General features: G+C 62.3%; 59 protein-coding genes (1 of these 59 cut by a window edge). 48 read left to right on the forward strand and 11 right to left on the reverse strand.

Annotation, left to right across the window (positions count from 1 at the left end):
- The 4 genes in view from J5N58_RS06965 to J5N58_RS06980 are tightly spaced (at most 59 nt apart) and all read left to right on the forward strand, a layout consistent with a single transcriptional unit that may run on beyond the window.
- On the forward strand, positions 1–447 hold the final stretch of the coding sequence (locus J5N58_RS06965) for a phage tail sheath subtilisin-like domain-containing protein (RefSeq protein WP_244710260.1). It extends 1038 nt beyond the left edge of the window; the window shows 447 of its 1485 coding nt (coding positions 1039–1485); the start codon falls outside the window, past its left edge; the stop codon is at positions 445–447.
- Between the two features lie 59 nt (positions 448–506).
- Positions 507–881 (forward strand): hypothetical protein, encoded by a 375-nt coding sequence (locus J5N58_RS06970; RefSeq protein WP_244710262.1) that lies wholly within the window; start codon positions 507–509, stop codon positions 879–881.
- Between the two features lie 2 nt (positions 882–883).
- Positions 884–1258 carry a hypothetical protein gene (locus J5N58_RS06975; RefSeq protein WP_244710265.1) on the forward strand — a complete coding sequence of 125 codons (375 nt, stop codon included), beginning with the start codon at positions 884–886 and terminating at the stop codon, positions 1256–1258.
- A gap of 58 nt (positions 1259–1316) precedes the next feature.
- Complete coding sequence (locus J5N58_RS06980; protein ID WP_244710267.1) at positions 1317–3188, forward strand: phage tail tape measure protein; 1872 nt, start codon at positions 1317–1319, stop codon at positions 3186–3188.
- A gap of 11 nt (positions 3189–3199) precedes the next feature.
- On the opposite strand, the gene J5N58_RS06985 is transcribed toward J5N58_RS06980, so the two are convergent.
- Positions 3200–3466: a hypothetical protein gene (locus J5N58_RS06985; protein ID WP_244710269.1), complete on the reverse strand. Its 267-nt coding sequence runs from the start codon at positions 3464–3466 to the stop codon at positions 3200–3202.
- Between the two features lie 64 nt (positions 3467–3530).
- Here J5N58_RS06985 and J5N58_RS06990 point away from each other — a divergent pair, with 64 nt between their 5' ends.
- The 9 genes from J5N58_RS06990 to J5N58_RS07030 all read left to right on the forward strand — a co-directional run bounded on the left by J5N58_RS06990 (position 3531) and on the right by J5N58_RS07030 (position 11201).
- The gene (locus J5N58_RS06990; RefSeq protein ID WP_244710271.1) at positions 3531–3989 is read left to right on the forward strand and encodes a DNA circularization N-terminal domain-containing protein; all 459 of its coding nucleotides are present in this window, start codon (positions 3531–3533) and stop codon (positions 3987–3989) included.
- Positions 3989–4612, forward strand: a complete 624-nt coding sequence (locus tag J5N58_RS06995; protein WP_244710273.1) for a hypothetical protein — start codon at positions 3989–3991, stop codon at positions 4610–4612. The genes J5N58_RS06990 and J5N58_RS06995 overlap by 1 nt, the downstream gene beginning before the upstream one ends.
- A 133-nt stretch (positions 4613–4745) precedes the next feature.
- Complete coding sequence (locus J5N58_RS07000) at positions 4746–5810, forward strand: phage baseplate assembly protein (protein ID WP_244710275.1); 1065 nt, start codon at positions 4746–4748, stop codon at positions 5808–5810.
- Positions 5807–6223: a phage baseplate assembly protein domain-containing protein gene (locus J5N58_RS07005; RefSeq protein ID WP_244710277.1), complete on the forward strand. Its 417-nt coding sequence runs from the start codon at positions 5807–5809 to the stop codon at positions 6221–6223. The genes J5N58_RS07000 and J5N58_RS07005 overlap by 4 nt, the downstream gene beginning before the upstream one ends.
- Before the next feature lie 2 nt (positions 6224–6225).
- On the forward strand, positions 6226–6762 hold the full coding sequence (locus J5N58_RS07010; RefSeq protein WP_244710280.1) for a phage GP46 family protein: 537 nt from the start codon (positions 6226–6228) through the stop codon (positions 6760–6762).
- Complete coding sequence (locus J5N58_RS07015) at positions 6734–7813, forward strand: baseplate J/gp47 family protein (protein WP_244710281.1); 1080 nt, start codon at positions 6734–6736, stop codon at positions 7811–7813. Before J5N58_RS07010 ends, J5N58_RS07015 begins: the two co-directional genes overlap by 29 nt.
- A 3-nt stretch (positions 7814–7816) precedes the next feature.
- Positions 7817–8521: a putative phage tail protein gene (locus J5N58_RS07020; protein ID WP_244710283.1), complete on the forward strand. Its 705-nt coding sequence runs from the start codon at positions 7817–7819 to the stop codon at positions 8519–8521.
- Between the two features lie 26 nt (positions 8522–8547).
- Positions 8548–9612, forward strand: coding sequence for a glycine-rich domain-containing protein (locus tag J5N58_RS07025; protein ID WP_244710285.1), 1065 nt, complete (start codon positions 8548–8550; stop codon positions 9610–9612).
- Complete coding sequence (locus tag J5N58_RS07030) at positions 9609–11201, forward strand: right-handed parallel beta-helix repeat-containing protein (protein ID WP_244710287.1); 1593 nt, start codon at positions 9609–9611, stop codon at positions 11199–11201. The genes J5N58_RS07025 and J5N58_RS07030 overlap by 4 nt, the downstream gene beginning before the upstream one ends.
- On the opposite strand, the gene J5N58_RS07035 is transcribed toward J5N58_RS07030, so the two are convergent.
- Complete coding sequence (locus J5N58_RS07035; protein ID WP_244710289.1) at positions 11176–12279, reverse strand: acyltransferase family protein; 1104 nt, start codon at positions 12277–12279, stop codon at positions 11176–11178. The two genes, J5N58_RS07030 and J5N58_RS07035, sit on opposite strands and share 26 nt — an antisense overlap.
- Before the next feature lie 97 nt (positions 12280–12376).
- Here J5N58_RS07035 and J5N58_RS07040 point away from each other — a divergent pair, with 97 nt between their 5' ends.
- The 5 genes from J5N58_RS07040 (at position 12377) to J5N58_RS07060 (ending at position 15626) form a co-directional block, all read left to right on the forward strand.
- Positions 12377–13078, forward strand: a complete 702-nt coding sequence (locus J5N58_RS07040) for an NlpC/P60 family protein (protein WP_244710291.1) — start codon at positions 12377–12379, stop codon at positions 13076–13078.
- Between the two features lie 10 nt (positions 13079–13088).
- Entirely contained in the window at positions 13089–13289 is a 201-nt protein-coding gene (locus J5N58_RS07045) for a Pam3-gp28 family putative phage holin (protein ID WP_113450950.1), read from the forward strand.
- Positions 13290–13318: 29 nt separating this feature from the next.
- Positions 13319–13612, forward strand: coding sequence for a hypothetical protein (locus J5N58_RS07050; RefSeq protein ID WP_113437882.1), 294 nt, complete (start codon positions 13319–13321; stop codon positions 13610–13612).
- Between the two features lie 4 nt (positions 13613–13616).
- Positions 13617–15335 (forward strand): GDSL-type esterase/lipase family protein, encoded by a 1719-nt coding sequence (locus J5N58_RS07055; protein ID WP_244710293.1) that lies wholly within the window; start codon positions 13617–13619, stop codon positions 15333–15335.
- Positions 15336–15413: 78 nt separating this feature from the next.
- The gene (locus J5N58_RS07060) at positions 15414–15626 is read left to right on the forward strand and encodes a hypothetical protein (protein WP_244710295.1); all 213 of its coding nucleotides are present in this window, start codon (positions 15414–15416) and stop codon (positions 15624–15626) included.
- A gap of 73 nt (positions 15627–15699) precedes the next feature.
- Here the strand turns inward: J5N58_RS07060 and J5N58_RS07065 are convergent, their stop codons facing one another.
- Both J5N58_RS07065 and J5N58_RS07070 read right to left on the reverse strand, forming a co-directional pair.
- On the reverse strand, positions 15700–16032 hold the full coding sequence (locus J5N58_RS07065; protein WP_244710297.1) for a hypothetical protein: 333 nt from the start codon (positions 16030–16032) through the stop codon (positions 15700–15702).
- A 137-nt stretch (positions 16033–16169) separates the two neighbouring features.
- Complete coding sequence (locus J5N58_RS07070; protein WP_244710299.1) at positions 16170–16595, reverse strand: hypothetical protein; 426 nt, start codon at positions 16593–16595, stop codon at positions 16170–16172.
- A 214-nt stretch (positions 16596–16809) separates the two neighbouring features.
- Here J5N58_RS07070 and J5N58_RS07075 point away from each other — a divergent pair, with 214 nt between their 5' ends.
- The 4 genes from J5N58_RS07075 to J5N58_RS07090 all read left to right on the forward strand — a co-directional run bounded on the left by J5N58_RS07075 (position 16810) and on the right by J5N58_RS07090 (position 18278).
- On the forward strand, positions 16810–17250 hold the full coding sequence (locus tag J5N58_RS07075; RefSeq protein WP_244710302.1) for a hypothetical protein: 441 nt from the start codon (positions 16810–16812) through the stop codon (positions 17248–17250).
- Positions 17232–17558, forward strand: a complete 327-nt coding sequence (locus J5N58_RS07080; RefSeq protein ID WP_244710304.1) for a hypothetical protein — start codon at positions 17232–17234, stop codon at positions 17556–17558. The genes J5N58_RS07075 and J5N58_RS07080 overlap by 19 nt, the downstream gene beginning before the upstream one ends.
- Positions 17555–17908, forward strand: coding sequence for a DUF1515 family protein (locus J5N58_RS07085; protein WP_113437887.1), 354 nt, complete (start codon positions 17555–17557; stop codon positions 17906–17908). The genes J5N58_RS07080 and J5N58_RS07085 overlap by 4 nt, the downstream gene beginning before the upstream one ends.
- A 187-nt stretch (positions 17909–18095) precedes the next feature.
- Entirely contained in the window at positions 18096–18278 is a 183-nt protein-coding gene (locus tag J5N58_RS07090; protein WP_113437888.1) for a hypothetical protein, read from the forward strand.
- Positions 18279–18515: 237 nt separating this feature from the next.
- Here J5N58_RS07090 and J5N58_RS07095 read toward each other — a convergent pair whose 3' ends face one another.
- The gene (locus J5N58_RS07095; protein ID WP_244710306.1) at positions 18516–19229 is read right to left on the reverse strand and encodes an SOS response-associated peptidase; all 714 of its coding nucleotides are present in this window, start codon (positions 19227–19229) and stop codon (positions 18516–18518) included.
- A 269-nt stretch (positions 19230–19498) separates the two neighbouring features.
- On the opposite strand from J5N58_RS07095, the gene J5N58_RS07100 reads away from it, so the two are divergent.
- The 7 genes from J5N58_RS07100 (at position 19499) to exoR (ending at position 29233) form a co-directional block, all read left to right on the forward strand.
- On the forward strand, positions 19499–19837 hold the full coding sequence (locus J5N58_RS07100) for a hypothetical protein (protein ID WP_112830217.1): 339 nt from the start codon (positions 19499–19501) through the stop codon (positions 19835–19837).
- 173 nt (positions 19838–20010) lie between these two features.
- The gene (locus J5N58_RS07105; protein WP_112830301.1) at positions 20011–20682 is read left to right on the forward strand and encodes a protein-L-isoaspartate O-methyltransferase family protein; all 672 of its coding nucleotides are present in this window, start codon (positions 20011–20013) and stop codon (positions 20680–20682) included.
- A gap of 257 nt (positions 20683–20939) precedes the next feature.
- Positions 20940–22334: a TolC family outer membrane protein gene (locus tag J5N58_RS07110; RefSeq protein ID WP_112830216.1), complete on the forward strand. Its 1395-nt coding sequence runs from the start codon at positions 20940–20942 to the stop codon at positions 22332–22334.
- A gap of 167 nt (positions 22335–22501) precedes the next feature.
- Positions 22502–23362 carry a PopZ family protein gene (locus J5N58_RS07115; protein ID WP_112830215.1) on the forward strand — a complete coding sequence of 287 codons (861 nt, stop codon included), beginning with the start codon at positions 22502–22504 and terminating at the stop codon, positions 23360–23362.
- A 122-nt stretch (positions 23363–23484) separates the two neighbouring features.
- Positions 23485–26328 carry a valine--tRNA ligase gene (locus tag J5N58_RS07120; RefSeq protein ID WP_112830214.1) on the forward strand — a complete coding sequence of 948 codons (2844 nt, stop codon included), beginning with the start codon at positions 23485–23487 and terminating at the stop codon, positions 26326–26328.
- A gap of 419 nt (positions 26329–26747) precedes the next feature.
- Entirely contained in the window at positions 26748–27905 is a 1158-nt protein-coding gene (locus tag J5N58_RS07125) for an OmpP1/FadL family transporter (protein ID WP_244710309.1), read from the forward strand.
- A 533-nt stretch (positions 27906–28438) separates the two neighbouring features.
- Positions 28439–29233 (forward strand): exopolysaccharide production regulator ExoR, encoded by a 795-nt coding sequence (exoR, locus tag J5N58_RS07130; RefSeq protein WP_113442864.1) that lies wholly within the window; start codon positions 28439–28441, stop codon positions 29231–29233.
- A gap of 63 nt (positions 29234–29296) precedes the next feature.
- Here the strand turns inward: exoR and xth are convergent, their stop codons facing one another.
- The gene (xth, locus tag J5N58_RS07135; RefSeq protein ID WP_112830210.1) at positions 29297–30085 is read right to left on the reverse strand and encodes an exodeoxyribonuclease III; all 789 of its coding nucleotides are present in this window, start codon (positions 30083–30085) and stop codon (positions 29297–29299) included.
- Between the two features lie 4 nt (positions 30086–30089).
- Positions 30090–30419, reverse strand: a complete 330-nt coding sequence (gene erpA, locus J5N58_RS07140) for an iron-sulfur cluster insertion protein ErpA (protein WP_112830209.1) — start codon at positions 30417–30419, stop codon at positions 30090–30092.
- A 207-nt stretch (positions 30420–30626) separates the two neighbouring features.
- Between erpA and J5N58_RS07145 the strand changes: the two genes are divergently transcribed.
- From J5N58_RS07145 to J5N58_RS07210, 14 genes are all read left to right on the forward strand, one after another.
- The gene (locus J5N58_RS07145) at positions 30627–31844 is read left to right on the forward strand and encodes a deoxyguanosinetriphosphate triphosphohydrolase (RefSeq protein ID WP_112830208.1); all 1218 of its coding nucleotides are present in this window, start codon (positions 30627–30629) and stop codon (positions 31842–31844) included.
- 65 nt (positions 31845–31909) lie between these two features.
- Positions 31910–33670, forward strand: coding sequence for an arginine--tRNA ligase (gene argS / locus J5N58_RS07150; RefSeq protein ID WP_112830207.1), 1761 nt, complete (start codon positions 31910–31912; stop codon positions 33668–33670).
- 65 nt (positions 33671–33735) lie between these two features.
- Positions 33736–36591 (forward strand): SPOR domain-containing protein, encoded by a 2856-nt coding sequence (locus tag J5N58_RS07155; RefSeq protein WP_244710311.1) that lies wholly within the window; start codon positions 33736–33738, stop codon positions 36589–36591.
- A gap of 117 nt (positions 36592–36708) precedes the next feature.
- Entirely contained in the window at positions 36709–37737 is a 1029-nt protein-coding gene (gene nagZ, locus J5N58_RS07160; RefSeq protein ID WP_112830205.1) for a beta-N-acetylhexosaminidase, read from the forward strand.
- 74 nt (positions 37738–37811) lie between these two features.
- Positions 37812–38609, forward strand: coding sequence for a segregation and condensation protein A (locus J5N58_RS07165; RefSeq protein ID WP_244710467.1), 798 nt, complete (start codon positions 37812–37814; stop codon positions 38607–38609).
- Positions 38610–38617: 8 nt separating this feature from the next.
- Entirely contained in the window at positions 38618–39355 is a 738-nt protein-coding gene (gene scpB / locus J5N58_RS07170) for an SMC-Scp complex subunit ScpB (RefSeq protein ID WP_113339597.1), read from the forward strand.
- Positions 39356–39454: 99 nt separating this feature from the next.
- Complete coding sequence (locus J5N58_RS07175) at positions 39455–40561, forward strand: ABC transporter ATP-binding protein (protein WP_112830202.1); 1107 nt, start codon at positions 39455–39457, stop codon at positions 40559–40561.
- A gap of 33 nt (positions 40562–40594) precedes the next feature.
- The gene (locus J5N58_RS07180) at positions 40595–40792 is read left to right on the forward strand and encodes a twin-arginine translocase TatA/TatE family subunit (protein ID WP_112830201.1); all 198 of its coding nucleotides are present in this window, start codon (positions 40595–40597) and stop codon (positions 40790–40792) included.
- Between the two features lie 51 nt (positions 40793–40843).
- Positions 40844–41539, forward strand: coding sequence for a Sec-independent protein translocase protein TatB (gene tatB, locus J5N58_RS07185; protein ID WP_112830200.1), 696 nt, complete (start codon positions 40844–40846; stop codon positions 41537–41539).
- Entirely contained in the window at positions 41536–42357 is an 822-nt protein-coding gene (gene tatC / locus J5N58_RS07190; RefSeq protein ID WP_112830199.1) for a twin-arginine translocase subunit TatC, read from the forward strand. Before tatB ends, tatC begins: the two co-directional genes overlap by 4 nt.
- A gap of 114 nt (positions 42358–42471) precedes the next feature.
- Entirely contained in the window at positions 42472–43755 is a 1284-nt protein-coding gene (gene serS, locus J5N58_RS07195) for a serine--tRNA ligase (RefSeq protein ID WP_112830198.1), read from the forward strand.
- A 17-nt stretch (positions 43756–43772) separates the two neighbouring features.
- Positions 43773–44546, forward strand: a complete 774-nt coding sequence (surE, locus tag J5N58_RS07200; RefSeq protein ID WP_112830197.1) for a 5'/3'-nucleotidase SurE — start codon at positions 43773–43775, stop codon at positions 44544–44546.
- A gap of 8 nt (positions 44547–44554) precedes the next feature.
- Positions 44555–45196, forward strand: coding sequence for a protein-L-isoaspartate(D-aspartate) O-methyltransferase (locus J5N58_RS07205; RefSeq protein ID WP_414901259.1), 642 nt, complete (start codon positions 44555–44557; stop codon positions 45194–45196).
- Between the two features lie 167 nt (positions 45197–45363).
- A complete protein-coding gene (locus J5N58_RS07210) occupies positions 45364–46929 on the forward strand; it encodes a peptidoglycan DD-metalloendopeptidase family protein (RefSeq protein ID WP_112830195.1) in 1566 nt (521 codons plus the stop codon).
- Between the two features lie 66 nt (positions 46930–46995).
- Here J5N58_RS07210 and J5N58_RS07215 read toward each other — a convergent pair whose 3' ends face one another.
- Positions 46996–47868, reverse strand: coding sequence for an ATP-binding protein (locus tag J5N58_RS07215; RefSeq protein WP_112830300.1), 873 nt, complete (start codon positions 47866–47868; stop codon positions 46996–46998).
- 212 nt (positions 47869–48080) lie between these two features.
- On the opposite strand from J5N58_RS07215, the gene yajC reads away from it, so the two are divergent.
- The 5 genes from yajC (at position 48081) to J5N58_RS07240 (ending at position 52870) form a co-directional block, all read left to right on the forward strand.
- Positions 48081–48431, forward strand: coding sequence for a preprotein translocase subunit YajC (yajC, locus tag J5N58_RS07220; protein WP_112830194.1), 351 nt, complete (start codon positions 48081–48083; stop codon positions 48429–48431).
- A gap of 70 nt (positions 48432–48501) precedes the next feature.
- Positions 48502–51054 (forward strand): protein translocase subunit SecDF, encoded by a 2553-nt coding sequence (secDF, locus tag J5N58_RS07225; protein ID WP_112830193.1) that lies wholly within the window; start codon positions 48502–48504, stop codon positions 51052–51054.
- A gap of 2 nt (positions 51055–51056) precedes the next feature.
- Positions 51057–51458 carry an Mth938-like domain-containing protein gene (locus J5N58_RS07230; protein ID WP_112830192.1) on the forward strand — a complete coding sequence of 134 codons (402 nt, stop codon included), beginning with the start codon at positions 51057–51059 and terminating at the stop codon, positions 51456–51458.
- 15 nt (positions 51459–51473) lie between these two features.
- Entirely contained in the window at positions 51474–52328 is an 855-nt protein-coding gene (locus J5N58_RS07235; RefSeq protein WP_113442859.1) for a phytoene/squalene synthase family protein, read from the forward strand.
- A gap of 80 nt (positions 52329–52408) precedes the next feature.
- Positions 52409–52870: a hypothetical protein gene (locus tag J5N58_RS07240; protein ID WP_112830299.1), complete on the forward strand. Its 462-nt coding sequence runs from the start codon at positions 52409–52411 to the stop codon at positions 52868–52870.
- A gap of 22 nt (positions 52871–52892) precedes the next feature.
- Here the strand turns inward: J5N58_RS07240 and trmFO are convergent, their stop codons facing one another.
- The 3 genes from trmFO to J5N58_RS07255 form a co-directional block, all read right to left on the reverse strand.
- Positions 52893–54308 (reverse strand): methylenetetrahydrofolate--tRNA-(uracil(54)-C(5))-methyltransferase (FADH(2)-oxidizing) TrmFO, encoded by a 1416-nt coding sequence (gene trmFO / locus J5N58_RS07245; protein ID WP_113339588.1) that lies wholly within the window; start codon positions 54306–54308, stop codon positions 52893–52895.
- 162 nt (positions 54309–54470) lie between these two features.
- On the reverse strand, positions 54471–54614 hold the full coding sequence (locus J5N58_RS07250; protein WP_099059989.1) for a DUF1127 domain-containing protein: 144 nt from the start codon (positions 54612–54614) through the stop codon (positions 54471–54473).
- Positions 54615–54874: 260 nt separating this feature from the next.
- The gene (locus J5N58_RS07255) at positions 54875–55021 is read right to left on the reverse strand and encodes a DUF1127 domain-containing protein (protein WP_112830189.1); all 147 of its coding nucleotides are present in this window, start codon (positions 55019–55021) and stop codon (positions 54875–54877) included.
- Positions 55022–55317 lie beyond the last annotated feature (296 nt).

Consider the following 55317-nt stretch of genomic DNA (forward strand, 5'->3'; position numbering starts at 1 on the left):
AGCCTGCTGTCGAACAGCGTCTCGACCTGGTCCGTCGACCGCTCCGGCAATGTGGCGATCGGCAAGATCATCACGCAGCAGCAGACGACGAACGGTGTGCCTGACAGCGCGATGCGCGATATCCAGGCCATCTACCAGACCATGTACGCGCTGAAATATTTCCGCGCACAGCTGGCCTACGAGCATTCGAACAAGGCGATCGTCGACGACAATCCCGGCAACCTGCCGAGCCTCGTCACGCCGAAGGACATCCGGGCGACGATGGTCAACGCCATGGTCGAACTGTCGCTGCGCGGCGTGGTCGAGGCCTCGTCCGAAGTGCTGGACGCCATCACAGTGACCCGCAATGCGGACAATCCGAACAGGGTGGACATCGGCATCAACATCGACCGGGTCAATCCGCTCGACATTTTCGCAGGCCTCGCCCGCGTCTTCGCACAGGTCTGAGGCGCCGCCGGCGCCTCCTTTTCATTTCACAGGCCTAAACCATCACAGGAGAGCCAGCCATGGCAGGCAAGGATTTTGGCGGGCGTATGAGCGTCCGTCTTTCGAGCGGCGGATTTCTGTCGCTGCGCGGCACGTTTTCCGTCATGCGCGGACGGCAGAGCAACGAGGCGATCACCAATCAGGACGGCTCCACCGACCGGATCGGCACGCCGACCTCACCGCGCGCCAATGTCGTGTTCGCGGATAATGGTATCGACCTCGATGCGCTGATGACCGCGCCACGGCAGAATATCGTCGTGACCGAGGAATTCACCGGGGTGACGCATCATTATATCTCGGCGTTTTTCACCGGAGACTCCGACAACAACCGCCTCAACGGCGAGGTGAGCGGCCTCACCATCAACTCCGAAGACTATCGCCGGACGGGTGGCTGACCATGGCCGAGCATATCGTCAAACTGTCCCGGCGCTACGAGCCGCCGGCTGGTCAGCCGTTCGACAGTGTCGTGCTCCGTGAGCCGACCTATGTCGACACCTACATGGATGGTCTCGGCATCCCGGAGGAGTGGCAGCCGAACGGACAGGGCGGCGGGATGCTCATCACCTATCCGACGACCATCGATGCCTATCTCCAGCGGCTGGTGAAGGTCGGGTCTCCCGGCTACGAGAACCTTGCTCTCATCTCATCGCTGGACGGCAAGAAGCTTGCCGACAAGGTGCTCGGTTTTTTCCGCGAGGCGGCGGCCACGACGTCGCCGCCGACCACCTCGTCTTCCGGTTCGGATGGGACGCAACCCGCGTCCAGCGAATGACGCTTTCCGAAATCGCCTGGTGGGCCAATCGCGCCGTACAGTACCGTAGGAGGTGACCATGAACCGCGTCATCACGGCGGCTCTGCAGATCTCCGCGATCGACAAGACGGGGAGGGTGTTCAAGAACATCGCCGACAAGATGGGCGATGTGAACAGACGGGCCGGGGAGTTCAACCGCCGTCAGGGTATGCTGGCGCGCGGAACGGCTGATATGTACGCCATGGTGGCGCGTTATGCTGCGCCCGCCGCGCTGGCCTATGGCGCAAAGGCTGCAGTCACCGATTTTGCCGCGCTGGAACGGCAGATGACCCGCATCGGCATCACGGCCGATGCGACAAGCGAACAGACGTCCAGGGCCTTCGCTGAGGCGCTGAAGGTCTCCAAGGATTTGAACTATGACAGCGTGGCCCCTGCCATCGAGGCGCTGGACACGCTGGTTTCCTCCGGCAAGTCGCTAGAGGAAGCGATGGCGTTCCTGCCTTCGGTGCTGGCCACGGCGCAGGCGTCCGGGGCAGCGACGGCCGATATTGCCAATACGGGCCTGAAGGCTGCCGACGCGCTCGAGATCGAGACGTCGCAGTTGCAGCGCGCCTTCGACATCATGGTCATGGGCGGCAAGGCGGGCCAGTTCGAACTCAAGGACATGGCGCAATATATTCCGGGCTTGGCGAACAGCTTCGCGACGCTCGGTTATCAGGGAGAGGACGGGCTGAAACGGCTGGTCGCCATCCTGCAGACGATCCGCGAGGATACCGGCGACGCATCCAGTGCGGCGACGCAGGCGCAGAACATTTTCGGCAAGATGTTCTCCGAGGAAACGGCCAACAAGTTCAAGAAGTTCGGCGTCGATCTCCGCAGCGAAATGCAGGCGGCGGCGAAGTCCGGCGAGGACGCGGTTTCCGCCTTCGTGCGTCTTTCGAAAGAGGCGATCAAGGGCGATCTGTCGAAGCTCCCCTTGCTGTTCTCCGACCAGGAATTTCGCCTCGGCATGCAGTCGCTGATTACCAGCGAGGACAGCCTGCGGAAATTCCTCGAGCTGATGAACTCGGCCGAGGTCGACGGCGCGGTGTGGCGCGATGTCAACCGCGTGATGTCGGATACGCAGGCATCGATCGACCGCATGTCGAACAGTTGGGATCGGCTGTGGACGAACTTCGGCAAGGCCGCCGCGCCGACGGCCATCGGTCTGATGGACAGCGTGTCGAGCAATCTCGACTACCATGCCTCCGTCAATGCGGGGCTGGAAAAGCGTGGCATGGACTGGTGGGACCGGACCCGGTGGGGTCTGACCAGCACCGACGACGAAAAGATGCAGGCGGCTATCGAGGGCGGCTACAGCGACCGGAAGGCCATCGCGGACTATCGCCGGCGGCAGTATGAGAGCGGCAAGGTCAAGGCCTCGACGGGGCGTCCCGGATCACGGGATGGAAGGCGGATCAACCAGCCTGCAAGCAGGGAAAAAGGGAAGCGGCGGAATGGCTCATCCATACCAGACCGCGCTCCGATCCCGTCTCCGCGCCCGCTGCCAGAGACAAACGTCGGGAACTATCCGTCGCAAGGATCTTACAATTACGTTCCAGACGATGGCGGACGGGCTGCAGCCATGGACGAATTCATCAACGGTCCTGATCGATTGATGCAAGGTTTCATGGACGCCACGAGCGAGGCGTCCATGAAAATCGTAGACAGCGGCAAAGAGGCTGGTCAGAAAGTTGCAGAAGGCGGACAGGAGGGAGCCGGCTTCTTCAGCGCCGCCGCCGACGCAATACGTGCTGCCGGAATGGATGCGGCGCGAGCGATCCAGCAGGCTGTTGAGCAGGCGAAACGGAACGCTGGATCATCTCGGGCTGGCGCATCAGTTGGCAAATTGGTCAACGCCGATACCGGCCCAAGCATGCCGCCGCAGAAGCCGGGCGGCGGCCCTTGGTAATTATTTCAGGATCATTCGCTTTGGTTACCGGGCCTCATCTCCGTCTCCCGCAGGTAGATCAATCGCCTGAGATGTTGCTCAATCTCAAGAAAAATGGCGAGTAAACCGCAGACGACCGATGCGACGACTAGGCCGATAAAGGCTCCGATCACGCCTGTCACCAGCCTCCCTGCAGGATCTGGCGTCATGAAGAAGCCGATGCCAAAACCGGCAGCGACAATAAGAAGTGCCAGCAAGCTGTTAAGCGCGTCCAGCGCTCCGATCAGTGTACGATTCATGACTACCCCCTTTGGTTGCGGGGCAGTGAAGCAAATCCACAGCCCATTGTCGAGGACCTGAAATATGCGTGACTGGGCAAAAACCCTCAGGCGGGCGAGCTATCGCGGTGTGCCGTTCTGGGTCGACATGGACGACCATTCCGGCGGCAAGCGTTTGGCCCGGCATGAATATGCCGGCGGACGCACGACCTATCTGGAGGAGATGGGGCTGGCGACGCCCGCCTATGACGTCACGGCCTATCTGCTCGGCGACCTGAGCGACGCGCAGGCGAGGGCTCTGGAGGTTGCGTGCAACGCCGCCGGTCCGGGGCGGCTGGTGTTGCCGATGGATGGCGGGCAACTGGCTTATGTCGAGGGCTTCCGGCGCAGCCGGTTCAAGGACCAGCGGGGCTATATCGCCTTCACCTTCACGGCGATCCCCGCCGGCAATACGCCTGGCGCCATTCTCGGCGTGGGCGACGTGACGGCCGCGGTGCTCGACAACCTCACGGCTGCCGGCGGCGCATTCGGCGGATGGTTCTGATGGCGGCGGATCGACAGGACATTTGCGACTGGCTCTCGGCGCTGGCCTCGATGCTGGTGACGGACACGCTGGACGCGGCCGACGTCGCCGACAGGCTGGCAGCCGCGCCGGAACTCGATGCGGAGGCCTTTGGGCTGGAGACGATCTCGCTGATGCGGATCGTGGCGGAGAGCGTGACGACGCCGGCCGGGTTCGATGCGATCAAGGCCACGGATTTCGACGCAACCGATACGGCCGATGCTGCGGCGATCCTGCTCGCCGTCGGCCTCTGCATCGCGGGGCCGCGCGCCGGCTGGATTTCCCGGCCGCAGGCACGCGCCGCGCGCGAGCGGATCGGGACGGCCGGAACGGCGGCGCTGGCTCTGGTTTCCGCCCTTGGAGCGGTCGCGGTCGATCTCTATGTCTGGCTGTCGCGGCTGGTCGATGTCTCGGTGCGGCTGGTCTCCGACCAGGCGGCGGATGCCGTGCCGGTGGTGCGGGTCGAGACCGGGATTTCGCTGCCGGCGACGGTGCTCGCCTATCAGCTCTATGGCAATGCCAACAGGGCGGAGAGCCTGGTGGAGATTGCCGGGGCCTCGACGCCGATGCTGATGCCTGTCGCCTTCGACGCGCTGCAATCGTGATGTCCTCGCGCTGTCGGCCGATGGCCTTCGCTCCGGACTGGGCGCGCAACGATTTTCCGTTTGCGCGACTGCGTCGTCGCGGTCGGCGACGGCCTTGCGGCCTGTATGGGCACGATGCGGAAGAGCGGTTTCAGTGAGAGAATTATCCTATGGCCCGCTGGAGACTGTCGTGGTTTCCGGCCTGCCGCCGGTCAAATCCATCGACATTACCGTGTCGGCGGAGGAGGCGGCGCGGTCGGCGAGTGGCGAATTCGTCATTACCGGATCGGGTGTGCCGGTGTTTCCCGGTCTGGAGACCAGGGTCACTGCGTCCGGCGACCTGATGTTGACGGGTTATGTCCGGGACGTCTCGACGGGTTATAGCGAGGCCGACCGGACGCTGTCCTGTTCGATGGTTTCGCGCACCGTCGATTACGTGGAGTGCTCGGCGGAGCATGAGAGCGGCGAAATCCTCAACAAGGATCTCGCGGCCATTGCCACGGAACTGGACAGCTACGGAATCGGGATCGAGACCGATGGCGCCAAACTGCCGATCGAAGCCGTTCACCGGATTTCCGTCGGCGAGAGCGCATTTGCCTCAATCGAGCGCCGTGCGCGGGGGCGAGGTCTGCTGATCCATGACACGCCAGAGGGGCGGCTGAAGCTGGCGTCGAAACCGGCCGGCAGCCATCGCGGCACATTGCGGCGCGGGGTGAATATTTTGCCGGGGGCGAGCGCCAGCTTTACCGAGCGGGGGCGCTATTCCGAGACCCGTATTCGCGGGCAGGCGACGGAGGGTACGGATAAGCAGCAGCTCAGGCCGCAGGAGACGGCAACCGATAGCGGCGTGACGCGCAAGCGGGTGCTGATCCTGCCACATGAGGGCGAGGCGACCATCGACCGCATGCGCCAGCGGGCGGTCTGGCAGGCGCGCCGGGCTGCCGGCGAGAGCGTGACGGCCTCCATTCCGGTGACCGGCTGGCGCGACGCAGCCGGGCAGATCTGGCAGCCGAATTTTCTGGTGCAGGTCGAGGACGACTGGCTGGGCATCAGCGGACTGATGATTATCAAGAGCATCGTTTTTCACCAGGGCGAGATGACCATGGCGACGCTGTCGCTGGCCGATCCACGGGCGCTCGGCGGGGACAATCCGCGCGGGCAATCGGCGGACGGCTATGCGGCGCCCGGCGTCACCGACGCGGAGTATGCAGACGAATGATGCGGTTCGATTTCGACGGGCGTGTGGAGGAAAAGGGCGGGCAGCAGTTCGTCTCCGGCCGGGGCGTTTTCGGCCATGGCTATACCCGTGTCTACCGACCGGAGCCGCATGGGTCTGCCTCCAGCCCGGTCAAGGGCGGCAAGGGCATTCTCTTTCCCATGCCGGGCAATCCGGATTTCGCGGTGGTTCTCGGTGGCGAACATCCGGGTCTGCGCCCCGTCCTGCCGGCTGGCGGGAGGGCGATCTATGACGCGAACGGGAACATCATCAGCCTGGTCGGGACCAAGGTTCGCTATGTCGCGCCACTTCACGAGTTCGTCGGAAATTTTACCATCGACGGCAGTATCTCCATGACCGGCGGCATTTCGGCGGGCGGATCGATCGTCGATGGCGACGGCAATAACGGGGCGTGACCATGATCCGCATCATTCCGGTCGACGAGGACGAGGAGCCCTATCGCGCGCCCGATCTCAGCTGGGACGGATATGTAGGCGACCTGATCCTGAACGGGCTCGACCACGCCTCGGCTCCGGGGGATTTCCGCGCCGAACAGGGGCTGGCGACGCAGGTGCTGATCCTGCTGCAGACGGATCGCCGGGTCGAGGACAGCGAGCTGCGCGACGGCGAGGAAAACCGGGGCTGGATCGGCGACAGTTTCGACGCAATGGACGGCGAGGGGCTGCTCGGTTCGCGCCTCTGGCTGCTGCGCCGCAGGGCGATCTACGACGGTATCGAAACCGATATTGAGGACTATGTGCGCGAGGCGCTGGAACCTCTGATCGAGCAGGGGGCGGCGGCCTCGATGGATGTCACTGTGGCCGCCGACCGGCCGGCGAACCGGATCGACTATGCGGTGACGCTCTACGGGCGCGACGGCGAGCGCATCTATGACGGAAAATTCGAACTACTCTGGAGGCAGGTCAATGGCGTGGTCCATCCGCTCGCTCGATGATGCTTCGGCGGCGATCCGGGGCGCGTTCCGCCGCTGGCTGCCCGGCAGCGATACGGCGCTGAAGAATAACTTCGTGACGGTCGTCACGAAGGTCCTGGCCGGCATTTCGCATGAATTCGAACTGCGCATGGGCTATCTGGCGCGGCAGATGTTCATGTCGACGTCGACGGGAAAGTTCCTCGAACTGCATTGTTCCGATGTCGGGATCTACAAAAAGAAGGCCGCCGCGGCCGTTGGGCTTGCGATCGGAACGGCTGCAGCGAGCACCGCCTATCCGGAGGGTATCCGCTTCGTCTCCGGCAATGTCACCTATATCTCAACCGCCGCTGCGACCTCGGGCGCGGATGGTAGCCTGACGCTACCGGTCAAGGCGGAAACCAAGGGGTCGCACACCAACCGCGATGGCGGCGGCCTTCTGTCGCTGGCCGATCCCGGCCTTTATCCGGATCTTTCGACGACATTCGAGGTCGATGCGGATGGGCTCGGCGGCGGTGCGGATGTCGAGACCGAAGACTCCCTCAAGGAGCGAGGCCTGCAGCGCAAGCGCAATCCGCCCGGCGCCGGCACGCTCGGCGACTACGAGCGCGAGGTGCGGGCCGTCTCCGGGGTCAGGCAGGCATGGGCCTTTCGCGGGCAAAATCCGGGCGATGTTTTCGTCTATTTCCTGTTCGACGGTCGCCCCGGATATATTCCCGAGGCCTCGGATGTCACGGTCGCGCAGGCGGCGCTCGATGCCAAACGCCTGATCCGTTCCGACGCCAGCGAGGTGGTGGCGCCGACCGCGCATCCCATCGACGTGACGATTACCGGGCTTTCCGCCGATAGCGCGGAGATCCGTGCGGCGATCGAGGCGGCGATTGCCGATGTCTACCTGACGAAATGCCGGCCGGGCATTGCGGGCAATACGTTTACCCTGTCGCGGAGCTGGATCGGCGAGGCGATTTCCGGGGTGACCGGCGAGGAGCGCCACGTGCTGGTTGCGCCTGCCGCCGATATTGTCTTGACCAGCGGGCAATTCCCGACGCCCGGCACCTACAGCTATCCGGGTTGATCCATGCGCAGCACCTATGAGCACACGCGGACGAGCATCGGCTCGGACGACGGCGAGAGCGTTCTCGTCGTCGCGCCGTCCGACGCGCTGACCGCGCCGGAAAACGACGACCTGATCGGGGCGGCGCTGTCCTTCTGGCCGCAGGGGGCGGCCTGGGGGACGCCAGACGGTCAGGCGATGTCCTTATCCTCCGTGCTGGCGCGGTTCACCCGCGTGCTGATCGACCCGTTCGCCTGGCTCTATGCGCGGGCATGGAGGCTGGCGCGGGAATCGACCGTCGCCGGCGTCGACGAATTATTGCCGGAGTGGGAGGCGGACTACGGCCTGCCGGACAATTGCGTGACCGGCGAGACCAGCCGCGCCGAGCGGCTTCGTGCGCTGGAGGCGAAAGTCCGGGCCGTCGCCGTCTCGACGCCGGGCGATTTCATCGCCCTTGCCGCGCGCTACGGATTCTCGATCACGATCACGGAGCCGGTGATTTTCGAGTGCGGCTTTTCCGAATGCGGCGGCGAGCACGAGACAGGCGCGCCGGAGGAGGAGTGCTACTGGCTCGTGCATATCGCCGATCTCGCGATCGACTATTTCGAATGCGGCTTTTCCGAATGCGGGCATGACCCGCTGTTCGACCTCGGCGACGCCGAGCGCCTGATGTGCATCCTGCGGCGGCTCGCCCCGGCCTGGACCATCCCCATCCTTGCAGACGATTGACCTCACACCGAAAACACGAGGACACCATGAAATACCAGGCACCATACGGGTCGTCCGATCCGGATGCGGACTATGTCGACCGCAATTCGACGACCGCTACAAGCGGTTCGAAAATCCCCGCAGGCTTTCCGAACTGGACGCAGAGGGAAATCGTCGATGTCATCGAGAAGGCGGGATTTACGCCTGACGACGTGTTGCAGCTTGCGGCGGCCATCCAGTCCGGCGGGCTGAATTATGCGGTTGCCGGCGGGACGGCCAATGCGTTGACGGTCGCTCTGTCATCGGTTCCGGAGGCGCTGCCTGATGGCATGATTATTTCCGTGTTGATCGCGACGGCCAATACGGGTCCCGCGACGATCAATGTCAATGGGCTCGGGGCCGACGATATCGTCAACACCAATGGCGGCGCGCTGCTCGCTGGCGATATGCCGGCCGGGAATGTGGTGCAACTCATCCGGCGTAACGGCGAATGGCGGATCAACGGCAATTCGCGTGGACGCCTGCTCAATACGCAGGTTTTCAAGGTGGCGGGTGCCTACACCTACACGCCAACGCCGGGAACGCAGTATGTCGAGGTCGAGGTTCAGGGCGGTGGCGGCGCTGGTGGCGGGACGCCTGCTACGGGCGCAAATCAGCTCTCAATCGCGGGCGGTGGCGGTAGCGGCGCGTGGGCACAAAAACTAATTACATCGGGATTTTCCGGTGTGACAGTGACGGTCGGCGCCGGTGGCGCCGGCGTTTCCGGTGGTGCCGGTGGCGCCGGTGGCGCTTCCAGTTTCGGTGCGTTGGTCAGCGCCAACGGTGGCAGTGGTGGCAACGTCAACGGTCCATTCGGCAACACAACAAATGCCAACGTTCCTGGCGGGGCCGCAGGAGCGGTTGGCGCGTCTGGCGATATTAACGCATCTGGAATGGCAGGAGTTGGCGTCTTGATGGTCAGTGGGACTGGCACTCAGGCAATCGGTGCTGCTTCTCGTTTCTCTGGAGGTCCGGGCGCAGGAGGTGCCGGGAACAGTAGCCCAGCAAATACGGCCGCGCAGACAGGTTCTCCCGGTCAGCCTGGTATCGTCATCGTGCGAGAGTATGCGTGATGGCTTTTGTTTTTCCGGAGGACCACGGCGCGATCGGAGATGGCGTCGCAGACGACACGTCGGCGGTTCAAAGTGCGCTCAATGCTGGCATTGTCAGTCCGACACCTTGGGCAAGATACCGCATTTCCGAAAGTCTCGTTATTCCAGACGGCGGCGGCATTGTCGGCATTGGACGCACGGCGCGATTTATCATGGGCGCCTCTGGGTTCAATCATGCGAGCGAGCTTCTGGACACTCGTTTCGACGCCAATGCGGTAGGTATAATTGTCAAGGGCCAACTGGCTGGCGCTTATACACCGCATCAAGGCTGCATTCTCAAGGACTTCATTCTTGAAAGTGAAGTTCTGGATGGCCGTGTGCTAAAGGGGATCGCTGTCCTGAATGCCCTCATGCCGGTTATTCAGGGCGTCGAGATCTTTGGCCTGCCGGTATCTTCGGGCATCTGCCTAAACTCGGTGATCGACGGCGTTGTTGAGCACAATTACATCCACGACTGTACCACCAACGTTTCCGGTTTCGCGTTGCCGCAGATCACAGGCATCGAGGTCGACAACGACCTTATCAATGGAGTTTTGTCGTCAAATATAAATATAAACTTCAACAAGATCAAGAACCTGACTGTTGGACAGGTGACGCTTTCCGAGAAGGGCTACCAGACGGACGGAATTAATATTGCAAGAGAAGGAACCATATCGCACAAGGTTATTGGAAATTATATTGAGAACGTTGGCGAGGGTATAGATAGTTTTGGCGATGGCATAGATATCTCCCACAACACCATCAAGAACGCCTACGTCTTTGGGATCAAGATCATCCATGGTGGTCGTCGGTCTATCGTTTCGGTTAACAACATCGATGGTGCTGGACTTGCCGGCATCACAGTCGCGGGCTCCACGTCCGCTGAAGACCAGACGGAACGAAATCTCATCTGTCAAAATATTATCGAGAGGATCAACTTCAACGGCGCATGGAATGCCAACGATACCGCTGGCATAAAGACCGAGGACAATGGAGGAACGACAAAGCTGGCGTGCCAAAACTTCATCGCCCACAATCAGATCAACTGCGGTGGGGCTGGAAAGTACGGGATATTTGCCGGCGGCGGTGGGGCATTGGACCTGATCCGTGACAATCGGGTTATGAATGCTACCGTGGCCGAGACGTTCGGCGATTTCGCGGACATACGTTCTGCCGACAAGGCGGTTGTCCGCGTTGCGTTCAACGCTTCATCGGCCGCTCAAAATATAGCGTGTTCGCTCGGCGGCGCACCGTCACTCGATGTCCAAGAAGAGTGGGTTGGAAATGTTTATACAGCCAAGGCGCACCGCCTGTTGCTTGTCAGCGCCCAAGTGAGGACTGCGCTATCTCCAGGCTATGAGTTGCGGTGCTTTATCCGCAAGAACGGATCTTCGGTCGCGTTGGGTAGCACGACATCATCAGGTGGGGCGCAGATAGCGCGCGTGCAAGATGTTATCTCTGTGACGCCTGGGGACACCATCAGCTTCGCATGGCTCCACACTGACCCGGTGGCCCGTTCCACCTCGGCAGACAGCAGTATGTCTTTCATGTCGATTGCAGAGGTCGGGTAATTGGTGTCCGCCGCCGAAATAGCCTGGAGTTAACTTCCATTACAGGCTTCTCCACCATATGATGCAGGAGAAGCCCACCAACGAGCCCGGAGAACACCAGCAGGGATACCCATCCCACCTGAGCGGTTAATCCCCATTCGGGCCCGAAAGGCGCCTCCACGCCGCTGGTAAAACGTCTGACGGCTTGGAATATCCCGAGATGGATAATGTAGATCGAATAGGAGGCGTTCCCTACGAGCACTAGGGCCTTTGGCAGGCGGCGTGTTCGGCGCTTCTCCATCTCGACGAGCCCCCATACAATAAGGAACGACGGAACTCCGAAAGCCAGCACCTTGGCATAGGCGGAAGATAATATACCAAGGTTCATATTAGTGATGGTCCCGGATGCGATGAAAATGGCAACTCCAGTGGCCAGCATTGCCACCGGCATCCGGATGGAAAATCTCTTAGCTAGAAGCGCGACGGCGCAGCCAAAGATGAATTCTAGGTTCAGCGGGCTCATGGCATAGTAGGCTAACCATGAACCGGAGCCAAATCCGAATTCTGATGCCGCAACGATTAATCCGACCCATAATCCGAGCACGGCTGGCATCATGGTCCGCGGCATGGCGATGATAATGCAGAAAACGGCATAGAACAGCATCTCATGGACAAGTGTCCAACTCACCGGCACAACCCGATTGAACGTGAGGTCTTGTGGAATGAGCAGCAGGGACTTGATGTGGGCTCCCATAGTCATGTCATCGCCAAGATATTGCAGGCCCACGCCATAATATACGGCCAAGCTGAGTATGGCATACACGACCCAGAAGACGGGATAGATCCGAAGTGCGCGCTTGGCAAAGAACGTCGGAATGCTTGACGGGCGGCCGATCCTCTCAAATGTCACCCAAGTGATGATAAAGCCGCTGATGACAAAGAACAGGTCTACCCCCGAAAAACCAAACATGAATACATGTAGCAGCCTGTAATCGCTTTCCGGCCAGAATTTTGCTTCGGTCATCGCTCCGTGGAAGAGGAGAACCATCAGACATGCAACTCCGCGAAGACATTGGATCGTCTCTAGGTTGTTGTTCATGCGCTCCTCCCATGTGGTGGTACTAATTTTCTCATACACGTATTTGTCGATGGCGCAACACTCGCAGCCTGCGCATTGAAACTAAAAGGACATCCCCATGAAAACGACACTGGATATCCAGCGTCGGCTGGCGGAGCTCGGTTACGATCCGGGTCCGGCGGACGGCATTCGCGGGCGGCAGACCATTGCCGCCGTCAAGAGGTTTCAATCGGCGAGCCATCTTGCCGTCGACGGGATCGTCGGGCCTGCGACGCTCAAGGCGATGTTCGGTGGCGCGACCGTCCCCCCCTCCGAGAGCCCGGACGCCTGTCCCTGGCTGGATCAGGCGTGGCGGATGAAGGGGCTGCACGAGCGGCGCGACAATGCGGCGCTGCGCGAATTCCTGAAAAGCGACGGCGGCACGGTCGGCGACCCGGCGAAGGTGCCGTGGTGCGGGGATTTCGTGCAGACCTGCATCGCGCTCACCCTGCCGGACGAGGTTTTGCCGAACAACCCCTATGCGGCGATCAACTGGATGACATTCGGGCGCGAATGCACGCCGCAGCGCGGGGCGGCGCTGGTCTTCTGGCGTGGCTCTCCCGATGGATGGCAGGGGCATATCGGCTATTACGTCGGCGAGGACGCCACACATTACCACGTGCTCGGCGGAAACCAGAGCGACAGCATCACGGTCAGCCGGATCGCCAAGACGAGGCTCCGCAAGGGCGGTAGCCGCTGGCCGCTGACCGCGCTCGCCGTCAACGGAGGGGCCGTGATCGCCGACGGTTCGGCGCTCACCGAGACGACGAACGAGGCCTGAGGAGGGCGACATGACCGTCTGGATTCGCATCGGCCTCTACATGGTCGCCGGCTGGCTTTACGGCTCCGGCTATATCGGCGAGGAAGTCAAAAGCCTCATCACCACGGACCCCGCCGTCGTCTCCTCCATCGAGGCCGGCATTTCGGCGCTGGTCGCATCCGTTCCCGTTGCCTGGTGGCAATGGGCACGCAGGACCGGCAAGCCGACCTGATACCACCCTCCCGCTGAAGGAAACTCATCATGACCGCAACGACAGAGGCCGTGCTTTGCCCGGCAGGGCAGTGGACCGCCGTTTCGACCGGCAAGGCGAAGGTCCTGCTTTCGCTGCGCAGCTCCGGCGCGATCTATCTCAAGACAGGCGCGGCGTTGCCGACCGTTGCGCCGACGACGGACGACAGCGTCAGCGCCGGTTTCGACTTCCTGACGATCACGGCCGACCGGCCGGCATCGTTCACATTTTCGGATACGACGACCAATATCTACGCCTATCCCCGCGGCGACAGCGCCATGACCCTCGAGACCGTGACGGAGTAGCGCCATGCCGGTGATTACATTCGGTGGGCCGGGACCGGCGTTCGGGCTTGGCGGGATGGCGTTGGGGGTGGGGGCGACAATCGTCTTGTCCTCCGGGGCGATCGACGAAGACGCCGCTCCCGGAACGGCGATCGGGGCGCTGTCCATCGCCGGCGGAGGCGTCGGGCCGTGGACCTACAGCCTCGCCGACGATGCCGGCGGGATGTTTGCGCTCGCCGGCGACGATCTGGTCGTCGGGCTGACGGCGCTCGACCACGAGACCATGCCCGCGCCCACAGTGGTGGTCAGCGCCACGGATGGCTCGACGTTCCTGTTCGGAGCGTTTTCGATCGACGTGCGTCGCCCTCTCCCGGCGCTGCCGCTTGCGGCCGGCGCGAAGGTCGTTGGTCTCGGGCATTCCTTCATCCAGCGCGGCGGGTGGGGGATCACCGCCGGCGGCAAGCCACGCGACCTTGCGACCAGCAATCTGCGCGCCGCGCTGCCGTGGATCAGGCTGCGGGACAATCGCTTCAACCTCGACATGTGGCACGATACCACCCACGATCTCGGCGGCGGCGATAACTACGTCAACGGTGCGTTCCAGGGGGTGGGTGGCGACCACATTATCGCAGAGGGCAGCGCGCCAGGTGTGATCGAGCGCTTGCCCTACGTCGTGTCGCTCGGGCCCGACATCGTCTATCTCGACATCGGCACCAACGACATTTCGTCGGCGCCCGGCGCGTCGGTCGCGCTGGTCACGGCGCGCCTGGACCGGCTGCTGACCATGCTGCGCAGCGAGGGCATCTGGACCGTGATCCAGACCGTCACGGACCGGGGGTCATGGCCGGAGGGCTCGGAAAAGGCGCTGATCGTGGCCGGCGTCAACGACTGGATCAAGGCGCAGGCGACGCGCGACGGCGTCAACGTCTGCGACCTGACGGCGGCCGGTTTCAACTATCCGACGTTCGACGCCACCTTGTTCGGCGGCGATGTGCTCCATCCTAACCCGATCGGCGGCGCGGCCATTGCCGAGGTGTTGCTGCCCGTCTTGCAGGACATGGTTTCTGCTGGAGACCACATGGACCTGTCCGCCGAGGCGACGCATCTCTCCGCCTCCAACCTGTGGTCCGATTCCGTCTTTGCGGCGTCGGCCACATCGACCGGGACCGGAACCAGCGGCCAGCGCGTCAGCACCATGGGGCTGGCCCGCCAGAGCGGCGACAGCACGGCCGTCCTCTCGATCGAGGCAGCAGCCGACCACAACAAGCAGGTGATTACATTCACGCCCAGCGGCACATTGACAGGCAATCGATATGAGGAGTGGCGTTACCGCAAAACAGGCTCGGCGCTCACGCTGGCCACTCTCGGTATCGTGCCTGGAACCGACTGGCTGGAGGCCGGCATCTATGTCGAGTTGTCTCCCTGGGTGGGCTGGCTGTCCGTTTCGTGGCAATTCGAATTCTACAACAGCTCCAATTCGCAAGCCTACATCGCTCGCGGCGGCCTCTCCAACCCTGACAGGTCGACCCAGGACCTGCCATTCGCCTCCGAGGGTTTTGCGGGTTGGCTCACCGTTCCGTCGTTTCTGATCCCCGGCGATGTCGACGCCCTTAACTGGCAGGTGCAATCGCGCCCTGTCGTGATCGAGCTCAACCGGCGCGTGGCGGGGACGGGGACGATCAAACTGTCCCGGCCGTTCCTGCGCAAGCGGGGCGATCCAAGACCGGCGTGGAACCTCGGCTGACGGTTGGCGCCTCGCATTGCGCGTGACGTACGTTCCTGATATGTTCTCATCATGGGAGAGCATCGCCGACGAAAAATATTGACTGAGATGGAGCGGGCCGCGGTCGTCGAATCGGCCACGGTGCTGCATCGCGTCCTGATGGAGCATTCCGACCGGGTCGATACCGCCGCCGCCGACTATCGCGCCATGGTGCAGCTCAATAGCGCGATCGTCGAGGCCATCCGGGCGCTGACCGGAGACGATCCGGCCTGGATGCGGCTATACACGGGATGGCCTTTTGGAGGCGCTTAGGCGCGATGCCATCCGGCACTGAGATTCACTGCACTCTCGATCTATCGCATCAGGGCGGCACTGGCGCAGGGGCCTATTTGCAGCCCTTGCTCATTCTGGCGTTCTCGATGGCGGTTACCTTGCCCTTGGAAACCGCAATTAGCCCTTCCTTGTCTCCGCCAGCAACACTCGAAAGCGGAACGCCGATCAAGAAGACGCCGAATGCGTCACCGTTGGCCGCGTCCGTTTGAGACTTGGAGAGGGCTGTGAGCTTTTGCTTTTCGGTGGCGAGTTCGCGTGCCAATGCAGCGCAATCCTGATTGCTGTAAGCAGCCATCGGAATGTCGGTTGGAACAATGGCGTCAGGACGTTTCGCGCAGCCGGATGCGGCTGCAGAGATGCAGATGCCAACGATGATCTTTTTCATGACTACCCCCGAGTTCCCCTGTCAGGCGAGACTAGAGGGACGATTGCGGATTCGAAAGGGCATGGGGCGAACAATCAACAGTGAATTCGGTCATGTCTCTTTGACGCATATCTCGCCAGCTTCTCGCTGACAGCGCCTCACCGCGGCAGGAACCGGTATGCCAGAAAATTACCCGTCGCGTTTCTGCATCGCCGACAGACCAAGCGGGTGGCCAGGGCGAATGTGGTCATGGCGGGATGGTCCCGCGCCAGTTTGGGGATGTCGAGCGTGTTGCGCCGACCGCAGGGGCAATAACCGAACACCTCGTAGTGTTCCGGCACCTGCGATAGCGGCATGTCCTCAATACGGTACACGCCGACAGGCAGGCGGATTTCGGACGGCGATCTGGGTTTTGGAATGTCGCTGAATGGCTTGGAAGGCATCATCTCCAGACGGCATCGTTCCCATCCCTGCAAATCGACACGCGGGCACCTGAGCAGGCGGGCAATGACGACGGGCAGGGAGCGAATGGAGACGTCCCCCTCCTGCGCCAGCGCCTCATCGACCCGATAATGTTTCGTCATTCGGCATCGATAGCACACCAGGTGCATGATCCGGCCCCGCTGGCCCGATAACCACCGTACTCCGTGATCCCAACGGGGAGCGCCTGGTTCTTCCATGTTCCGTCCTCGTCTGGACGGCCGGCCGCCACGGCCTCTTTCACTCCGTGTTGCCGCATGGAGATGAGCATAACTGCGCCCTCTGTCACCCGTCTGTCAATCGACCGGAGATTTCGCCATGATTTTCCTCACCCGGCTCCGGGCGGCGCTGGCTGCCTGGGATGTCATGTTGCTGCTCGTCCTGTCGCTGTTGCTCCATTACGAGGGTGTGCCGCCGGTCCGGGATTTTCCGCTGGTCGGTCGCGCGATCGGATATCTGCCGATCGTTGGCGATCTCGTCGATGGTGAGATCGCCAGGAGGATCGAGCGGGCGACTGCCGGCATGGTCTCGGAGACGGAGAACTCGGCCCTACAGGCGCAGCTCGACGAGGAGCGACGGCGGCGATTGGCAAGCGATCAGGCTATGACCGAAGCGCGCAACCGCGCGCTGGCGAGCGAGCGGGCAGAAGAGGCGGACCGGGCGGGGCACGACGTCCATGTCTCGGCCGACAAGGAGACCCGCCCTCGCAACCGCGCAATCCTGACCGAGGAGGACATCCTATGGCTCGACGGGCATTGATCCTGCTGCCGGTCATGCTGGCGTTGCTCGGCAACAAAGGCTGCCAGACGACAGCGGAGCGGCTGAGTGCAGCGGGAGAGGCGCAAGGCAGGGCACAGGCCGCCGCCGAACTGCCGCCGATCCTGCCTCCGGCCTGCACCGCGCACATTAGGCCCGTCGCTCGACGAGCCGGCGACTACGCCACCCACATCATCGGCGAGTATGAGCGCGTGATTATCCCCGGCCGCAACCGGCTGGCTGACGACTGCGCCGCCTGGTGGGCGGACTACAGGACGAGACTCAAGGGGCAGGGGACGACGGCGGAATGAACATCGAGGCAATGCTGGCGGAAATGCGTGTCGAGTTGAAGTACATGCGGGAGGATCTCGCCGAGATGAAGGAGGAGCAGAATGCGCGGCAGGACAAGGCGGACGAGAGCCGCGCTCGGGTCCATCAGCGGCTCGATGTGATGACCGAGCGTGTCGGGGCGCTGGAAGGCAGCCACAAGTCCGTCACGGCGACGGTGACCGACATGAAGCAGGTAACGGACGAGGTCCGTCGCTGGAAGATCATGGGCATGACGTCGCTCTCCATCGCCGGCGTCGGTGCGGCTGCCATGGGTGTGACGTTTTCCGACGGCATCAAGTGGCTGCTCAAGTCGTTGTTCGGCAGATTGTAGATTTCTCCGGGTTTTCAGGGGTGCCAGCCGCCTTGACGCATGTTATTTTCCAACGGGGAACTGTTGGGGAACAGCGATATGGGGTACGTAGAAACCATGCTGGTTGAAGCGCGTCGACTGGCAGAAAACGATCGTCGCGAGTTTTTGGTCTATCTGATCGAGATGGCCATCATGGAATGCACAACCGATGAACCACACAGGAGCCGGGAGCGGCAAACGAGAGAGGCTGATCGCGCTCCAGCATGAACTCCTGAGGCTGCTGGATCTGGCGACAGACGCTGACGCCGGCCGGCTGGAATTTCTGATCGCGCTCGCCATCGCAGAGGCAGACGACGAGATCGGCCGAGAAGATGGGGCCGCCCCTATCTGATGGCTTCAGCCACAGACAGCACCAGTCCTGTCAACGTTGCCACGGTCAGCAGGACCATGAGGCCTAGAGCCACCCACATCATCTTCGGTGATGCGGGTAGTGCTCACCGCACCACCAGCGCGCCGCCTCGTTGGCGGATCGGGCGTAACCGAGCAATCCCCATTTTTTGCAGCCTGGATGCTCGCAATAGTGCTCTTGATGCACTGCGTCTGCATTCGATTTTTCGTCGCTCATCGGTCACCTCGGAAGGAGTATCAGCCGATCCTCTGGCAACGGCCGCTGCAAGGTCTTGGCCGATTCCCACGGTTCTGTCAGCCATCGCTCGACCTCATCGGCCTCCGTTAGCAGGACCGGCATCGCCTTCTGGTGGATCGGCGCGACGATGTTATTCGGCTCGCAGGTGAGGAATGCGAAGAGGTCGGTGGTTATCAGCCCATCCTTGACCTTGCGGACGCTTGTCCACTGCGGCACCCATATTCCGGCGAAAAACATCAACGGCTGCTCCAAGTTGCGGGCGAACCATGCGTTCGGTGTCCGACCACTCTCCGGTTTGTTGGCAGGGTCAGGTTCGGCAAATCGAGTGACCGGTACGACGCAGCGATGCTCGACGCCAAGCCAGCGCGTCCAATGTCGGCTTTTGATATTGCGGACATTCGTCGTTCCGCCATCCGGCTCCATTTTCAGCAGCTCGTCGAAATCGACGTCCTTTCCCTTGGCGCGCAGCTTGTCGGCCCGTTTGGTCGCCGCCTCATAAAGCGCCTGCGATGACGACGGCAATCCCCATCTGACACGCGCAAGTTCCCGACCTGCCGGCGTGTTGCGCACGATCGGCGCCATTTGATCGGGATAGACGTCGAACGACGGCTCGAGATTGCCGACGTTTCCGACCATCGCGCGGGTGATCGCGATGATTGTCTCCTGATTCGTCGTGACGTTGTAGAGATTGCACATGCCGAGCGTCCTCCCCTCATCAGCATTAATCAGGTGTGGCAAGGTGTGGCAGCCATGCTTGAATTTCAATGATAAAATATTCAGCGTTTCGTGTGGCAGTTTGGGTGCAACTATTTGTGGCGGCTTTCTTTCGCAGTTCCGGGCGAGGCCTCCAATTCCTTTTTTCCGGTTGCCGTTTCAAGATCCGCACAAAGTTGGTCGATCGCACCTGATTGCGACTTTATCTCAATCGCTTAGAGCATAGGGCTCCATCAAGGAGGATCCTGCTCATGCGCCGTTCCGGTTTCATCGTCTCCATCATGACCGCCGTCACTCTTGTCGGCTTATCGCCCGCTGCCGCAGGCGATCTCGGCGTGACCCTGGAAAACGACACGGACGGCATGATCGTGAAATTCTTCGTCTCGCCGGCAAACGGCAAGGGGCAGCGCCAGGAACTGTTGAACAGGCATGGCCTCGGCAAAGGCAAATCCCGCAAGCTTACGCTCGTCGGCGGCTCGGACGTCTGCGAGTATCGCGTGCGGGCGGTCTTCGAGGATAGCGCCGAATATCAGGATGTCTCCGACAGGATCGATTTTTGCGAAGTCGATACCTATACGATCGAGGATTGACGGGTGCGTCCCGATCGGTTCTTCGCGCGGGGGCCGTTTCCTGCCTTCTGACTGTCGCCCGGACGCTGCGCCCACCGAGAATTGCCCGTCGGCCCGCGCAATGGCTTGAAAGCCGAACCGGCTCCAATTAAGACACTCGGGACGAAACGCGGCCGGATATGGGGCGACAGGAAATGATGGACTTCGAAGCAGCACGCATCAAGATGGTGGACAACCAGATTCGCACGACCGACGTGACGTCGCATTCCGTGCTGACGGCATTCCTGACGGTGCCGCGCGAGGCTTTCGTTCCCGCTCATCTGAAGCTGCTTGCCTATATCGACGAGGATATGCAGATCGCTCCGGCGGCCAATGGCCTTCCGGGACGCTTCATCATGGAACCTTCGCCGCTCGCCAAGCTCTTGCAGCTCGGTGCGATCACGAAGGACGATATCGTGCTCGAGATCGGCTGCGGCACGGGTTATACCGCCGCTGTTCTTTCGATGCTCGCCGGGTCGGTGGTCGCTCTCGAAAGCGATGAGACGCTTGCGGCATCGGCCACGCAGAAGCTCTCCGAACTCGGTTACGACAATGTCGCCGTCGTCACCGGCCCGCTGGAAAAGGGTTATGCCGCCGAAGCCCCCTACGATGTGATCTTCGTCAACGGTGCCGTCGAGGAAGTGCCGGAAGGCCTGCTGGCCCAGCTTCGCGAGGGCGGTCGTCTGATCGCCGTCGTCGGATATGGCAATGCGGCCAGGGCGCGACTTTATGTCCGCACCGGAAATTCCTATTCCAGCAACGATTATTTCAACGCCGCCGTGAAGCCTCTGCCGGGCTTCCGCAAGGCCGAGGAATTCGTGTTCTGAAACCCACGCCCCCGATTTTTCGGGGGTTCTGCTCCCTTCGGGCGATTGATTTAATCGCAACTGGGTGAGAATGTTGCCGTTGGGCAACGATGCTGGTGTTTCTCCCTGGCGGGGGAGGGGGCCGTGTTGCAGTCGGGGCTGCGGCAGGTCATCTAATGAACGCAAGGCGTTGATGCGTCACGAGCGCGCTGTTGGCGTTATGTGCCGTGCGGAGCAGGGATAGCTGCGCAAAGCCGTTCTTAGGTGGGGAGTTGAATATGACGTTCATCCGGAAAACTGCGCTCGCTTCCGTTGTGCTGCCTGCATTGATGATCGCGGCTTTACCCGCGATAGCCTCCGCCGAAACCCTCTTCGGCGCCATGGCCAAGGCCTATCAGAACAATCCGGACCTGAACGCTGCCCGCGCTGCCCTGCGGGCGACCGATGAGAATGTCACCATCGCCAAGGCCGCCATGCGTCCGCAGGTTTCGGCCACAGCCACGGCAAGCGCCGTCAACGTCTCCAATCTCAGCGGCGGCATTGCCGACTATGGCTACAACAACCAGACGGTCGGCGTTTCCATCACCCAGCAGATCTTCGACGGCTTCCAGACGCTGAACAATGTGCGGGCTGCCGAATCCGGCGTCTTTGCCAATCGCGAAAGTCTTCGCGCCAACGAGATTTCGATCCTGCTCGCGGCTGCCCAGGCCTATGCCGACGTCGCGCGGGACCAGCAGATCGTGGTCATTCGCAAGCAGAACCTCGCATTCCTGCAGGAACAGCTGAACGCCGCCAACGCCCGCCTGCAGGTTGGCGAAGGCACGCGCACGGATGTCAGCCAGGCGGAAGCCCAGCTTGCCGGTTCGCAGGCGCTCCTCTCGGCGGCCATCGCGCAGCTCAAGCAGAGCGAGGCGACCTATGTACAGATCGTCGGGGAAGCTCCGAAGGGCGTCAAGCAGCCTTCGCCCGCGGCCAAGGCGCTGCCGCCGAACCTCGACGCCGCCGTGCAGGCCGGCATCCGCGAGCATCCCTCCGTTCTGGCGGCGCTTCATGCCGTCAACGCCGCCGGCTATCAGGTGAAATCCGCCGAGGGTAGCCTCCTGCCCGGCGTGGTGATCCAGGGCAATGTCGGTCGCAACTGGACCAATGAGCCCTCGACCGGAGGCGTCGACAGCCCGGACAATAGCGTGGCGAGCGTGACCGCGCAGCTGAAGATCCCGATTTATCAGGGCGGCGCCGAATACGGCCAGATCCGCAAGGCCAAGGAAACCCTGGGTGAGCAGAGGATACTGGTTGATTCCGCCCGGGCCGAGGTGATCCAGCAGATTACTTCCGCCTATGCGCAGATGGAGGCGGCGACCGCCGCAATTTCTGCGGCCCGCAAGCAGATCTCGGCCGCCAACCTCGCGCTGCAGGGCGTGATCGAAGAGCGCAACGTCGGTCAAAAGACGACGCTCGACGTCCTCAATGCCCAGCAGACGGTGCTCGAGGCGAAGGAAAGCATGGTCGGCTATCAGCGCAATGCCGTCGTTGCCAGCTATGCGGTCCTTGCCGCTTCGGGTCGTCTGACGGTTCAGAGCCAGGGTCTCCAGGTCGCCGAATACCGCGCCGAGGAGCATTACGAGGCCGTCAAGGACGCCTGGTTCGGCTTGCGCACGGTCGACGGTCGCTGAGCACCCACGGGAATTCGTCCGAAGAAAGCTGTGTATCAGTGTCAATTCGGGGCGGAGCCGTGATTTTTTTCCCCGTAGGCGTATCCTAAGGTGAACGCGAATCAGCCTGCGGCCAAGCGATGCCGCATTGCGGCAGGCGGTCAATTCTGGGACCAACGGGGATGAATATGGCTCAGCCAAATGTAGCGCGTGAACCGTCCATGGAAGAAATTCTGGCATCGATCCGCCGGATCATCGAGAGCAATGATCCGGGTGGAGACAAGGCCATGTCCGGTTCCCTGCCGCCGGTCTATGGCGGCGACGAGGACGAGATGGACGATGAGGTTCACCTGACGGTGGAGGACGAACTGTCCTATGCCGCTGCCGATATCGTTCCCGCCAACGACGCCGGCATTCCGGTCCAGCAGGCTGCCGCTTCGTTTGTCGCGCAGCCGGCTCCCGCCGAAAAGTCCCAGCCGAAGAATGTGTCCCTGGCGGATCTTGCCGCGCGCGTGCGTTCCGCTTCCGAGCGTGCCGATCGCATGGCCCCGGTGGAGCAGGAATCTGCCCCCGCACGCGCCGAAAGCCCGGTGATGACGAGCCGCATGGCCGAACTGCGGGCGGCTCCCGCCCGTCCGGCCGAGCAGCCGTTCGCGCGTGCCGTCGTGGTGAGCGCCGACCAGCTCGCAGCCGCTCCGGCAGCTCTGGACGAGGCGGTTTTTGAAGCCGCGGCGATGGCCGATGTCGAGGCCGTAACAGCCCCCGCTCCCGTCATCGTCGAGCCGGCTTCGCCTGCCGTCGAAGGCGCGGCGACCGCCGACGCCAGCATAAAGGCTCTCGTTTCGGCTGCCACAGTCGAGCAGGTTTCCCGCTCTTTCGGTGAACTCGCCGCGGCAATCGATGGCCAGCAGCGCCGCTCTCTCGATGAGATGGCGGAGGAAATGCTGCGTCCCATGCTGCAGGAATGGCTGGACGACAATCTTCCGACGCTGGTCGAACGGCTGGTGCGCGAGGAAATCGAGCGAGTGGCCCGCGGACCCCGCCGATAATTGCTTTTTTGCCGGGTTGAAGGACAGGGCCGCTCCGGCAACCGGGGCGGCTTTCTTGTTGACTCGGGATCGGCCATCCTATTTACAACCCAGCAAGAAGAACCTCGAAGTCTGGTCAGAAAATGCTCGAAAAGACCTACGATTCAACTACCGTCGAACCGAAGATCGCCAAGGCATGGGAAGAGGCCGACGCCTTCCGCGCCGGCGCCAACGCCAAGCCGGGGGAGGATACGTTCACCATCGTGATCCCGCCGCCGAACGTCACCGGTTCGCTGCATATGGGGCATGCGCTGAACAACACGCTCCAGGATATCATGATCCGTTTCGAGCGGATGCGCGGCAAGGACGTGCTGTGGCAGCCGGGCATGGATCATGCCGGCATCGCCACCCAGATGGTCGTCGAGCGTAAGCTCGCGGAAAAGCAGCTTCCCGGCCGGCGCGAGATGGGCCGTGAGGCCTTCGTCGAGAAGGTCTGGGAATGGAAGGCGGAATCGGGCGGCCTGATCTTCAACCAGTTGAGGCGCCTCGGCGCCTCCTGCGACTGGTCGCGCGAGCGCTTCACCATGGACGAGGGCTTGTCCGAGGCTGTACTCGAGGTTTTTGTCACGCTCTACAAGCAGGGCCTGATCTACAAGGACAAGCGGCTGGTCAACTGGGACCCGAAGCTGCTGACCGCTATTTCCGACCTTGAGGTCGAACAGGTCGAGGTCAACGGCAACCTCTGGCACCTGCGCTATCCGCTGGAAGACGGCGTCACCTACGAACATCCGGTCGCTTTCGACGATGACGGCAAGCCGACCGAGTTTGAGACCCGCGACTATCTGGTGGTCGCCACCACGCGTCCGGAAACGATGTTGGGCGATACAGGTGTCGCCGTTCATCCGGACGATGCGCGCTACGCGTCGATCGTTGGCAAGCATGTCGTCCTGCCGATCGTCGGCCGCAAGATTCCGATCGTCGCCGACGAATATCCGGACCCGACCGCCGGTACCGGCGCCGTCAAGATGACGCCCGCGCACGACTTTAACGACTTCGAGGTCGGCAAGCGCAACGGTCTGCGGATGGTCAGTGTCCTGAACGTCGACGCGACCGTCACCATCACCGACAACGACGACTTCCTCGAGGGGCTGACGCCGACGCGCGAGCAGCAGGAAGTCTGGGAAACGCTGCAGGGGCAGGATCGCTTCCATGCGCGCAAGAAGATCGTGGACATCCTTGAGGCGGAAGGCCTCCTGGACAAGATCGAACCGCACAAGCACATGGTTCCCCATGGCGACCGCGGCGGCGTGCCGATCGAGCCGCGGCTGACCGAGCAGTGGTATGTCGACGCCAAGACGCTGGCCAAGCCCGCGATCGAGAGCGTCCGGGAAGGCCGCACCAAGTTCGTTCCGAAGAACTGGGAAAAGACCTATTACGAATGGATGGAAAACATCCAGCCCTGGTGCGTGTCCCGTCAGCTCTGGTGGGGGCACCAGATTCCGGCCTGGTACGGCCCGGACGGACAGGTTTTCGTCGAGAAGACCGAGGAAGAAGCGCTCGACGCGGCCGTTCAGCACTATCTTGCCCATGAAGGCCCGTGGAAGGCCTGGGTTCAGGAGAAGCTCGAGAATTTCCAGCCGGGTGAAATCCTCACCCGCGACGAGGACGTGCTCGACACCTGGTTCTCCTCGGCGCTCTGGCCCTTCTCGACACTCGGCTGGCCGGACGAGACGCCGGAACTCGCCAAGTATTACCCGACCGACGTACTCGTCACCGGCTTCGACATCATCTTCTTCTGGGTTGCCCGCATGATGATGATGGGCCTGCATTTCATGAAGGACGAGGACGGCAAGCCGGTCGAGCCCTTCCATACGGTCTATGTCCATGCGCTGGTTCGCGACAAGAACGGCCAGAAGATGTCGAAGTCGAAGGGCAACGTCATCGATCCGCTGGAACTGATCGACGAATACGGCGCCGACGCGCTGCGCTTCACGCTTGCCATCATGGCGGCGCAGGGCCGCGACGTGAAGCTCGATCCCGCCCGTATCGCAGGCTATCGCAATTTCGGCACCAAGCTCTGGAACGCGACACGCTTCGCCGAGATGAACGGCGCGGCCAACGATCCGCATTTTCTGCCGGAAACGACGACGCTGACCATCAATCGCTGGATCCTGACCGAGCTTGCGCGGACCGAACGCGAGGTGACCGAAAGCATCGCCGGTTTCCGTTTCAACGACGCGGCGGGCAGTCTCTATCGTTTCGTCTGGAATAATTTCTGCGACTGGTATCTCGAACTGCTGAAGCCGGTCTTCGCCAGCGACGATGCTGCGGCCAAGGCGGAGGCGCAGGCCTGTGCGGCCTATGTCCTCGACGAGACCTACAAGCTTCTGCATCCCTTCATGCCCTTCATCACGGAAGAGCTTTGGGCGCATACAGCGGGCGAGGGCAAGGGACGCGACATGCTGCTCTGCCATGCCGACTGGCCGACCCCGACCTTCGTCGATGACAGCGCCGCCGCCGACATCAACTGGCTGATCGACCTCGTTTCCGGCATCCGCTCTGTTCGCGCCGAGATGAACGTGCCGCCGGCTGCCGTGGCTCCGCTTGTCGTCGTCGGGGCAAACGGTGTGACCCGCGAGCGTCTTGCCCGGCACGAAGCCTCGATCAAGCGGCTTGCCCGCGTCGAAAGCATTGCGCTCGCCGGCGAGGCTCCGAAGGGCGCGGCACAGATCGTCGTCGGAGAAGCGACCGCCTGTCTGCCGCTGGGTTCGCTCATCGACCTTGCCGCCGAAAAGGCCCGCCTCGAAAAGGCGATCGCCAAGGTGGACCAAGAGAAGTCGCGCATCGCTTCCAAACTCGCTAACGAGAAGTTCGTGGCGAACGCCAATCCGGAAGTCGTCGCCGCCGAGCGCGAACGCTTTGCCGAGCTTGAGATACAGCGCGCCAGCCTCGAAACCGCCTTGAAGCGGGTGGCTGAAGCCGGTTGACGGCAGCCTGCGGCGAATCGAATTTGCTGCAGTGCTTCCTTCGTTCGGGCATTTTTCGACGGTTTTTCATGGAGATGGATATGCTGCTTCGCAACAAGCGGAGCAGCATTTTTCATGCCGACCTAGCGGTAATAACCAATTGTGATGAGGGACACAGTTTTTTATCGATGTGTCGCCATTGCAACAAGTTGCCGTCATTTTGGAATTTTATTCCCATGATAGGCGGAAATTTTATATTTTATGGAAAAAATATCTTGCAATTGTAGCTTCTTACGTGAAGGTAAGAAAATTTACGTAAGAAATGCGATGCGCCCCGCCTGTTCTGGTGGTTTCCCGTTAGATTGTTATTACCCCCTGCCTCGCTAGAATGGGGTTCTTAGTTTTTGCCAGGAGTGGGGAGACAGATGGCAACTAATCTCATGAAAAAAACCTTGCTTTGCCTGTTGAGCGCCGGCGCCTTCGCCTCGGCGGCCCATGCCGGTGGTTTCTCGCGTGGTGAAGCAGATACCGACATTCTTTACGAGGATGGGACTGTCGTTATCCGTTCGGGTGCAACCTGGGTATCGCCCCAGCGCGAGTTCGAGACCACGGGAGGGGTCGCGAACGACGATGGCGTTTTCTCGGAAAACTACTGGATTCCAAGCATCGCGATGAAGGTGAAGCTGCATGACCGCCTGGCCTGCGCATTCACCTATACCCAGCCCTTCGGTGCGGACTCGAATTACGGTTCGGACGCGCAGGTGGCCGCATTGCTGAACGGCAACAACCCCTACGGCTACAAGGGCTTCGACACCAATGAATACGCCGCGACCTGCGACGTGAATTTCGAAGCGGGCCGGGGCGTCTTCCATGTCCTCGGTGGCGGGTTCATCCAGGATTTCAGCTATACCGCGCACAACGTCAGCAACAGCTACAACAGCCTGCTGCCGTCGGCGCTTCGCAACCGTGGCGGCACGCTCGAACTCGATGACAGCGGTTCCTACGGCTATCGTCTCGGCGCCGCCTACGAAATCAAGGAATACGCTCTGCGGGTGCAGTTGATGTACCGTTCGCAGATCGATCACGAAACGGACAGCGGTTCGTATAGCCTGGATGCTTTCCCGATCGAGCGCGAGGCAAGCGGCTACGGTTCGCTGCCGCAGTCCCTGAAGCTCAGCGTTCAGACCGGCGTTGCTCCGGGCTGGCTGGTCTACGGTTCCGTCAAGTGGACCGACTGGAGCGTGCTCGATGCGCTAAACTACAATATCGCCGGAACCAACTATCAGGACGTCTACAATTGGCGTGACGGCTGGACCATTCAGGCCGGTGTGGCGCACGCCTTCACCGAAAAGGTCGCCGGCACGATCAACCTGACCTGGGACAAGGGTGTCGGCACCGGAGCCGATATCATGACCGATACCTGGACCGTCGCAGCTGGTGCAGCCATCAAGGCGGGACCGGGTGAACTGCGCTTCGGTGCCGGCATCAGCTACATGACCGAAGGCAGCCAGTCCGTGGCACAGGGTGCGACCTACAATGCAACGGCGGATGGCGACTGGGCCTATGCCGTTTCCGGTTCTTACAGGATCTCCTTCTGAGCGGTCAGCCTGCAGAGAAAATCGAAAGCCCGGTTCACGCCGGGCTTTTTTGGTCCCAGCTGCTCCCGAAAATGTGATGAAACTGCAACAGTTGTCCAATCCTTCCTTGAGGGCCTCGGGTCGCCCGATTTTGTCCATTTCCCGCCACAAACGGAGCGCAGCGATACATTCGAGAAACGGCGGAAGCGTTTCGGGGTGGCGTTGCGCGAGTGAAGAATGGGGCAAGTGAACGGGGAATACCCTCTGGATTCAGCCGTTGTCGCGGGGGTGAGACGGCTTGCTAAGAATTTCCCCGGGTCGGAAATGCGTTGCATTGCGGCAGTCGCAGTCTTGCCAGAAAGGCTTTGTAATCTTGCGGAAGTCGCGTTTGATGCACGCGCAGGATACAGCGCTCGGCGCGTCGAATTGCGGCTCGGCGATGAACTCGATGTTCATGCTTTCGCGCTAAATCGTTCCAATGATACAGCCGATCCCTCGGTATCGAACGGACGGGTGGGTTGATGTCGTCGGTTTTGTGGAAGAAATTCGGAATTATGCTCAATTCGGACTGGAAGTCTCCGGCGACATTGCTTCTAGCGGCGGTTCTCTTTCTTGCTGCTGGCAACTCCGGGCATGCATTCGATATCAATTCGGGCGTGAGCAAGGAATCAGGCCCCTTCGACCTCTTCAAGTTCGGCTTCAAGGCTTACAAGAACGGCCAGAAGCAGGACGCGGTGGAGGCCTATCGCTACGCCGCCGAAAAGGGTCACACCGGCTCGCGCTGGGCGCTTGCGAACATGTATGCAGATGGTGACGGCGTCGTCGAGAATGATTTCGAGGCCTTCAAGATCTATTCGGAAATCGCCAGCGAAGGCGTCGAACCCGGCTCGGAAGACACCGGCTTCTTCGTCAATGCACTGATGTCGCTCGCCCGTTATTATCGCCAGGGCATTCCGGGAAGCCCCGTGCAGATCGATCTCACGCAGGCCCGGCAACTGTATTTCCAGGCAGCCTCGACCTTCGGCGTGCCGGAGGCGCAATTCCAGCTTGCCCGCATGATTCTCGCTGGCGAGGGCGGCAAGACGAACGTGCAGCAGGCCAAGAAATGGCTGAATCTTGCCCGCAAGGGCGGCCATGCCGGCGCCATGTCGGTGTTCGGCAACGTGCTCTTCCAGGAGGGGCAGACGGTTCGTGGTCTTGCTTTCCTGACGGCCGCCATCGAGCGTTGTCCGCCGAAGGATTGCGGCTGGATGCAGGATCTCCAGGAGCAGGCCTTCTCGCTGGCGAGCGAGGACGATCGTCGTGTCGCCGTGGCGCTTGCTCCGCAGGTCTACAGTCAGAACGAATAGCCGCTTGAAGCAGCAGCGCAACCGGCGGGCCTTGCCGGCCGGTTGAAGGAACGTACCCGAATTTCAGGCGAAATCGAAGACGGCCGTGACCGGGACGTGGTCAGACGGCTTTTCCCAGGTCCTCACGTGCTTCTCGATCGAAGCGGACAGGAGGCGGTCGTTCGCCTCGGGCGACAGCATCAGATGATCGATGCGAATGCCGTTGTTCTTCTGCCAGGCGCCGGCCTGATAATCCCAGAACGAGTAGAGCAGGGGATCGTCGCTCGTCGCCCGCACGGCATCGGTCAGGCCGAGGTTTTCAAGCCGCCGGAAGGCAGCGCGCGTCGGCGGCAGGAAGAGCGCATCCGTCTCCCATTGCCTCGGATCGCGGCAGTCGTGCGGCTCGGGAATGACGTTGTAGTCGCCCGCGAGAATGAGCGGTTCCTCCAGCGCCAGCCGGCTTTCGGCAAACGCCTTGAGGCGCTCCATCCAGGCGAGCTTGTAGGGGTATTTGACCGGGTCATCGGGGGGATTGCCGTTCGGCAGGTAGAGGGAGGCAACGCGGACGACACCGCCCGCGACCGAAAAAACGCCTTCGATGAAGCGGGCCTGCTCGTCGGCGTCATCGCCGGGCAGGCCGCGATTGACCTCGTCCGGCCTGATTTTCGACAGAAGGGCGACCCCGTTGAAACCCTTCTGTCCGTGCGTTTCGACGTGATAGCCGAGCGCCTCGATCTCGAGACGTGGAAAGGCGTCGTCCACCGACTTGATTTCCTGCAGGCAGACGATGTCCGGAGCCGAGCTTTCGAGCCACTGGACCAGATTGGCGATCCTGGCCTTGACGCCATTGATGTTCCAGGTGGCTATCTTCATAGGGTCATACCGAAAAGCTGGTGCCGCAGCCGCAGCTCGCGACGGCATTGGGATTCTTGATCTGGAAGGACTGGCCGAGCAGGTTGTCGACGAAATCGATCTCCGAGCCCGTCATGTAGGCGATCGACATCGAATCGATCAGCAGCGTTGCGCCGTCCTTGGTGATGACCACATCGTCGTCCTGTGGCCCCTTGTCCAGTTCGAACTTGTAGGAAAAGCCGGAACAGCCTCCGCCTTCCACGGAAATACGCAGCGCGCTCTTGTCGGCCTCGCTGGCGACGATGGCGGCGATGCGCCTGGCGGCGGCGTCCGAAAGGGTAACGGTTTCATCCATTTGCTATGTCCTCCTGACGGGTTCAAGGCCCGCGGGTTGGCAATCGGAACCGGCGCGGCTTCAAACGCGGGACACGAAAGAATGCCACTTTCGCGGATGGGATGAAGCTTATGCGCCCGACATTCGCTAAACTCAGCCTTGCCGGCTGATTTGCTATAGGTATGAAGGCGGCGCAATGGCGTCAATGGGCTGCAGACAGGACAAGGAATGACGATCGATAGAAGTGCCCTTGGTTTTGGATCGGGCGAGCGGGCGGTCTACGCGACCGACCCGTGGACGACGAGGGGCCGTTTGTTCCCGGAAAGCGGAAGCCCCACGCGCTCGGACTTCCAGCGCGACCGTGACCGCATCGTCCATACGACGGCTTTTCGCCGCCTGAAACACAAGACGCAGGTTTTCATCGGGCCGGATGGCGATCATTATCGCACGCGGCTTACCCACACGATCGAGGTGGCCCAGGTGGCCCGCGCACTTGCCCGCGCGCTGAAGCTCGATGAAGACCTCGCCGAAGGCGTGGCGCTTGTTCACGATTTCGGCCACACGCCCTTCGGTCACACCGGCGAGGATGCGCTGGACGAGGTCCTGAGGCCCTATGGCGGCTTCGATCACAATGCCCAGTCGCTGCGCATCGTCACCAAGCTGGAGCGGCGCTATGCCGAGTTCGATGGTCTCAACCTGACATGGGAAACCCTCGAAGGGCTGGTGAAGCACAACGGTCCCTTGCTGACGAAGGATGGCGAGGGAACCCGGGGGCCGGTGCCGCAGCCGATCCTCGACTATTGCGAGATCCACGATCTCGAACTCGCGAGTTATGCCGGTCTGGAGGCCCAGGTCGCGGCGATTGCCGACGACATCGCCTACAACACCCATGATATCGATGACGGCCTGCGTTCGGGCTACCTGACCTTCGAGATGCTGGAAGACGTGCCCTTCCTCGCCGGACTGATGCGGGAAGTGCGCGATCGCTACCCGCATCTCGACGAGGACCGCTTCACTCACGAGATTATGCGCCGGCAGATCACCCGCATGGTGGAGGACGTGATCGGGGTCGCACAGGAACGGTTACGGGCAGTTCGTCCGATGAGCGCCGCAGACGTGCGCGCCGCCGACCGCACCATTGCCACCTTCTCGGAGGAAATGGCCGAGACCGACCGGCAGATCAAGAAACTGCTGTTCAGCCGCATCTACCGCCATCCGGACATCATGCGCATCCGCGCGGGTGCCGCCCAGATCGTCACCGATCTCTTTCGCGCCTACATGACGGACCCGCGCCTGATGAAGAGCCATTATTGGGTCGACCACATAGCCGGCCTCAATTCGCAGGCGAGGGCGCGTCACGTCGGGGACTATCTCGCCGGCATGACGGACACCTATGCGCTGCGTACCCACAGGGAGCTGTTTGACCACACTCCCGATTTGCGATAGGCACCCCCACGATTTCTTTCAATTCGCCAGGCCTCCCGGTCGAGCGCCTGCGCCAGGTAAACGTCATGAACCTCTTCGCCGATTTCGAAACGAGAATTAAGAACGCGCTGGAACAGATCGACAGCATCAAGGAAAAGCGTTCCACCCTCGATTTCAGCCGTATCGTCGTCGAACCGCCGCGCGACTCGAGCCACGGCGATGCCGCGACCAACGCCGCCATGGTTCTGGCCAAGGGGCTCGGCACCAATCCGCGCGCGCTGGCGGAGGTGATCGGCGAAAAGCTCAAGGAAGATGCAGATATCACCGAGGTGACCGTCGCCGGTCCGGGCTTCATCAACATCCGTTTGTCGACCGGTTACTGGCAGCGCCTGTTGTCGACCGTGATCGCGGAAGGCACGGACTTCGGACGCTCGACGCTCGGCAAGGGCCGCAAGGTCAATGTCGAATATGTCTCGGCCAATCCGACCGGTCCGATGCATGTGGGCCATTGCCGCGGCGCCGTGGTCGGCGATGCGCTGGCCAATCTCCTGGCTTTCGCCGGTTTCGCGGTCGAAAAGGAATACTACATCAACGACGCCGGCGCCCAGATCGACGTTTTGGCGCGGTCCGTCTTCCTGCGCTATCGTGAGGCGCTGGGTGAGAACATCGGCGAGATCCCGTCGGGTCTTTATCCCGGCGATTACCTTGTTCCGGTCGGCCAGGCGCTCGCCGAGGAGTTTGGCGTTCGCCTGCACAACATGCCGGAAGAGGATTGGATGGCGATCGTCAAGGACCGCGCCATCGACGCGATGATGGCGATGATTCGCGAAGACCTCGCGACGCTGAACGTCCACCATGACATCTTCTTTTCCGAACGCACGCTGCATGCCAACGGGGCCGCCAAGATCCGCACCGCGATCAACGACCTGACCTTCAAGGGACACGTCTATCGCGGCACGCTGCCGCCGCCGAAGGGGCAGCTGCCGGAAGACTGGGAAGACCGCGAGCAGACGCTTTTCCGCTCCACGGAAGTCGGCGACGACATCGACCGTCCGCTGATGAAGTCGGATGGCAGTTACACCTATTTTGCTGCCGACGTGGCCTATTTCAAGGACAAGTTCGACCGCGGCTATTCCGAGATGATCTATGTGCTCGGCGCCGATCATGGCGGCTATATCAAGCGCCTGGAGGCGGTCAATCGGGCGGTTTCGGAAGGCAAGTCGAAGCTCACCGTGCTGCTCTGCCAGCTCGTGAAGCTCTATCGCAACGGCGAACCGGTGAAGATGTCGAAGCGCTCCGGCGATTTCGTCACCCTGCGCGACGTGGTGGAAGAGGTCGGGCGCGATCCGGTCCGCTTCATGATGCTCTACCGCAAGAGTTCCGAGCCGCTGGACTTCGACTTTGCCAAGGTGACCGAGCAGTCCAAGGATAACCCGGTCTTCTACGTGCAATACGCTCATGCCCGTTGCATGTCCGTCTTCAGGCAGGCCCGCGAAGCCTTCCCGGATCTCGATATCGACGGTCTCGATCTGGCATCCGCGGTGGATGGCCAGATCAACGATCCGGCGGAACTGCAGCTTATCGCCAAGCTTGCCGAATATCCCCGGATAATCGAGGCTGCAGCCCAGTCCCAGGAGCCGCACAGGCTTGCTTTTTACCTCTACGATCTGGCAAGTTCCTTCCATGCTCACTGGAACAAGGGCAAGGATTCGCCCGAATTACGTTTTGTTAACGATAAACATCGACAATTGACCATCGCCAGGCTTGGGCTGGTGCATGCTGTCGCCTCCGTTCTGAAGTCCGGATTGTCCATAACTGGCACTGAAGCTCCGGCAGAAATGCGATAGTATCGTCACCATTTCCCCACATTGCACTGGCAAGCGTCTTGTCGCGTAAGTGAGTGGAAGTTGTAATGGTACAAAAGCAGGCAGCCTACAGCAGTCGATATGGCAATGACAGTTTTGCGGACGACGATCCGTTGGCTGAGCTTGCACGTATCGTCGGCTTCGAGCCGGAGGAGCCCCAGGCGGCCGCCCCGGCAGCGCGCGTGTCTCCGTCCGACGAAGGCCACTTCAATCTTGAAGACGAACTGCTGCGCGAATTCGAGGTCTATGACGCCCCGCAGCCGGTAGAGCCGGTTGTCGCGCGTGCCGAAGACGTGCTGGCGGTCTCGCCGGTTCCCGTTGTCGAGAACGCCTATCGCGAGCCGGAAGCCTCTCCGTCCTATTTCGCGCCCGAACCCTCTTACGATCACTATCGCGAAGAGCCGTCCTTCGATGTCGATCTGGCCGATGAGCTCGAACTTGCGGTTTCGGAGGCGGACGAGGATGCGCATTGGCAGCCGGCGCAACCGGTAGCCGTTTCCGCCCCCGAACCAGAGCCGGAGCCTGCTCCGCGCCTCCGTCTTCCGCTTGCGAATTTCTCGGCAGCTCCGCCCGTGTCCGTCGCAAGCCAGGCGCAGCCGGTTGAGACGTCCGTCTCCGCCCAGCCGCAGTCGGCGGTGCCGGTGAAGGCTGATATCGACGATTTCTCGATCGATGACTTCGCGCTGGAATCTGAATTGCCGGCGGAGAATTTCGACTGGTCTCCGGTCGAGCACGCATCTGCGCCTGTCGCAGAGCAGGCGTCGTCCGGAGCACGGGCCGATGATTTCTTCGCATTCGACGACCTGATCGCGGAAGCGGATGCGGGCAAGGCTCCTGTCGTGCAACCCGCGACGGTCGCTCCTGCGGCGCCGGTCACGCGTACCGAGCCGTCTTTCACCTTCTCCTTTTCCGACGAACTTGCCGCCAGCGAGGATGCCACGCCTGCGCCGATGTCTCCGGTGTCGTTCGGAACTCAACCGGTTGTCAGGTCCCAACCGGTTGTCGAGCCGGTTAAGGCCGAGCCCGCGCGCGCGGCCGTTGCCGAAGACGAGGCTTTCGATCCCTTCGCGGACGCCGAATTCGATCTGCAGCTCGACGATATCGAGCTCGACCTCTCCGACATCGAGGCAGACGCAGACATGCGCACCGCCCGGCCGGCGATGGCGGCCCCCGCAGCGACGGCAGAGCTGCGCCCGCAGCCCGTCCGCTCCGTCGAGCCGGCAATCCCGGTAGAGCCCGTGCGAGCCATGCCTCAGCCGCGTGCGCCGGAAAGGGCGGCCGTCGTCGAGCCGTCGTTCGATCTGGCCGAAGAACCTTTGCCGTTCGATCCGGCTGAAATTGCCGAACAGGAAGAACAGCCAGAATCCGTTGCCGAGATGGATGTTCCGGAAGTTCCGGTTCCCGAGGCCAAGGAGCCGCCGGCGGCTTTCCACCACGATTACGATCTCGATCTCGATACCGAGCTTGCTTCGTTGTTCGACGACGCCGCAGCGGCGCCGGCAGTCAAGGCTCATCAGCCGGCCGCACCCGTTATCGCCGCAGCCGCAACTGCTGGTGTGGCGACGGCCGCTGCTGCATCTGCATCTGCATCTGCATCCGCATCGGCAAAGGGCGTCGCCCACCAGCCGCCGCCGCTCGATGACTTCGACGCCTTCGAGCGGGCGTTGGAGGAAGACTTCCGCCGCACTCTCAGCAAGCCCGAGGATTACAGGGGCAATGCTTCCGGCCGCATCAACATTCCGCTCGAACCGCAGGAAGGCATTGCGGCGGCGCGCAGTTCCACCCGTCGCCTGTTGCTGACGGGCTCTGCGATTGCGGTCGTTCTGTTGCTCGGCGCAGGTGGTCTTTATGCCTGGTTCAGCGGCTCGAGCGTTCCCGGAATCTCCTCCGGAACGCCGCCGGTGATTACGGCCGACAAGGAGCCGGTGAAAGTTGTGCCCGAGGATCGTGGCGGCAAGTCCGTTCCCAATCAGGACAAGGCCGTATACGACCGCGTAGCCGGTGCCAGCGTCGAAGATCCGAAGCAGCAGAGCCTGATTTCGTCCAGTGAGGAGCCGGTCGACGTGGTCCAGAAGACCCTGATCCCGGAAACCCTTCCGCTGGAAGGCGAAAACGAAGCCGAAGCGCTGGGTACACCCGTCGGTGAGACCGAAGATCCGCGCCTGTTGCCTTCGGAGAACCAGCCGGAGCAAACGGCCGCTGCCGATGACGACCAGGCGACGATTACGCCGCGCAAGGTGCGCACCATGATCGTCCGTCCGGATGGTACGCTGGTGGCTCAGGAGGCCCCGGCCGAACCCGCACCGGTTAAGCCGGCTGTCAGCGAAAAGACGAGCATGCCGCCCGCCGAAACCAAGCCCGCGCTTGCGGCGCCGACGGCGGGGCGCGTACAGCCGACGGAGACCGCAGCCGCTCCGGCAGCCTCCGTGAGCGACGCCGCTCCTGCCGTGGAGCAGAAGGCTGTCGTTCCGGCTTCCAAGCCGGTCCAGCCGACGGCACCTGCCGCAAGTCCGGCAAGCAAGCCGGCAACGGCTGCAACCCCCGCAGCACCGGTGGCCCCGGCCGCGCCCACCAAGCCGGTCGCTACCGAGACCGCCGCTGCAGCGCCGGCTGAACCTGCCCCTGCACCGGTTGCTCCGGCGCCTGCCGCCGCGGCCCCCGGAAGCTACTTCATCCAGGTCGCATCGCTTCCGTCCGAGGCTGAGGCCGAGAAATCCTACAAGAGCATTTCCGGCAAGTTTGCGAGCGTCGTCGGCGGGCACGCCTACGAGATCAAGAAGGCGGAAATTGCCGGCAAGGGCACCTATTACCGCGTCCGCATCTCGGCCGGCAGCAAGGCGGATGCCCAGGCGCTTTGCGAACGTTACAAGGCCGCCGGCGGAAGCTGCCTCGTCACGAAGTAGGAACTGTCGCTTTCAATGTTGAAAAGAGAGGCGGAAACCATGAGTTTTCGCCTCTTTTCCTGTGTATGACACGCTGCAGCGCTTCGGCTTTTTACCCATCCCTCTTATGATTCGCCCATGACCCATCGATACGCTCCGGCGAAAGCCATGATCCTCGGCTGCAGCGGCCTTGCGCTGACTGCGGACGAAAAATCCCTCTATCGCGACGAACAGCCCTGGGGCTTCATCGTCTTTGCCCGCAATCTTTCGGAGCCGGCGCAGATATGCGATCTCGTTGCGGAGATGCGCGAGACCGTCGGCGGCCGCAATGCGCCGGTGCTCATCGACCAGGAAGGCGGCCGGGTCCAGCGCATCCGTGAGCCGATTGCGCCCCGGTATCCATCGGCTGCGGTACTCGGCGAACTCTATCGCCGGGACAAGGCAATCGGTCTGCGTGCGGCCTGGCTGATGTCCCGCCTCCATGCTTTCGATCTCCTGAAACTCGGCATCAACGTCGATTGCCTGCCGGTGCTCGATGTGCCGGTCGAAGGCGCAAGCAATGTCATCGGTGACCGGGCCTATGGCACCGATCCGCTGACAGTCGGCGAAATGGGCGAAGCGGCGGCCGAAGGTTTGAAAGCGGGCGGTGTGCTGCCGGTGATGAAGCATGTGCCGGGCCATGGTCGCGGCATGGCGGACAGCCATCACGAACTGCCGGTGGTCACGACGTCCCACGAGGAATTGTCGGCCCATGATTTTCCGCCGTTCCGCAGGCTGCGCAACGAATTGATGGCGATGAGCGCGCATGTGGTATACTCGGCCATCGATCCGGATCATCCGGCATCGACGTCGAAAGTGGTGATCGACAAGATCATCCGCGGCGAGATCGGTTTCGATGGATTGCTGATGTCCGATGACGTGTCGATGAATGCCCTGAAGGGAACGATAGGTGAGCGCGCCGCAGCGATCGTGGCGGGCGGTTGCGACGTCGTTCTCCATTGCAATGGCGTGCTGGAGGAGATGCGGGCTGTGGCTGCCGCAGCGCCTGTTCTGTCCGGCCGGGCAAGGACGCGCGCCGATGCGGTCGAGAATGCCTTCGGTCACATCGATGCCTATGCCGAAGCCGATATCCGCAACGAATTCGATGGCTTGAGGGCGACGGCCTGATGTCGCGCACCGGAGCCCAGCCCCCGACCACCTCTGCACGCAATCCGGCGGGCGGCACGGGCGCCGCCACGCCCATGGACCCGTTGTGGCAGGAGACCACGGCCGAACGGCTGACGGGCGAGCCGGCTCTGGTGATCGATGTCGCGGGCTTCGAAGGTCCGCTCGATCTTCTGCTGTTTCTTGCGCGCAACCAGAAGGTCGACCTGTCGCGCATCTCGGTTCTGGCGCTTGCCGAACAATATCTGCAGTTCATCGAAAGCGCCCGGCGCATCCGTATCGAGCTCGCGGCCGACTATCTCGTCATGGCAGCCTGGCTCGCCTATCTGAAGTCACGCCTGCTGATCCCGCAACAGGCCAAGGACGACGGACCGTCGGGTGAAGAAATGGCGGCGACGCTGGCCTTCCGGCTGAAACGCCTCGAAGCCATGCGGGAGGCGGCAACCCGCCTCATCAACCGCAATCGCCTCGGCCGGGACGTCTATGTGCGGGGAGCGCCGGAACACGTGCCCACCCGCGTCGAGAACGCTTATGAGGCGACCCTCTACGATCTGCTGACCGCCTATGCGGCTCTTCGCCAGCGGCAGGCAATCACCCAGGTGACAATCGAGCGACGCAAGGTCTGGGCCTTGTCCGACGCTCGCGCCATTCTGACGCGGATGATCGGCGAGATCGCCGACTGGACGACCCTGGAGCAGTATCTGTTGCGCTATCTTTCCTCCGAGGAGGAGAGGGTGACCGCTATTGCCAGCGCCTTTGCCGCTTCGCTGGAGCTCGTGCGCGAAGGCCGGCTGGAAATCCGCCAGGACGGCGCCTTCCAGCCGATCTACATGCGTAGCGGTCCGCGCGCAGCCGATCTCTCGTCGGTGGAATAGGGCGCGCGATGGGCGAACCGCAGGATCAGGACTTCTTCGAGGACGAAGCCGAGGTGGCGGAGCGGCCGGCCGAACCGAGCGCCGAAAGCGTGCGTCTGGAGAACGAGGCCGCCCGGATCGCCGAGGCGCTGGTGTTCGCCTCCGCCGAACCGGTGTCCGAAAGTTTCATCGCCGACCGTCTGCCGCGCGGAACCGATGTTCGCGCCATCATGCGCCGCCTCAAGGAAGACTATGCCGGGCGCGGGGTCAATCTGCTGCAGGTCGACGACCACTGGGCCTTCCGCACCGCCGCCGATCTGTCCTTTGCGATCCGCAAGGACGAGACGGAGGCGAAGAAGCTGTCGCGTGCCGCCCTCGAAGTCCTGGCGATCATTGCATATCACCAGCCCGTCACCCGTGCCGAGATCGAGGATATTCGCGGCGTCCAGACGTCGAAAGGCACGCTCGACGTGCTGATGGAGGCGGGCTGGGTGCGGTTTCGCGGCCGCCGCCGTACGCCTGGCCGGCCTGTGACCCTCGGTACGACGCGGGATTTCCTCGACCATTTCGGGCTTGAGGAACTGCGCGACCTGCCGGGTCTCGAAGAACTCAAGGGCGCGGGGCTGCTTTCAGGTCGCATCCCTCCGAACATTTCCGTACCTCTGCCGATCGGCAATGACGACCTCGCGGAAGACGAAGATCCGATCACTCAGCTCGATCTCGAGGAGCTTGGCCTCTTGACACCGGGCGGTGAAGCGGACGAATAGCATCATGTTTTGTTGGACAACCGGGCTCGCGTTCGGAATGCCCCGCGGCGGTTGGTTCCGGCGCGTGGCGCATCGGCGGGTGGCCTCGCGGAAGATGGAATGAACTCGGTCGCGATCGATGGGGCAGATGCGAGGCGGACGGCAGGGGTTACCTTCGCCGCCAGCCTGCGCTTTGAAGATATCCGCCACGGTTATCATGGCAGGGAGACGATCCGCGGCGTCTCGCTGACCGCCAAGGCCGGCGAGGTACTCTGCCTGCTCGGACCGTCGGGCTCTGGAAAGACAACGCTTCTGAGGATTGCAGCCGGGATCGAGGTACAGTCTTCCGGTCGCCTGCTGATGAACGATCGCGAGGTCGCCGGACCCTCCGGTTTCATCCCTCCCGAAAAGCGTGGCATCGGGCTGATGTTCCAGGATTTTGCGCTCTTTCCGCATATGAACGTGCTCGATAACGTCCGTTTCGGCCTGACCGCCCTGCCGCCGAAGGAGGCGGTCTCCGGAGCCATGGCGGCGCTCGAGCGCGTCGGTCTTGCCCATTATGCCGACAAATATCCCCATGCGCTTTCGGGTGGCGAGCAGCAGCGCGTGGCGCTGGCCCGGGCGCTTGCGCCGCGGCCCGGAGTCCTCCTGATGGACGAGCCCTTTTCCGGCCTTGATTCCCGGTTAAAGGACACCATTCGCGCCGACACGCTTGCGATCCTGCGCGAGACGCGAGCGACCGCCGTCGTGGTTACCCACGACGCCGAGGAGGCGATGCGCATGGCTGACCGGATTGCCCTGCTGCGCGACGGACGTCTGGTGCAGGTCGGAACCTCAGACGATCTCTATCGCCGGCCGAAAGATCTTTTTACCGCCGCCTTCTTTTCGGAAATCAATGAGTTTTCCGGCGTCGTGCGCGATGGCCGTGTCGAAACGCCGCTCGGAACGACCTCCGCGCCCGGCATGAAGGACGGCCAGTCCGTCTCCGTCGCCGTCAGATTGTCCGGCGTTGGGCTGCGGGAGGAGGGCGGTGCGATACCCGCGCGTATTCTTTCGCGCCGTTTTCTGGGTGTTGTGGAACTGCTGGAACTTGCCGTGCCTGGAACCGAGCGTCCGGTTCGTTCGCGCATCCGGGCTGACATCCTGCCGCAGGGGCTTCGTGACGTCACGGTGACTGTGAATCCACAGGACATTTTCGTATTTGAAAAACAAGCTGAAACACCTTAAATCGGTGGGACACGCAAACAAGGAGTGACAGTAATGGGTTCTTTTAGCATGTGGCACTGGCTGATCGTATTGGCCATCGTCCTGTTGCTGTTCGGCCGTGGCAAGATCCCTGAACTGATGGGTGACGTTGCCAAGGGCATCAAGAGCTTCAAGAAGGGCATGTCTGACGACGAAGCCGAAAATCAGGCTCCGGGCAAGACGGTCGACCATAAGGTCGAAGAGACCAAGTAAGCGCGTTACGGCCGCTCGGCGGTCTCGGAATATGGCGTCGGGAGCCTTTTGATGCTGGATATAGGCTGGAGCGAGTTGCTCGTCATCGCGGTAATTCTGATCGTGGTGGTGGGGCCGAAAGACTTGCCGCCGATGATCCGTGCCTTCGGAAAGATGACGGCGCGGCTTCGTCGCACCGCAGGGGAATTCCGCGCCCAGTTCGACGAGGCCCTGCGGGAAGCTGAACTGGACGATCTGCGTCAGAGCGTGGATGAGGCGCGAAAGCTCAATCCCGCGTCCTCCCTGCGTGACGCGATCAATCCGCTGCGCCAGATGGGCAATGAGATCAAGGCCGACCTGCAGAAGGCGACGAAGCCCGATAACAAGAGCGTGATGCCGTCGGACGCTGCATCCTTGGAAGAGGCGACATCCATCCTGCCGGAAATACCGGCTCCGCTGTCCGGAACGCCATCCGATCTCTCGCAGCCGGCGCCGGCGGCCGCACCGGCCGCTGCTCCCGCAGCAGTGGCGACATCCGCTTCTACCGGTGTTGATACGGTCAAGGCTTCCGCTGCCAAGCCGACAAGCCGCAGCCGGAAACCAAAGACGCCCGCTGAATCCGTTGTTCCGGCACCCGTTGTCGAAGCCGCAGCACCTGCCAAGCGGACCCGCAAAGCTGCCGCTCCCAAGGCTGCCGCGGAGGCTTCGCCCGTCAAGGCGGCCAGGACCAGCAAACCCCGCAAGACAAAGACCGAGGACCGTGCATGAGCGGCGACATCGAAGACAAGCCGCAGCCGCTGATCGAGCATCTGATCGAACTGCGCTCCCGCCTCATCTGGGCGCTGGGTGCATTCTTCGTCGCGTTCATCGCATGCTTCGCCTTTGCCAAGCAGCTCTTCAACCTGCTTGTCATTCCCTACAAGTGGGCGGTGATGTGGGCCGGCCTCGACGTCGGCAAGGCCGAACTGATCTACACGGCGCCGCAGGAATTCTTCTTCACCCAGGTGAAGGTCGCCATGTTCGGCGCCATGGTCATCGCCTTTCCGGTGATCGCGGCCCAGATTTACAAGTTCGTGGCGCCGGGTCTTTACAAGAACGAGAGGGCGGCGTTTCTGCCGTTCCTGGTCGCTTCGCCGATCCTTTTCCTGATGGGCGCCGCACTGGTCTACTTCTTCTTCACGCCGATGGTGATGTGGTTCTTCCTGGCCATGCAGCAGGCGCCGGGCGAGGGCGAGGTGGCGATTTCTCTGATGCCCAAGGTTTCGGAGTATCTGAGCCTCATCATGACGCTGGTCTTTTCCTTCGGGCTGGTCTTCCAGCTGCCCGTCGTGACCACTCTGCTTGCCCGCGTCGGCATCCTCGAAAGCACGTGGCTAGCGGAGAAGCGCAAGTACTTCATCGTCGTCGCCTTCATCATCGCCGCGGTGCTGACGCCGCCCGATCCGATGTCCCAGATCGGCCTTGCTTTGCCGACCATCCTTCTCTACGAGGTAGCCATCTATGCTGCACGACTCGTGGAGCGCCGGCGGGCTTCGGAAGCGGACGCGCTCGTTCCGGCGGGCGAGGCAGGCGAGAAGGGCGAATAGGGCGACAGCCTTCGCTTCCCCGGCCTTTTCCATCGCGAGCATGCATCCATGGGGCCGGACAGGGCGCCCGCCAGGTCCGATCCGACGATCACCGCAAGACGACCTGGAACGACGATGCTTGATATCAAATGGATCCGTGAAAACGCCGAGACCCTTGACGCTGCGCTGGCCAAGCGCGGCGCCGAGCCACTGGCTGCGCAACTGATTGCGCTCGACGAAAAGCGTCGGGCCGTGGTCCAGTCGCTTCAGGACATGCAATCCCGCCGCAACGCCGCCTCCAAGGAGATCGGCGCGGCGATGGCGCAGAAGAACGCCGAGCTTGCCGAAAAGCTGAAGGCAGAGGTTGCGGCGCTGAAGGACACCATGCCGGCGGCCGAGGAAGAAGAACGTCGCGTCTCGGCCGAGCTTGCCGACCAGCTTTCGCGCATCCCGAACGTTCCGCTCGACGACGTGCCGGTGGGCAAGGACGAGCACGACAACGTGGTTGCCCGCGTGGTCGGCCAGAGACCCGGCTGGAACCATCCCGCGAAGGAACATTTCGAAATCGGCGAAGCGCTCGGCTACATGGATTTCGAACGGGCCGCCAAGCTGTCGGGTTCGCGTTTCACGGTCCTGACGGGCCCTCTCGCCAAGCTTGAGCGGGCGCTCGGCCAGTTCATGCTGGATCTGCATACGACGGAGCACGGCTATACCGAAGTCTCTTCGCCGTTGATGGTGCGCGACGAGGCCATGTACGGCACCGGCCAGTTGCCGAAGTTTGCCGAAGATCTGTTCAAGACCACGGACGGCCGCTGGCTGATTCCGACGGCCGAAGTGACGCTCACCAATCTGGTGTCCGGCGAAATCCTCGAGCAGGAAAAGCTGCCGCTGCGCTTTACGGCGCTGACGCCGTCCTTCCGCTCGGAGGCAGGTTCGGCCGGCCGCGACACCCGCGGCATGCTTCGCCAGCATCAGTTCTGGAAATGCGAACTCGTCTCGATCACCGATGCGGAAAGCTCCATCGACGAGCACGAGCGGATGACGGCCTGCGCGGAAGAAGTGCTGAAGCGCCTCGGCCTGCATTTCCGCACGATGACGCTCTGCACCGGCGACATGGGTTTCGGTTCGCGCAAGACCTACGACCTCGAAGTCTGGCTTCCGGGGCAGAACACCTATCGCGAGATTTCATCCTGCTCAGTCTGCGGCGACTTCCAGGCCCGCCGTATGAATGCGCGCTATCGCGGCAAGGACGGCAAGGGCACGACCTTCGTGCATACGCTGAACGGTTCCGGCACGGCGGTTGGCCGTTGCCTGATCGCGGTCATGGAAAACTACCTGAACGAAGACGGGTCGATCACCATTCCGGACGCATTGCTGCCGTATATGGGCGGACTGAAGAAGATCGAGAAGGCAGCCTGAAACAGGGGAGATACGGTATGCGCATTCTCCTGACCAATGACGACGGCATCCACGCCGAGGGTCTGGCCGTGCTGGAACGCATCGCCCGGACGCTTTCGGACGATGTCTGGGTCGTCGCGCCGGAATCCGACCAGAGCGGCCTTGCCCATTCGCTGACCATTTCGGAACCGCTGCGTCTGCGCAAGGTGGCCGACAAGCGTTTTGCGCTGCGCGGTACGCCGACCGACTGCGTCATCATGGCAGTGCGGGAGGTTCTCGACGGCAAGCCCGACCTGGTTCTGTCCGGTGTGAATGCGGGAGGCAATCTCGCCGATGACGTGACTTATTCGGGGACCGTGGCCGGCGCCATCGAAGGGACGCTGCAGGGTGTCCGTTCGGTCGCCCTCAGCCAGCTTTACGAATACGACAATGGCGGCCGGGTCATTCCCTGGGAAGTCGCGGAGACCCTTGGTCCCAAGCTGCTTGCGCAGTTGATCGAGGCTGATCTTCCCGATGGCACGTTCCTGAACGTCAACTTTCCCCGCTGTGCGCCCGCCGAAGTGCAGGGCATCGAGGTCACGGCGCAGGGCAAGCTCGATTTCGGCCTCGAAGTCGAGCAGCGTGCCGATGGCCGGGGTTTTCCCTATTACTGGCTCCGCTTCGGCGACCGCGGCAGCCGTTTTCGCGAGGGAACCGATCTGCAGGCCATCAAGGCCAACAAGATATCCGTGACCCCGCTCAAGCTGGACATGACGGACTATGCCTCGCAGGATCGTCTAGCGAAGGCGCTCGGTTTCGGAGCGGCGGGTTGAAGTCGGGCATGCTGGAAAAGGAGGGTTTTGCGGCCCTCGTTCTCAGGCTCCGGTCGGAGGGGATCTCGGATCTCGATCTCCTGACGGCGGTGGAGCAGACGCCCCGTTCGCTCTTCGTGCCCCCGCAATATTCCGAGGACGCCTATTCCAGCCGCTCGATCCCGATCGAATGCGGCGCCTTCATGGAAGGTGCCGACCTTGCCGTCCGCCTGCTGTCGCTGCTGCAGGTGAAACCCGGTCAGCGGGTTTTGGAGATCGGCACGGGAAGCGGCTTCATGTCGGCGGTGCTCGGCAGGCTTGCCGAACGGGTTCTCTCGATCGACCGCTACAAGACGCTGATCGCAGGAGCCCAGCAGCGCCTTGACAATCTCGGCCTGCGCAATGTCGTGCTGCGCCAGTCGGACGGCAGCAACGGTCTTTCGGGCGAGGGGACCTTCGACCGCATCCTTTCGACCGCCGCCTTTCCGGCCATGCCGCGCTTCTTCGCCGAGCAACTCGTCTCTGGCGGCATGTTCCTCGCACCGCTGGTGACCGGCGAGAATACCTGCGTAATGGTGCGCCTTATCAAGACCGGCAGCCGTTTCGAGCGGGAAGATCTGTTCGAGGCGCCTTATCTGCCGCTGATGCCGAAGATCGCTTCCTTTCTCTGAAATCCTGTGGCGCAAGCGGGAGCGCGATTGCGCGTCGGTGGACGCGGCTACCGATGAATGTGCGCCTTTTCGAAATTATTCACAGCGATTCCTGCAAGTTAACCGCCCGGTAACACTAACGCGCTTTAATCAAATCACATCAAGTTGCGTAGAATGTGGGTCGAGTTATGCGTCAAAGTGTATCGCCGAAAGCCGGACTGCCAGTTGCCCGTATCGCTGTGGCAATGCTGTTGGCTGGAGTTGCCAGCGGTTGCAGTTCCGATGCGACCCGCTTCAGTTCCGTATTCAATACCGACAATATGACCACGGCTTCGACGCCGAGGCGGCACATTACCGGCATGAATGGCCAGCAGCCGATGCCGACCCAGGATATCGCCGGCGCCCAGCCCGATTACACCACCCGCCAGCAGGCCATGAGTCAGCCTTATCCTTCGGCTCCGTCGTCCTATCCAACGACAAGCGCGCCGTCGGTTGCCCGCAGCGCCGCCGCTCCGGTTTCGGTTCAGCGCGCCGAGCTTGCGGCTCCCTCCGGTTCGTCGAGCGACGCGGATCGTCAGGCCGCTCTCGCCCAGCCTTTCCCCGGGACGCCGAAGAATACGCAGACGGCCGGCCTCGGCGCTCCGCCGCGCAACCTGAATGCGGATGACCTGTCCACCGGATCCACCCGCCCGGCTTCCGGCTGGACGACGGCGAACGCCACCCGCGTGACGCTGAAGTCCGGCGAAACCATCGCGACGCTGGCGCAGCGCTATGGCGTGCCGGAACGCGAAATCCTCAAGGCGAACGGCCTCAGCCACGCCTCCGACGCCGCCACCGGGCAGCTCGTCATCATTCCGTCCCTCGCCGGCCAGAAGAACGCCGCCCGTGCTGCGGCCGATGCTTCCGGCCTGCCGGTCAACGGTCAGAAGCCGCTGGCGCCGCAATCGCCGGAACAGAACGTCGCCGTCCTGCCGAGCACGCCGACTTCGCGCGACAAGTCTCAGGCGGTCGCATCGAGCGCCACCGGCAAATCGGACGCCGCTGCCGGCGCCGCACCCGGTGCTTATGTCGTCAAGCCGGGGGATTCCCTCAACAAGATCGCCAAGGCGAACGGTGTATCCGTCGATGCCCTCAAGAAAGCGAACGGCATCACCGACGGCAACATCCGCATCGGCCAGAAGCTGAAGATGCCGGGCGCATCGAGCCAGGTGGCTTCCGCTCCGGAAAAGACGCCCGCTGCCGACCCGGTCAAGACCGCTTCTGTCCCGACGAAGGACACCAAGCCCGCGCCGGCCGCATATAAGCCGCCGGCCGCCACCCAGTCCGTCAGCGAAGTCGCCTCCGTCGATACGAAGGAAGATGCCCCCGAAGCCACCGGCATCGGCAAGTATCGCTGGCCGGTCCGCGGTGCGGTGGTCGCCGGTTATGGCGCAAACGTCGAGGGCAAGCGCAATGACGGCATCGACATCTCCGTGCCGCAGGGCACGCCGGTCAAGGCTGCCGAAAACGGTGTGGTCATCTATGCCGGCAACGGCCTGAAGGAACTGGGCAATACCGTCCTGGTGCGCCACGACGACGGAACGGTCACCGTCTACGGACACGCCGATGCGCTTTCGGTCCAGCGCGGCCAGAAGGTCCAGCGCGGCCAGCAGATCGCCACCTCCGGCATGAGCGGCAACATCAAGCGCCCGATGCTGCACTTCGAGGTTCGCAAGGATGCGACCCCGGTCAACCCGATGACTTTCCTGGAATAGGTATTGCGTCCCAGGCAGGCGTTGAAAAGGTCCGGAAATCCGGACCTTTTCTCGTTCAGGGCATTTTCAGGCGTGGTCGGTTCTGACGCGAAGGCGCCCGGCGAGATCCTGAATATATTGCCAAGCGACGCGGCCGGAGCGGCCGCCGCGCGTGGTGGCCCATTCCAGCGCCTCGCGGTGAAGCTGTTCGCTGTCGAGCGGCAGGGAAAAATGCTCGGCATAACCGTCGATCATCGCGAGATAGTCGTCCTGGCTGCACTTGTGGAAACCGAGCCAGAGACCGAACCGGTCCGAAAGCGAAACCTTCTCCTCGACGGCTTCCGACGGGTTGATGGCGGTGGATTGCTCGTTCTCCATCATGTGGCGCGGAAGCAGGTGCCGGCGGTTGGATGTCGCATAGAAAAGCACATTGTCCGGCCGGCCCTCGATGCCGCCGTCGAGTGCCGCCTTCAGCGACTTGTAGGCCGTGTCGTCGTGATCGAAGGACAGGTCGTCGCAGAAGACGATGACCCGGTGCGGCACATCCTTGGCGATGTCGAGAAGCGCGGGCAGGGTGGCAATGTCCTCGCGGTGCACCTCGACGAGTTTCAGCGAGATGCCGGTCTCGGCGAGGACGTCGGCGTGGACCGCCTTTACCAGCGAGGATTTGCCCATGCCGCGTGCGCCCCAGAGCAGCACGTTGTTGGCCGGATAGCCCTCGGCGAAGCGCAGCGTGTTTTCATGCAGGATATCGCGGACGTGATCGACGCCGCGGATAAGCTTGAGCGCGATGCGGTTCGGCCGTTTCACGGGCTGGAGTTCCTGACGCGCCGGGCTCCAGACGAAGCAGTCGGCGGCGCCCCAGTCGTTTTCGGCGGTGCCGGGGCCGGCCAGCCGTTCGACGGCTGCCGTCAGCCGGCGCAGTTCAGCGAGCAGCGAAAGATTGATGTCTTCGGACATCACGATTCCCTCCCAGGTTTGTTCCGGCAAGTGCGTTCACGGTTTTCCCCGGCGCTACCATGGCGTTTTCGGGCTCGAAAGGGTAAGAGGCGGTAAAACGGTACGCATCGCCGCTGTTTTTGTTGCATTCGCAGGGCCGGTCACTATATTCCGGCGACCTGATGCGGGGGGCCGCGGCTGCCCGTGCGCTTGGCTTGTCTAGGGAGTTATTGATGTTCATTACTGAAGCCTTCGCCCAAGAAGGGACTGCTGCAACCGGTGCATTCGGCTCCGGTCTCGAAATGCTGTTCCTTTTCGCGCCGCTGATGCTGATCTGGTATTTTCTGCTGATCCGTCCGCAGCGCCAGCAGATGAAGAAGCGCGAGGAAACCCTGTCCTCCATCCGCCGCGGCGACCAGGTCGTCATGGGTGGCGGCATCGTCGGCAAGGTCACCAAGGTCGTCGACGACAAGGAACTCGAGGTCGAGATTTCCGAAGGCGTCAAGGTCCGTGCGCTGCGCACCTATATTGCCGAAGTCCGCGTCAAGGGCGAGCCGGTGAAGACCGAGGCTTCGGCCTCCTGATGCTGCCGGGCAGGAGGCCGGTGCTGCCGGCTTCCGTCCGCTGAAGCAAACCTCTGATTTCGAGAGTTACATGCTATACGTTTCGCGCTGGAAGACGATCTTCATTTGGCTCACCGTGCTGGTGAGCGTGTTGGTGGCATTGCCTAACGTTTTCAGCGAGGAACAACTTCGCTCTCTTCCGTCCTGGTTGCCGCACAGGCAGGTGACGCTCGGCCTGGACCTGCAGGGCGGTTCCCACATCATGCTCAAGATCGAGCGCGCCGACATCGTCAAGGAGCGTCTCGAAACGACGGTCAGCGATATCCGCGCCGCCTTGCGTGACGCGGGCATTCGTTATACCGGCCTTTCCGGCGTGGGCCAGCAGATCCAGGTCCGCATCACGGATGCCGATAAGGTCGAAGCGGCCAAGAAGGCGCTGGAGAACATTACCGCGCCCGTGAGCGTCGGCGGACTGACCGGCGGCTCCATCCAGGAGGCGACGCTGACCGAGGACGGGACGCTCCTCCGGTTCAATCTTACCGACGCCGGTATCGATTACCGCGCCTCTTCGGCACTGACACAGTCGATGGAAGTGGTTCGCCGGCGCGTCGACGAGCTGGGCACCACCGAGCCGTTGATCCAGCGGCAGGGCAACGATCGCATCATCGTTCAGGTTCCCGGCCTACAGGACCCCCAGCGCCTGAAATCGCTGCTGAACCAGACCGCCAAGCTCTCCTTCCACATGGTCGACACGAGCATGCCGGTCGTTGAGGCGATCAACGGCCGTCCGCCGGCGACGTCGGAGGTACTTTATTCCACCGACGATCCGGCGGTTCCCTATCTGATCGAAAAGCGTGCGCTCGTTTCCGGCGAGAATCTGGTCGACGCGCAGGCGAGCTTCAACCAGCAGACCAACGAGCCGGTCGTCACCTTCCGCTTCGACAGCAAGGGGTCGCAACGCTTCGCCCAGGCGACGCAGCAGAACGTCGGTCGTCCCTTCGCCATCGTTCTCGACGACCAGGTGATCTCGGCGCCGGTCATCCGCGAGCCGATCATCGGCGGTTCCGGCCAGATCTCCGGCAATTTCTCGGTGGAGGGCGCCAACGATCTCGCCGTTCTCCTGCGTGCCGGTGCCTTGCCGGCGACGCTGACGGTCGTCGAGGAACGGACCGTCGGCCCGGGCCTCGGCCAGGATTCGATCAATGCCGGCGTCACGGCAAGCGGCATCGGTGCGATCTTCGTCGTGCTCTTCATGCTCGGTTTCTATGGCACCTTCGGTGTGATGGCGAATATCGCGCTTGCAGCCAACGTCGTGATGATTCTTGCCGTTCTGACGCTTCTCGGCTCAACGCTCACCCTGCCGGGTATCGCCGGTATCGTGCTGACCATGGGCATGGCGGTCGACTCCAACGTTCTTGTCTACGAGCGCATCCGCGAAGAGGTCAAAAGCGGCCGATCGCTGATCCAGTCCATCGACACGGGCTTCAACAAGGCCTTCGCGACGATCGTCGACGCCAACCTGACGACGCTGATCGCCGCGCTGGTTCTCTTCTTCCTCGGTTCCGGCCCGGTGCGCGGCTTTGCCGTGACGCTCGCCGTCGGTATCGTGACGACCGTCTTTACGGCTTTCACCATGACGCGCTGGCTGATGGCGATGTGGTATCGCTGGCGCAGGCCGAAGCATTTGCCGAAGGGTATCCGCACCGGCATCTTCGACGCCCAGAACATCCGCTTCATGGCGATCCGCCGCTACACATTCGCGGTCGCGGGTGCGCTGGCGCTCGCTTCCGTCATCGGCTTCATGACGATCGGCCTCAGCCTCGGCATCGATTTCAAGGGCGGCTCGATCATCGAGGTGAAGGCGCGCAACGGCGCAGCCGATATCGCCGATATCCGCGACCGTCTGAGCCAACTCAACCTCGGGGAAATCCAGGCCCAGGGCTTTGGCGATCCGTCGAGCGTTCTGATCCGCATCCAGGCGCAGGAGGGCGGCGAGAATGCCGAGCAGTCGGCGATCACGCTGGTTCGCGGCGAGCTCGAGAATGCTTATGAGTTCCGCCGTGTCGAGGTGGTCGGTCCGGCCGTTTCGGGGGAATTGACGAGGAGCGCCACCATCGGCGTCGGCGTGTCGCTGATCTTCATCCTGATCTACATCTGGTTCCGCTTCGAATGGCAGTTCGCCGTAGGCGCGATCATCGCGACCCTGCACGACGTGATCCTGACGCTTGGCCTCTTCGTCTTCCTCGGCATCGAATTCAACCTGACGAGCATCGCGGCGATCCTGACCATCATCGGCTATTCGCTCAACGACACCGTTGTCGTCTATGACCGAATGCGTGAAAACCTCAGGCGCTACAAGAAGATGCCGCTCAACGTCCTGATCGATACCTCGATCAACCAGACGCTGTCGCGTACGGTGTTGACCGGTTCGACCACCTTCCTGGCGCTGGTGGCGCTCTATCTCTTCGGCGGCGAGGTGATCTCCTCCTTCACGCTGGCGATGCTGTTCGGCGTCATCGTCGGCACCTTCTCGTCGGTCTACATCGCGGCGCCCGTGCTGATCGCCTTCCGCCTGCGTCCCGAGGCCTTCCAGAAGGAAGATGTCGACAAGGCGCGTCCTGTCTCCGGTAAGGTCGAGGCCTGACGGTGGCGCTCGGGCCGACAGGCAAGGGCATCGTCGTCCGGCAGGCGCATTTTCCCGGCCGGGCGCCGATCGACGCCTACGGCAATGGCGGTTTCCGCTTCGCCGACATGTCCCATCGCGGTTCCCTGTTGCTCATGCCTTCCGGCATCTATGGCTGGGATATGGAGGAGGGCGCGCCGCTGACGCTTGCCGCATTCGAGCGCGTCCTGGAGGAATCGAGGGATATCGAAGTGCTGCTGGTCGGAACCGGCAAGCAGCTTCGTCCCTTGCCCGCCGATCTCAAGGCTGCACTGAAGGCGCGGGGCATTTCCAGCGATCCGATGGGCACGGGCGCCGCCGTGCGCACCTACAATATCATGCTGGCCGAACAGCGGGCGGTCGCCGCTGCACTCATAGCCGTCTGAGAAAGCGGAAGCTCAGTGAGCCAGCAACTGTCGACGAATGACAACCTCGCTCTTGCGGCACTGCGTGAGACGGACAGAGACCGTTATCTCGCCTGTCTGCTGTCGCCTGTGGAAAAACGCGGAGCGCTGGCGGCGCTCTACGCCTTCAACGCGGAAATCGCCCGGATCCGCGATCTGGTGCGTGAACCCCTGCCGGGCGAGGTGAGGCTGCAATACTGGCGGGATCTCCTCGCCGGAGCCGGACACGGCTCGACAGAGGCAAACCCCATCGCCGCAGCCCTGCTTCAGGCCGTCGAGCAACATCGCCTGCCGGTCGCGGCGCTTCAGTCCATGGTCGATGCGCGGATTTTCGATCTCTATGACGATCCGGTCGAAACGACGGCGATGCTGGAAGGTTATGCCGGAGAGACGGCAGCCGCCTTGGTCCAGCTTGCGAGCCTGGTGCTCGATCCGGCGGCTTCGCCTTCCTGCGCGGATATCGCCGGTCATGCCGGCGTTGCCCAGGCGATTGCAGGCGCCTTGCTGCTGATGCCGGGCCATCGCGCCCGTGGCCAGCTTTTCCTGCCGCTGCAGATTCTTTCGGCTGTCGGTCTCGATCGGGATGGTTTTCTCGCCGGGAGCGATCGCGAGCGAATTTCGGCAGCGATCGAAGCCTTCGCCGGTCTAGGCCTCGACCACTTGCGCAAGGCGCGCAGCGGCGGCAGACTGCCGCGCAGTCTCGTTGCCGCCTATCTGCCGGTGGCGCTGGCGGAGCCCGTCCTTCTCGCCGCCCGGAGCGCTGGCGCCGGCATCTTCGAACGGGACATCAGGCCGGCCCAATGGCGCCGGCAACTGAGGATGATGCGCGCGGCCTATGCCGGGCGATTCTGATCGCGGTCAAATTCGCGCAAGGCTCGTCTGTTATCGCTTCGTCCGCCGCCGGAAAACCGGCCTGGATTTGGAGGCATGGCGTGAGCTTGGTCACTTGGACGTTCATCTTCGGACTGGTCGCGGTCTTCGCGTATTATTCGACGCGCATGACGAAGCGGGCCGCCGAGGACAATCTGCATGACACGGGCCTCGCCATCATGGAATTCGGCCGCGCTTTTCCCAAGGAGGCGATCCGCAGCCTGCATGCCACGGCGGATGGCAAGGCCGTTTTCGTGCGCCTGCATGACAACAAGGCGGGCTTCATGCGCAGTCTCCGGGGCCACTATGCCTGCCATCTGATCGAGCCGGGCACAGTCCGGGTGCGCGATCTGCCCGATGGTCGTGGCTTCTCGATCGAATTCCTCGACGCACCCTTCCACAATGGCGACTTCACCTTTGCCACGCCGGCGGAAGCAGCCGAAGTCTCGCTCTGGCTTCTTGGGAATTACGTCGCTCCGGCCGGACGCGACGCGCCGTCTGCCGGCGCGCTGCCAACGGGCTGAATTTCACCGGAACAGGAAAGTCTCAGCGGTCGCCAGTCTCGAGCCAGGCCTTGCAGTCTGCAAGCGCGCGGGCGGCGATGAGCTGCCGCTTCATGATTGTCTTGTCCTTGCCGCGAAAGCGTTTGACGCCCTCCGGCTTGACGATCGAGCCCGGTTCGAGTTCGGGGAACAGGCCGAAATTGATGTTCATAGGCTGGAACGAGCGCTTGCCCGGTTCCTCATCATTGACGATATGCCCGCCGGTGATGTGGTTCAGCAGGGAACCGAGCGCCGTCGTCGCCGGCGGCAACCGGACCGGCTCGCCCTTGCGTTCCGCTGCGGCAAACCTGCCTGCGAGCAGTCCCACGGACGCGCTTTCCACATAGCCTTCGCAGCCGGTGATCTGGCCGGCAAACCGCAGGCCGGGGCGGCTTTTCAGTTGCAGCGACGGATCGAGCAGCACGGGCGAGTGAATGTAGGTGTTCCGATGCAGTCCGCCGAGGCGGGCGAACTCCGCATTTTCGAGGCCGGGGATCATCCGGAAGATTTCGGCCTGGGCGCCATAGCGGAGCTTCGTCTGGAAACCCACCATATTGTAAAGCGTGCCGAGCGCATTGTCCTGACGAAGCTGCACGACGGCATAGGGTTTGACGGTCGGATTGTGGGCATTGGTGAGGCCCATCGGTTTCATCGGCCCGTGCCGCAGCGTTTCGCGGCCCCGTTCGGCCATAACCTCGATCGGCAGGCAGCCGTCGAAATAGGGCGTGCCTTCCCATTCCTTGAAACCCACCGCGTCGCCGGCAATCAAGGCATCGACAAAGGCATTGTACTGGGCCTCGTCCATCGGGCAGTTGATATAGTCCTTGCCTGTACCGCCCGGTCCCACCTTGTCGTAGCGGGACTGGTACCAGCAAATCTCCATGTCGATGCTGTCGCGGTAGACGATCGGGGCGATGGCGTCGAAGAAGGCGAGCGCATCCTCACCGGTTTCCGCACGGATGGCCTCCGCAAGATCGGGCGAGGTGAGGGGGCCGGTCGCGACGATTGTCAGGCCCCAGTCCTTTGGCGGAAGGCCTCGGATTTCCTCCCGCACGACGGTGATGAGCGGATGCGAGGAGATGGCCGCGGTGACGGCGTCGGAAAAGCCGTCGCGATCGACGGCAAGCGCACCGCCGGCCGGAACCTGATGCTTGTCGGCGCAGGCCATGATGAGAGAGCCGGCAAGCCGCATTTCCGCATGGATCACGCCGACCGCGTTCGATGTCGCGTCGTCGGAGCGGAAGGAGTTGGAGCAGACGAGTTCGGCAAGGCTGTCCGTCTTGTGTGCGTCCGTGCCGCGCACGCCGCGCATCTCGTGCAGGATAACCGGGACACCGGCCTGTGCGGCCTGCCAGGCGGCCTCCGAACCGGCGAGCCCGCCGCCGATGACGTGAATTGGGGAAATCGTGGTGTTTGTCATGGGCGGCTGCTTATCACGGGCCGGTCCCGCTTCCAATCATTTCCATTCCGGCCCCGGAAATCAAAAGGCCCAGAAATCAAAAGGCCCGGAATTGGAAGACCCCGGAATCAAAAACGGCGCCGGATGGCGCCGTTCACGAAGCTTACGCAGCAACCTTATCGATTAACGAAAGGAGCGCGAAGCGATGTTACGGATTTCGTAACGGGTGATACCGATGTCGGAGAGAGCCTGGTTGGACAGATTGCCCAGTTCGGCCATCGTGCGGCGGTAGCTAATCCAGTTCTTTGCAATGCGGATCGGGTTCATGGTCGTTTCCTCGGATGTGATCTTGTGCGCTGGTCCTGCGGCTCATTCCGCATCAGCGATTGGCCCTCTTATACGCCTGTAAAACAAGATTGTGCAGTGCAAATTATAAGCGACTGCTATGCATTTGTGCAGGGATGTGCCGAATATGGGGGCAGAGGACAAGAAATAGGCACGGGTTTCGGCCATCTGAGAAAACGTGCGGCAAATAAAAAAGCCCCCCGAAACGGGAGGCCTTTTTCAAGGTCTGAATGCTGGCGGGATTAGCCGGCAACAGCCTGACGGGCAACGCGACGGATGTCCTCACGGCCGATGCCGAGGTCGCGAAGTTCACGGTCGCTCATGCGGCCGAGTTCGGTTACGGTCTGACGGTACTTGCGCCAGTTGTTCAGCGAGCGAGCGAAGTTCATGATATGCCTCTTTCCTATCTGCGGCGCTCCTCTTTCGGGCGCCTCGTGATCTCATGGCGCTAATATATGCTGCGACGCAAAAGAGATGAAGGCTCAAACCTGTATGACACCTATGCGGAAGATGCATAAGGCAGTGGTTAGCAAAGGGTAAACTGCTGCATTTTTCGGCGACCGATGCAGCATTGACGGTTCATGGAGGAGTGAGGCGTGCCTCGTTTTGCGCGGCACACGACCGGCGGGTCGGGACGAGCGACTGCCCGATGACGGTGTGGAGGGCAAAAAAATAACGCTCACCG

It is taken from the genome of Paenirhizobium cremeum, assembly GCF_022884085.1.
Taxonomy (GTDB): domain Bacteria; phylum Pseudomonadota; class Alphaproteobacteria; order Rhizobiales; family Rhizobiaceae; genus Allorhizobium; species Allorhizobium cremeum.

What these genes read in the sequence shown, in the direction of transcription:
- J5N58_RS06970 (WP_244710262.1), top strand. Translation starts at nt 507, where the DNA reads ATGGCAGGCAAGGATTTTGGCGGGCGTATGAGCGTCCGTCTTTCGAGC.
- J5N58_RS06975 (WP_244710265.1), top strand. Translation starts at nt 884, where the DNA reads ATGGCCGAGCATATCGTCAAACTGTCCCGGCGCTACGAGCCGCCGGCT.
- J5N58_RS06980 (WP_244710267.1), top strand. Translation starts at nt 1,317, where the DNA reads ATGAACCGCGTCATCACGGCGGCTCTGCAGATCTCCGCGATCGACAAG.
- J5N58_RS06985 (WP_244710269.1), bottom strand. Translation starts at nt 3,466, where the DNA reads ATGAATCGTACACTGATCGGAGCGCTGGACGCGCTTAACAGCTTGCTG.
- J5N58_RS06990 (WP_244710271.1), top strand. Translation starts at nt 3,531, where the DNA reads ATGCGTGACTGGGCAAAAACCCTCAGGCGGGCGAGCTATCGCGGTGTG.
- J5N58_RS06995 (WP_244710273.1), top strand. Translation starts at nt 3,989, where the DNA reads ATGGCGGCGGATCGACAGGACATTTGCGACTGGCTCTCGGCGCTGGCC.
- J5N58_RS07005 (WP_244710277.1), top strand. Translation starts at nt 5,807, where the DNA reads ATGATGCGGTTCGATTTCGACGGGCGTGTGGAGGAAAAGGGCGGGCAG.
- J5N58_RS07010 (WP_244710280.1), top strand. Translation starts at nt 6,226, where the DNA reads ATGATCCGCATCATTCCGGTCGACGAGGACGAGGAGCCCTATCGCGCG.
- J5N58_RS07015 (WP_244710281.1), top strand. Translation starts at nt 6,734, where the DNA reads ATGGCGTGGTCCATCCGCTCGCTCGATGATGCTTCGGCGGCGATCCGG.
- J5N58_RS07020 (WP_244710283.1), top strand. Translation starts at nt 7,817, where the DNA reads ATGCGCAGCACCTATGAGCACACGCGGACGAGCATCGGCTCGGACGAC.
- J5N58_RS07025 (WP_244710285.1), top strand. Translation starts at nt 8,548, where the DNA reads ATGAAATACCAGGCACCATACGGGTCGTCCGATCCGGATGCGGACTAT.
- J5N58_RS07035 (WP_244710289.1), bottom strand. Translation starts at nt 12,279, where the DNA reads ATGAACAACAACCTAGAGACGATCCAATGTCTTCGCGGAGTTGCATGT.
- J5N58_RS07040 (WP_244710291.1), top strand. Translation starts at nt 12,377, where the DNA reads ATGAAAACGACACTGGATATCCAGCGTCGGCTGGCGGAGCTCGGTTAC.
- J5N58_RS07045 (WP_113450950.1), top strand. Translation starts at nt 13,089, where the DNA reads ATGACCGTCTGGATTCGCATCGGCCTCTACATGGTCGCCGGCTGGCTT.
- J5N58_RS07050 (WP_113437882.1), top strand. Translation starts at nt 13,319, where the DNA reads ATGACCGCAACGACAGAGGCCGTGCTTTGCCCGGCAGGGCAGTGGACC.
- J5N58_RS07055 (WP_244710293.1), top strand. Translation starts at nt 13,617, where the DNA reads ATGCCGGTGATTACATTCGGTGGGCCGGGACCGGCGTTCGGGCTTGGC.
- J5N58_RS07065 (WP_244710297.1), bottom strand. Translation starts at nt 16,032, where the DNA reads ATGAAAAAGATCATCGTTGGCATCTGCATCTCTGCAGCCGCATCCGGC.
- J5N58_RS07070 (WP_244710299.1), bottom strand. Translation starts at nt 16,595, where the DNA reads ATGACGAAACATTATCGGGTCGATGAGGCGCTGGCGCAGGAGGGGGAC.
- J5N58_RS07075 (WP_244710302.1), top strand. Translation starts at nt 16,810, where the DNA reads ATGATTTTCCTCACCCGGCTCCGGGCGGCGCTGGCTGCCTGGGATGTC.
- J5N58_RS07080 (WP_244710304.1), top strand. Translation starts at nt 17,232, where the DNA reads ATGGCTCGACGGGCATTGATCCTGCTGCCGGTCATGCTGGCGTTGCTC.
- J5N58_RS07085 (WP_113437887.1), top strand. Translation starts at nt 17,555, where the DNA reads ATGAACATCGAGGCAATGCTGGCGGAAATGCGTGTCGAGTTGAAGTAC.
- J5N58_RS07090 (WP_113437888.1), top strand. Translation starts at nt 18,096, where the DNA reads ATGAACCACACAGGAGCCGGGAGCGGCAAACGAGAGAGGCTGATCGCG.
- J5N58_RS07095 (WP_244710306.1), bottom strand. Translation starts at nt 19,229, where the DNA reads ATGTGCAATCTCTACAACGTCACGACGAATCAGGAGACAATCATCGCG.
- J5N58_RS07100 (WP_112830217.1), top strand. Translation starts at nt 19,499, where the DNA reads ATGCGCCGTTCCGGTTTCATCGTCTCCATCATGACCGCCGTCACTCTT.
- J5N58_RS07105 (WP_112830301.1), top strand. Translation starts at nt 20,011, where the DNA reads ATGATGGACTTCGAAGCAGCACGCATCAAGATGGTGGACAACCAGATT.
- J5N58_RS07110 (WP_112830216.1), top strand. Translation starts at nt 20,940, where the DNA reads ATGACGTTCATCCGGAAAACTGCGCTCGCTTCCGTTGTGCTGCCTGCA.
- J5N58_RS07115 (WP_112830215.1), top strand. Translation starts at nt 22,502, where the DNA reads ATGGCTCAGCCAAATGTAGCGCGTGAACCGTCCATGGAAGAAATTCTG.
- J5N58_RS07120 (WP_112830214.1), top strand. Translation starts at nt 23,485, where the DNA reads ATGCTCGAAAAGACCTACGATTCAACTACCGTCGAACCGAAGATCGCC.
- J5N58_RS07125 (WP_244710309.1), top strand. Translation starts at nt 26,748, where the DNA reads ATGAAAAAAACCTTGCTTTGCCTGTTGAGCGCCGGCGCCTTCGCCTCG.
- exoR (WP_113442864.1), top strand. Translation starts at nt 28,439, where the DNA reads ATGCTCAATTCGGACTGGAAGTCTCCGGCGACATTGCTTCTAGCGGCG.
- xth (WP_112830210.1), bottom strand. Translation starts at nt 30,085, where the DNA reads ATGAAGATAGCCACCTGGAACATCAATGGCGTCAAGGCCAGGATCGCC.
- erpA (WP_112830209.1), bottom strand. Translation starts at nt 30,419, where the DNA reads ATGGATGAAACCGTTACCCTTTCGGACGCCGCCGCCAGGCGCATCGCC.
- J5N58_RS07145 (WP_112830208.1), top strand. Translation starts at nt 30,627, where the DNA reads ATGACGATCGATAGAAGTGCCCTTGGTTTTGGATCGGGCGAGCGGGCG.
- argS (WP_112830207.1), top strand. Translation starts at nt 31,910, where the DNA reads ATGAACCTCTTCGCCGATTTCGAAACGAGAATTAAGAACGCGCTGGAA.
- J5N58_RS07155 (WP_244710311.1), top strand. Translation starts at nt 33,736, where the DNA reads ATGGTACAAAAGCAGGCAGCCTACAGCAGTCGATATGGCAATGACAGT.
- nagZ (WP_112830205.1), top strand. Translation starts at nt 36,709, where the DNA reads ATGACCCATCGATACGCTCCGGCGAAAGCCATGATCCTCGGCTGCAGC.
- J5N58_RS07165 (WP_244710467.1), top strand. Translation starts at nt 37,812, where the DNA reads ATGGACCCGTTGTGGCAGGAGACCACGGCCGAACGGCTGACGGGCGAG.
- scpB (WP_113339597.1), top strand. Translation starts at nt 38,618, where the DNA reads ATGGGCGAACCGCAGGATCAGGACTTCTTCGAGGACGAAGCCGAGGTG.
- J5N58_RS07175 (WP_112830202.1), top strand. Translation starts at nt 39,455, where the DNA reads ATGAACTCGGTCGCGATCGATGGGGCAGATGCGAGGCGGACGGCAGGG.
- J5N58_RS07180 (WP_112830201.1), top strand. Translation starts at nt 40,595, where the DNA reads ATGGGTTCTTTTAGCATGTGGCACTGGCTGATCGTATTGGCCATCGTC.
- tatB (WP_112830200.1), top strand. Translation starts at nt 40,844, where the DNA reads ATGCTGGATATAGGCTGGAGCGAGTTGCTCGTCATCGCGGTAATTCTG.
- tatC (WP_112830199.1), top strand. Translation starts at nt 41,536, where the DNA reads ATGAGCGGCGACATCGAAGACAAGCCGCAGCCGCTGATCGAGCATCTG.
- serS (WP_112830198.1), top strand. Translation starts at nt 42,472, where the DNA reads ATGCTTGATATCAAATGGATCCGTGAAAACGCCGAGACCCTTGACGCT.
- surE (WP_112830197.1), top strand. Translation starts at nt 43,773, where the DNA reads ATGCGCATTCTCCTGACCAATGACGACGGCATCCACGCCGAGGGTCTG.
- J5N58_RS07205 (WP_414901259.1), top strand. Translation starts at nt 44,555, where the DNA reads ATGCTGGAAAAGGAGGGTTTTGCGGCCCTCGTTCTCAGGCTCCGGTCG.
- J5N58_RS07210 (WP_112830195.1), top strand. Translation starts at nt 45,364, where the DNA reads ATGCGTCAAAGTGTATCGCCGAAAGCCGGACTGCCAGTTGCCCGTATC.
- J5N58_RS07215 (WP_112830300.1), bottom strand. Translation starts at nt 47,868, where the DNA reads ATGTCCGAAGACATCAATCTTTCGCTGCTCGCTGAACTGCGCCGGCTG.
- yajC (WP_112830194.1), top strand. Translation starts at nt 48,081, where the DNA reads ATGTTCATTACTGAAGCCTTCGCCCAAGAAGGGACTGCTGCAACCGGT.
- secDF (WP_112830193.1), top strand. Translation starts at nt 48,502, where the DNA reads ATGCTATACGTTTCGCGCTGGAAGACGATCTTCATTTGGCTCACCGTG.
- trmFO (WP_113339588.1), bottom strand. Translation starts at nt 54,308, where the DNA reads ATGACAAACACCACGATTTCCCCAATTCACGTCATCGGCGGCGGGCTC.
- J5N58_RS07250 (WP_099059989.1), bottom strand. Translation starts at nt 54,614, where the DNA reads ATGAACCCGATCCGCATTGCAAAGAACTGGATTAGCTACCGCCGCACG.
- J5N58_RS07255 (WP_112830189.1), bottom strand. Translation starts at nt 55,021, where the DNA reads ATGAACTTCGCTCGCTCGCTGAACAACTGGCGCAAGTACCGTCAGACC.